At 42.6% G+C, this 57,671-nt stretch carries 58 protein-coding genes and 3 pseudogenes (1 of these 61 cut by a window edge); 52 read left to right on the forward strand and 9 right to left on the reverse strand.

What is annotated here, in order from left to right:
• The 6 genes and pseudogenes from ACE04G_RS17700 to ACE04G_RS17725 all read left to right on the forward strand — a co-directional run.
• A protein-coding gene (locus ACE04G_RS17700) for an ABC transporter substrate-binding protein (protein ID WP_433743528.1) crosses the window boundary here: on the forward strand, positions 1 to 478 show its 3' portion. It extends 1,202 nt beyond the left edge of the window; 478 of the gene's 1,680 nt are visible here — the last part of the coding sequence; its start codon lies beyond the left edge, outside the window; the stop codon is at positions 476 to 478.
• 36 nt (positions 479 to 514) lie between these two features.
• Positions 515 to 1,477: a glycosyl hydrolase gene (locus ACE04G_RS17705; protein ID WP_449004700.1), complete on the forward strand. Its 963-nt coding sequence runs from the start codon at positions 515 to 517 to the stop codon at positions 1,475 to 1,477.
• 178 nt (positions 1,478 to 1,655) lie between these two features.
• A pseudogene (tnpA, locus tag ACE04G_RS17710) lies at positions 1,656 to 1,845 on the forward strand (IS200/IS605 family transposase); the annotation flags it as partial.
• A gap of 194 nt (positions 1,846 to 2,039) precedes the next feature.
• The gene (locus ACE04G_RS17715; protein ID WP_221821406.1) at positions 2,040 to 2,522 is read left to right on the forward strand and encodes a MarR family transcriptional regulator; all 483 of its coding nucleotides are present in this window, start codon (positions 2,040 to 2,042) and stop codon (positions 2,520 to 2,522) included.
• A gap of 20 nt (positions 2,523 to 2,542) precedes the next feature.
• On the forward strand, positions 2,543 to 3,118 hold the full coding sequence (locus tag ACE04G_RS17720; RefSeq protein WP_449004699.1) for a nitroreductase family protein: 576 nt from the start codon (positions 2,543 to 2,545) through the stop codon (positions 3,116 to 3,118).
• A 16-nt stretch (positions 3,119 to 3,134) separates the two neighbouring features.
• Positions 3,135 to 3,620 (forward strand): nitroreductase family protein, encoded by a 486-nt coding sequence (locus ACE04G_RS17725; RefSeq protein ID WP_449004698.1) that lies wholly within the window; start codon positions 3,135 to 3,137, stop codon positions 3,618 to 3,620.
• 31 nt (positions 3,621 to 3,651) lie between these two features.
• Here the strand turns inward: ACE04G_RS17725 and ACE04G_RS17730 are convergent, their stop codons facing one another.
• Entirely contained in the window at positions 3,652 to 4,596 is a 945-nt protein-coding gene (locus tag ACE04G_RS17730) for an NAD(P)-dependent oxidoreductase (protein ID WP_449004697.1), read from the reverse strand.
• A gap of 178 nt (positions 4,597 to 4,774) precedes the next feature.
• Between ACE04G_RS17730 and ACE04G_RS17735 the strand changes: the two genes are divergently transcribed.
• From ACE04G_RS17735 to ACE04G_RS17745, 3 genes are all read left to right on the forward strand, one after another.
• Positions 4,775 to 5,335, forward strand: a complete 561-nt coding sequence (locus ACE04G_RS17735) for a helix-turn-helix domain-containing protein (protein WP_221821410.1) — start codon at positions 4,775 to 4,777, stop codon at positions 5,333 to 5,335.
• A 216-nt stretch (positions 5,336 to 5,551) separates the two neighbouring features.
• The gene (locus ACE04G_RS17740) at positions 5,552 to 6,784 is read left to right on the forward strand and encodes a CynX/NimT family MFS transporter (RefSeq protein WP_449004696.1); all 1,233 of its coding nucleotides are present in this window, start codon (positions 5,552 to 5,554) and stop codon (positions 6,782 to 6,784) included.
• A 5-nt stretch (positions 6,785 to 6,789) separates the two neighbouring features.
• Positions 6,790 to 7,221: a universal stress protein gene (locus ACE04G_RS17745; protein ID WP_405117585.1), complete on the forward strand. Its 432-nt coding sequence runs from the start codon at positions 6,790 to 6,792 to the stop codon at positions 7,219 to 7,221.
• Positions 7,222 to 7,385: 164 nt separating this feature from the next.
• Here the strand turns inward: ACE04G_RS17745 and ACE04G_RS17750 are convergent, their stop codons facing one another.
• A complete protein-coding gene (locus ACE04G_RS17750; protein WP_221821413.1) occupies positions 7,386 to 8,942 on the reverse strand; it encodes a glycine betaine uptake BCCT transporter in 1,557 nt (518 codons plus the stop codon).
• A gap of 274 nt (positions 8,943 to 9,216) precedes the next feature.
• On the opposite strand from ACE04G_RS17750, the gene ACE04G_RS17755 reads away from it, so the two are divergent.
• Positions 9,217 to 9,696, forward strand: coding sequence for a pentapeptide repeat-containing protein (locus ACE04G_RS17755; protein WP_449004695.1), 480 nt, complete (start codon positions 9,217 to 9,219; stop codon positions 9,694 to 9,696).
• A gap of 86 nt (positions 9,697 to 9,782) precedes the next feature.
• Here ACE04G_RS17755 and ACE04G_RS17760 read toward each other — a convergent pair whose 3' ends face one another.
• Positions 9,783 to 11,351, reverse strand: a complete 1,569-nt coding sequence (locus ACE04G_RS17760; RefSeq protein WP_449004694.1) for an FAD-dependent monooxygenase — start codon at positions 11,349 to 11,351, stop codon at positions 9,783 to 9,785.
• 130 nt (positions 11,352 to 11,481) lie between these two features.
• Between ACE04G_RS17760 and ACE04G_RS17765 the strand changes: the two genes are divergently transcribed.
• Positions 11,482 to 12,117 (forward strand): TetR/AcrR family transcriptional regulator, encoded by a 636-nt coding sequence (locus ACE04G_RS17765; protein ID WP_221821416.1) that lies wholly within the window; start codon positions 11,482 to 11,484, stop codon positions 12,115 to 12,117.
• A gap of 143 nt (positions 12,118 to 12,260) precedes the next feature.
• On the opposite strand, the gene ACE04G_RS17770 is transcribed toward ACE04G_RS17765, so the two are convergent.
• A complete protein-coding gene (locus tag ACE04G_RS17770) occupies positions 12,261 to 12,518 on the reverse strand; it encodes a GlsB/YeaQ/YmgE family stress response membrane protein (protein ID WP_449004693.1) in 258 nt (85 codons plus the stop codon).
• A 157-nt stretch (positions 12,519 to 12,675) separates the two neighbouring features.
• Between ACE04G_RS17770 and ACE04G_RS17775 the strand changes: the two genes are divergently transcribed.
• The 8 genes from ACE04G_RS17775 (at position 12,676) to ACE04G_RS17810 (ending at position 19,573) form a co-directional block, all read left to right on the forward strand.
• On the forward strand, positions 12,676 to 13,383 hold the full coding sequence (locus ACE04G_RS17775; RefSeq protein ID WP_127549319.1) for a response regulator transcription factor: 708 nt from the start codon (positions 12,676 to 12,678) through the stop codon (positions 13,381 to 13,383).
• Between the two features lie 71 nt (positions 13,384 to 13,454).
• The gene (locus ACE04G_RS17780; protein ID WP_449004692.1) at positions 13,455 to 14,807 is read left to right on the forward strand and encodes a sensor histidine kinase; all 1,353 of its coding nucleotides are present in this window, start codon (positions 13,455 to 13,457) and stop codon (positions 14,805 to 14,807) included.
• Between the two features lie 125 nt (positions 14,808 to 14,932).
• A complete protein-coding gene (locus ACE04G_RS17785) occupies positions 14,933 to 15,637 on the forward strand; it encodes a hypothetical protein (protein WP_449004691.1) in 705 nt (234 codons plus the stop codon).
• Between the two features lie 424 nt (positions 15,638 to 16,061).
• Complete coding sequence (locus ACE04G_RS17790) at positions 16,062 to 17,036, forward strand: phosphotransferase enzyme family protein (protein ID WP_449004690.1); 975 nt, start codon at positions 16,062 to 16,064, stop codon at positions 17,034 to 17,036.
• Positions 17,037 to 17,068: 32 nt separating this feature from the next.
• Positions 17,069 to 17,314 (forward strand): hypothetical protein, encoded by a 246-nt coding sequence (locus tag ACE04G_RS17795; protein ID WP_091021024.1) that lies wholly within the window; start codon positions 17,069 to 17,071, stop codon positions 17,312 to 17,314.
• Positions 17,315 to 17,529: 215 nt separating this feature from the next.
• Positions 17,530 to 18,105: a TetR/AcrR family transcriptional regulator gene (locus ACE04G_RS17800; RefSeq protein WP_221821419.1), complete on the forward strand. Its 576-nt coding sequence runs from the start codon at positions 17,530 to 17,532 to the stop codon at positions 18,103 to 18,105.
• Between the two features lie 205 nt (positions 18,106 to 18,310).
• Positions 18,311 to 19,351, forward strand: coding sequence for an NADH:flavin oxidoreductase (locus tag ACE04G_RS17805; protein WP_405117591.1), 1,041 nt, complete (start codon positions 18,311 to 18,313; stop codon positions 19,349 to 19,351).
• A 72-nt stretch (positions 19,352 to 19,423) separates the two neighbouring features.
• Entirely contained in the window at positions 19,424 to 19,573 is a 150-nt protein-coding gene (locus tag ACE04G_RS17810) for a hypothetical protein (RefSeq protein ID WP_405117592.1), read from the forward strand.
• Between the two features lie 4 nt (positions 19,574 to 19,577).
• Here the strand turns inward: ACE04G_RS17810 and ACE04G_RS17815 are convergent, their stop codons facing one another.
• Positions 19,578 to 20,597 (reverse strand): alpha/beta fold hydrolase, encoded by a 1,020-nt coding sequence (locus ACE04G_RS17815; RefSeq protein ID WP_405117593.1) that lies wholly within the window; start codon positions 20,595 to 20,597, stop codon positions 19,578 to 19,580.
• Between the two features lie 145 nt (positions 20,598 to 20,742).
• Between ACE04G_RS17815 and ACE04G_RS17820 the strand changes: the two genes are divergently transcribed.
• The 19 genes and pseudogenes from ACE04G_RS17820 to ACE04G_RS17910 all read left to right on the forward strand — a co-directional run bounded on the left by ACE04G_RS17820 (position 20,743) and on the right by ACE04G_RS17910 (position 39,374).
• Positions 20,743 to 21,651 (forward strand): LysR family transcriptional regulator, encoded by a 909-nt coding sequence (locus ACE04G_RS17820; RefSeq protein ID WP_405117594.1) that lies wholly within the window; start codon positions 20,743 to 20,745, stop codon positions 21,649 to 21,651.
• 64 nt (positions 21,652 to 21,715) lie between these two features.
• Positions 21,716 to 22,276 (forward strand): class I SAM-dependent methyltransferase, encoded by a 561-nt coding sequence (locus ACE04G_RS17825; RefSeq protein ID WP_449004689.1) that lies wholly within the window; start codon positions 21,716 to 21,718, stop codon positions 22,274 to 22,276.
• A gap of 430 nt (positions 22,277 to 22,706) precedes the next feature.
• Positions 22,707 to 24,639: pseudogene (locus ACE04G_RS17830) on the forward strand (fructose-1,6-bisphosphatase).
• A gap of 192 nt (positions 24,640 to 24,831) precedes the next feature.
• Positions 24,832 to 25,719: an RCC1 domain-containing protein gene (locus ACE04G_RS17835; protein ID WP_449004688.1), complete on the forward strand. Its 888-nt coding sequence runs from the start codon at positions 24,832 to 24,834 to the stop codon at positions 25,717 to 25,719.
• A gap of 353 nt (positions 25,720 to 26,072) precedes the next feature.
• On the forward strand, positions 26,073 to 26,273 hold the full coding sequence (locus ACE04G_RS17840; RefSeq protein ID WP_047843207.1) for a cation transporter: 201 nt from the start codon (positions 26,073 to 26,075) through the stop codon (positions 26,271 to 26,273).
• Positions 26,274 to 26,353: 80 nt separating this feature from the next.
• Positions 26,354 to 28,741 carry a heavy metal translocating P-type ATPase gene (locus tag ACE04G_RS17845; protein ID WP_486094569.1) on the forward strand — a complete coding sequence of 796 codons (2,388 nt, stop codon included), beginning with the start codon at positions 26,354 to 26,356 and terminating at the stop codon, positions 28,739 to 28,741.
• A gap of 28 nt (positions 28,742 to 28,769) precedes the next feature.
• The gene (locus ACE04G_RS17850) at positions 28,770 to 29,651 is read left to right on the forward strand and encodes a hypothetical protein (protein WP_260632761.1); all 882 of its coding nucleotides are present in this window, start codon (positions 28,770 to 28,772) and stop codon (positions 29,649 to 29,651) included.
• A 12-nt stretch (positions 29,652 to 29,663) separates the two neighbouring features.
• Complete coding sequence (locus ACE04G_RS17855) at positions 29,664 to 30,293, forward strand: NAD(P)/FAD-dependent oxidoreductase (RefSeq protein ID WP_221821425.1); 630 nt, start codon at positions 29,664 to 29,666, stop codon at positions 30,291 to 30,293.
• 5 nt (positions 30,294 to 30,298) lie between these two features.
• On the forward strand, positions 30,299 to 30,502 hold the full coding sequence (locus ACE04G_RS17860; RefSeq protein WP_221821426.1) for a heavy-metal-associated domain-containing protein: 204 nt from the start codon (positions 30,299 to 30,301) through the stop codon (positions 30,500 to 30,502).
• 33 nt (positions 30,503 to 30,535) lie between these two features.
• Complete coding sequence (locus tag ACE04G_RS17865; protein WP_074095290.1) at positions 30,536 to 30,775, forward strand: glutaredoxin family protein; 240 nt, start codon at positions 30,536 to 30,538, stop codon at positions 30,773 to 30,775.
• A 240-nt stretch (positions 30,776 to 31,015) separates the two neighbouring features.
• Positions 31,016 to 31,345, forward strand: a complete 330-nt coding sequence (locus ACE04G_RS17870) for a metal-sensitive transcriptional regulator (RefSeq protein ID WP_047843212.1) — start codon at positions 31,016 to 31,018, stop codon at positions 31,343 to 31,345.
• 259 nt (positions 31,346 to 31,604) lie between these two features.
• Positions 31,605 to 32,444, forward strand: coding sequence for a BglG family transcription antiterminator LicT (licT, locus tag ACE04G_RS17875; protein WP_076250546.1), 840 nt, complete (start codon positions 31,605 to 31,607; stop codon positions 32,442 to 32,444).
• 146 nt (positions 32,445 to 32,590) lie between these two features.
• A complete protein-coding gene (locus tag ACE04G_RS17880) occupies positions 32,591 to 34,456 on the forward strand; it encodes a beta-glucoside-specific PTS transporter subunit IIABC (protein WP_449004686.1) in 1,866 nt (621 codons plus the stop codon).
• 20 nt (positions 34,457 to 34,476) lie between these two features.
• Entirely contained in the window at positions 34,477 to 35,937 is a 1,461-nt protein-coding gene (locus tag ACE04G_RS17885; protein ID WP_221821428.1) for a glycoside hydrolase family 1 protein, read from the forward strand.
• Positions 35,938 to 36,244: 307 nt separating this feature from the next.
• A complete protein-coding gene (locus tag ACE04G_RS17890; protein ID WP_449004738.1) occupies positions 36,245 to 37,462 on the forward strand; it encodes a DNA polymerase IV in 1,218 nt (405 codons plus the stop codon).
• Positions 37,459 to 37,806 (forward strand): YolD-like family protein, encoded by a 348-nt coding sequence (locus ACE04G_RS17895; RefSeq protein ID WP_100527527.1) that lies wholly within the window; start codon positions 37,459 to 37,461, stop codon positions 37,804 to 37,806. Before ACE04G_RS17890 ends, ACE04G_RS17895 begins: the two co-directional genes overlap by 4 nt.
• Before the next feature lies 1 nt (position 37,807).
• Positions 37,808 to 38,176: a YhjD family protein gene (locus ACE04G_RS17900; protein WP_036613922.1), complete on the forward strand. Its 369-nt coding sequence runs from the start codon at positions 37,808 to 37,810 to the stop codon at positions 38,174 to 38,176.
• Between the two features lie 109 nt (positions 38,177 to 38,285).
• Complete coding sequence (locus tag ACE04G_RS17905; protein WP_260632763.1) at positions 38,286 to 38,525, forward strand: hypothetical protein; 240 nt, start codon at positions 38,286 to 38,288, stop codon at positions 38,523 to 38,525.
• 15 nt (positions 38,526 to 38,540) lie between these two features.
• Entirely contained in the window at positions 38,541 to 39,374 is an 834-nt protein-coding gene (locus tag ACE04G_RS17910) for an SPL family radical SAM protein (protein WP_449004685.1), read from the forward strand.
• A 196-nt stretch (positions 39,375 to 39,570) separates the two neighbouring features.
• Here ACE04G_RS17910 and ACE04G_RS17915 read toward each other — a convergent pair whose 3' ends face one another.
• Positions 39,571 to 39,927 carry a winged helix-turn-helix transcriptional regulator gene (locus ACE04G_RS17915; protein ID WP_221821430.1) on the reverse strand — a complete coding sequence of 119 codons (357 nt, stop codon included), beginning with the start codon at positions 39,925 to 39,927 and terminating at the stop codon, positions 39,571 to 39,573.
• Positions 39,928 to 40,299: 372 nt separating this feature from the next.
• Between ACE04G_RS17915 and ACE04G_RS17920 the strand changes: the two genes are divergently transcribed.
• Complete coding sequence (locus ACE04G_RS17920) at positions 40,300 to 40,719, forward strand: ester cyclase (RefSeq protein ID WP_221821431.1); 420 nt, start codon at positions 40,300 to 40,302, stop codon at positions 40,717 to 40,719.
• 83 nt (positions 40,720 to 40,802) lie between these two features.
• Here ACE04G_RS17920 and ACE04G_RS17925 read toward each other — a convergent pair whose 3' ends face one another.
• Positions 40,803 to 42,113 (reverse strand): amidohydrolase family protein, encoded by a 1,311-nt coding sequence (locus ACE04G_RS17925; RefSeq protein ID WP_221821767.1) that lies wholly within the window; start codon positions 42,111 to 42,113, stop codon positions 40,803 to 40,805.
• A gap of 166 nt (positions 42,114 to 42,279) precedes the next feature.
• Here ACE04G_RS17925 and ACE04G_RS17930 point away from each other — a divergent pair, with 166 nt between their 5' ends.
• From ACE04G_RS17930 to ACE04G_RS17940, 3 genes are all read left to right on the forward strand, one after another.
• On the forward strand, positions 42,280 to 42,708 hold the full coding sequence (locus tag ACE04G_RS17930; RefSeq protein WP_036673638.1) for a MarR family winged helix-turn-helix transcriptional regulator: 429 nt from the start codon (positions 42,280 to 42,282) through the stop codon (positions 42,706 to 42,708).
• A 163-nt stretch (positions 42,709 to 42,871) separates the two neighbouring features.
• Positions 42,872 to 43,318: a GNAT family N-acetyltransferase gene (locus ACE04G_RS17935; RefSeq protein ID WP_221821432.1), complete on the forward strand. Its 447-nt coding sequence runs from the start codon at positions 42,872 to 42,874 to the stop codon at positions 43,316 to 43,318.
• Positions 43,319 to 43,724: 406 nt separating this feature from the next.
• The gene (locus ACE04G_RS17940; RefSeq protein WP_221821433.1) at positions 43,725 to 44,516 is read left to right on the forward strand and encodes an SDR family oxidoreductase; all 792 of its coding nucleotides are present in this window, start codon (positions 43,725 to 43,727) and stop codon (positions 44,514 to 44,516) included.
• A gap of 160 nt (positions 44,517 to 44,676) precedes the next feature.
• Here ACE04G_RS17940 and ACE04G_RS17945 read toward each other — a convergent pair whose 3' ends face one another.
• Positions 44,677 to 44,934, reverse strand: coding sequence for a GlsB/YeaQ/YmgE family stress response membrane protein (locus tag ACE04G_RS17945; RefSeq protein WP_074095306.1), 258 nt, complete (start codon positions 44,932 to 44,934; stop codon positions 44,677 to 44,679).
• A 199-nt stretch (positions 44,935 to 45,133) separates the two neighbouring features.
• Here ACE04G_RS17945 and ACE04G_RS17950 point away from each other — a divergent pair, with 199 nt between their 5' ends.
• The 10 genes and pseudogenes from ACE04G_RS17950 to ACE04G_RS17995 all read left to right on the forward strand — a co-directional run bounded on the left by ACE04G_RS17950 (position 45,134) and on the right by ACE04G_RS17995 (position 55,937).
• Positions 45,134 to 46,786: an extracellular solute-binding protein gene (locus ACE04G_RS17950; protein WP_449004737.1), complete on the forward strand. Its 1,653-nt coding sequence runs from the start codon at positions 45,134 to 45,136 to the stop codon at positions 46,784 to 46,786.
• A gap of 73 nt (positions 46,787 to 46,859) precedes the next feature.
• Positions 46,860 to 48,698, forward strand: a complete 1,839-nt coding sequence (locus ACE04G_RS17955; RefSeq protein ID WP_486094562.1) for a sensor histidine kinase — start codon at positions 46,860 to 46,862, stop codon at positions 48,696 to 48,698.
• A gap of 3 nt (positions 48,699 to 48,701) precedes the next feature.
• The gene (locus ACE04G_RS17960; RefSeq protein ID WP_449004683.1) at positions 48,702 to 50,243 is read left to right on the forward strand and encodes a response regulator transcription factor; all 1,542 of its coding nucleotides are present in this window, start codon (positions 48,702 to 48,704) and stop codon (positions 50,241 to 50,243) included.
• 153 nt (positions 50,244 to 50,396) lie between these two features.
• Complete coding sequence (locus ACE04G_RS17965; RefSeq protein WP_449004682.1) at positions 50,397 to 52,445, forward strand: glycoside hydrolase family 16 protein; 2,049 nt, start codon at positions 50,397 to 50,399, stop codon at positions 52,443 to 52,445.
• A 249-nt stretch (positions 52,446 to 52,694) separates the two neighbouring features.
• Positions 52,695 to 52,826 (forward strand): annotated as a pseudogene (locus ACE04G_RS17970) (hypothetical protein); the annotation flags it as partial.
• Complete coding sequence (locus ACE04G_RS17975) at positions 52,807 to 53,181, forward strand: DUF2750 domain-containing protein (protein ID WP_339176830.1); 375 nt, start codon at positions 52,807 to 52,809, stop codon at positions 53,179 to 53,181. The pseudogene ACE04G_RS17970 and the gene ACE04G_RS17975, both read left to right, overlap by 20 nt.
• Before the next feature lie 192 nt (positions 53,182 to 53,373).
• Positions 53,374 to 53,808 carry an Imm26 family immunity protein gene (locus ACE04G_RS17980; RefSeq protein ID WP_449004681.1) on the forward strand — a complete coding sequence of 145 codons (435 nt, stop codon included), beginning with the start codon at positions 53,374 to 53,376 and terminating at the stop codon, positions 53,806 to 53,808.
• Positions 53,809 to 54,139: 331 nt separating this feature from the next.
• A complete protein-coding gene (locus tag ACE04G_RS17985; protein WP_076215179.1) occupies positions 54,140 to 54,346 on the forward strand; it encodes a helix-turn-helix transcriptional regulator in 207 nt (68 codons plus the stop codon).
• Positions 54,347 to 54,787, forward strand: coding sequence for a hypothetical protein (locus ACE04G_RS17990; RefSeq protein WP_221821439.1), 441 nt, complete (start codon positions 54,347 to 54,349; stop codon positions 54,785 to 54,787).
• A gap of 379 nt (positions 54,788 to 55,166) precedes the next feature.
• Positions 55,167 to 55,937 carry an AAA family ATPase gene (locus ACE04G_RS17995; protein WP_449004680.1) on the forward strand — a complete coding sequence of 257 codons (771 nt, stop codon included), beginning with the start codon at positions 55,167 to 55,169 and terminating at the stop codon, positions 55,935 to 55,937.
• A gap of 554 nt (positions 55,938 to 56,491) precedes the next feature.
• Here the strand turns inward: ACE04G_RS17995 and ACE04G_RS18000 are convergent.
• Positions 56,492 to 57,400 carry an EamA family transporter gene (locus ACE04G_RS18000; RefSeq protein ID WP_339176834.1) on the reverse strand — a complete coding sequence of 303 codons (909 nt, stop codon included), beginning with the start codon at positions 57,398 to 57,400 and terminating at the stop codon, positions 56,492 to 56,494.
• Positions 57,401 to 57,671 lie beyond the last annotated feature (271 nt).

The raw sequence follows: 57,671 nt of genomic DNA on the forward strand, positions 1-57,671 counted from the left end.
AGAAAAGATGGACAACGAAGGTAGTGCTTACATGAAGGAATCGGGTCTCGGCCTGTATTGGAACCTATCGGTTCATTATGGTGACGGAATTAAGGACTCTACAGGCAATTATTATACGAAAACGAACAGTGACCTTTTAACGGCGACCTACAGTGCACCCGAAAAAGATGCTTTGGCCGCTTACAAAGTCGAGCATTGGAGAGATCTTTTCCCAAAAGAAGAAGAGTTTCCTGAAAGAAAAGCCGGGGCGGTTTACAATATTGCTTTGCCAAGCGATAGCCAGGCGACAATATTAATGGCCAAAATGAAGGATATCACATGGAAACGAATTCCTGAAGCTGTAATGGCCAAACCGGAAAATTTCGATAAAGTCTGGGATGAGTACATGGCTGAATTGGAAAAGGCTGGAGTGGAAGAGATGGAAGAGGCTTTTGGTCAATATGTGAAAGACCGTGTTAAACTGTGGAGCGGTCAATAAGTATTCAATTGAGAATAGACAGAAAGGCAGGATACGATGAAATCGATACCTTGCAATCCTAATGCATCGGAAGAAGTACGTTCTGTACTCAATTATTTCCACGAGATTCAAGGGAATGGCATCATTACGGGACAGCACACCCAAACCATGGTGCAAGAAGAATTAAACTACATCTATCAAGTAACAGGGAAGTGGCCGGCACTATGCGGATTCGAGCTTCTTGGGTATTCTCCAAACATTAATTATGACGATAGTGGCGAAGAGTGTTTGCTGGAAATCGCTGAAAACCAGGATACGCTGCAAAAAGCCTGGGAGTGGACGGAGAACAACAGAGGCTTGCTTACGTTCACATGGCATTGGTTTTCACCGCTTGGCGGACGGGATAAAAGCTTCTATTCGGAGCATACAAATTTTAACGTAAGTAAAGCGATTACGGAAGGAACCATAGAATATGAAGCCCTGTTGTCCGATATGGACCATATGGCCAATATCCTCCGGGAATTTTGCGACAAACGTATTCCGATCTTGTGGAGACCATTTCATGAAGCGGAAGGCACTTGGTTCTGGTGGGGCAGTCAAGGCCCGGAAATCGCAAAACAATTGTACCGTATCATGTATGAGAGGTATACGCATTATCATAATCTAAATAATTTAATTTGGGTGTGGAACTCACCGTTGGTCGAAGGTTACGTTGGGGATGACGTGGTTGACATTATTTCCAGGGATATGTACCCCCCAGCTCACCAACATACGGATTTACGGAAGGAATATGAGGAACTGGTTGGTGTTACACGAACTCCAAAACTTGCTGCTATCGGGGAGATTGGTCCGATTCCGAGTATTAGAAGCTTGTCAACCTCGCGCATCCCGTGGCTGTGGTTTATGACATGGTCTCAGGATTTTGGTAGGACGGAGAAGTTTACGACAAAAGAGGAGCTGCGCAGCGCGTATCATTGTGACTATGCCATTACGCTGGATAAACTTCCGAAGCTATATTAAATATTCAAAAGCACCTCTTGGCAGCCGATCAGGCGTGAAACGAAGGAAAAGGACCGCATGTTTAAGTGTGTGTCGTGATACTAACGAAAAATAAGGGCGGAGTATATCCGTCCTTATTTTATTTTTACGGCTTTAGCCAGTTGGCAAACAAGAGCTACAGCCTGGACACACAAAGTGGATGTACAAATACCACATTGTATTCACCCCGAAGTATAGACAGAAAGAAATCTATAATCAAGTCAGAAAAGACTTAATCGAAATTTTCAAAACGTTTATGCAAGTACAAGGGAGTAGAAATTATAGAAGGTCATATGATGCCCGATCATGTCCACATGCTGGTAGCGATTCCAACGAAGATTGCAGTCTCAATAAAAGATATTCAGTTCAACGCAGGTCTCTGTCTTTGTTTGTAGAGTTGTTGCAATGCCAGAGAATAAAGTTGATAAGCATTATCATTCATGATATATTGTTTACCAGTAAACTAAATATAAGATTTTATTTAGAAAAACCCTATTATTTAAATGATATTTTTGTTTACAAGTAAATAAGGAGCGATCGAAGAATGATCTCAAAAGATCGAACAAAACAGTTGCTTTATGACCAATTTATTCGTTTTTTACATGTTTATGAGAACCACAAGGATACTGAAATCGAGCATTTCCTAAGTATCGCCCAGCGAGAAAGTATCGAGAAAATCCCTCAGCATTTGACCGCGGTTCATATGATAGATTGCATAGGCAAACATGAGCCTATTAACAACACGGGTATTGCCGAGGCGATGAATTTGTCCAAAGCAAGTATCACCAAAATTGGCAACAAACTGCTGGAGGAAGGATTCGTCAAACGGACGAAAATGAACGACAACAAAAAGGAAAGTTATTTCCGGTTGTCACCGCAGGGCAAAAAAATCTTTGAACTGCATGAACGTCTTCATATACATGAGGCTGAGCGCTTCTATCGTACTCTCGACAAATATTCGGAAACGGAGCTAAAAGTAATCCATCAATTTCTTCAAGACAGCAGTATGAATATTGAATCCAGATAGAACAAAGGAGAGTGAAGCATTTGAGTCTGGCGGAATTGATCAGGGAGCGCAGGAGTATTCGTAAATGTAACTCTACGCCGGTGGACCAGGAGTTAATTGTAGCATTACTGCGTAAGGCTATAAGGCTTCAACCGTCTGTTGAGTCTGGCTCGTGGCGTGTAGTATATGCCGGAACTCCAGAAGCACGCAAACGGTTGGTAGACTGCATGCTGGAACAGATGTCACAAAGCAAGCTCGGCAAGTTGATTCCAGGGAAACTTCTGGATGTTTTTAAAAAGAGATTTACCGATATTCCTGCGCACGTCATTGTTATGTCGACTGTAGGACCGGATCGTCTGACCAATGACCGCAATTATGCGGCTGCCTGCGGGGTGATGCAGAGCTTCCAACTGTTGGGCTGGGAACGAGGGTTAGGAATGTTATGGGATACAGAGTCCATGATTCAGCATGAAGCGTTCTTCAATGGAATTGGCTTACGTGAGGATGAACGATTTGTTGGTATTCTTCATATAGGATATTACGACAAAGCGCCAAGAAGTCGGAAAAGAACACCAGCCGAGCAGAAATGGACCGTATTGCGAGGACAGTCTAAATAGAAGAGGAGGGTATAAAATGAAATTGTCAGATCTGGAAGGAGTCATGGGCGGTCCGAGTGAGTTTTTGGAACAACCGGTATCGCACGACCTCATCCTTGAATTGCTTAATCATGCCGTATGGGCGCCAAATGATGGACTCCGAGAGCCGTGGCGATTTATCTTTGCCGATAACCGGTATGGGGACATCATGCAGGGATTACAGGAGCCTGCCCCTGCATATCTTCTGGTCTTGGTGAAGGGAGAGGCGGATCAATATAAGCGGGAAGAGGACTTTGCAGCTGTCTGCTGCCTAATTCAGAATTTCCGCTTGCTGGCTCATGAGCAAAGTCTGGGTGTGCGCTGTACCTTGCATGACTGGATGTACGACCCAAGCCGTACTGAAATGTTTGGTGTACTGAATAACGAGCGCATTGCTGCGGTTCTGGAAATGGGATACGGTGCAAATCAGTGGAAAGGGAATACGGAGTTGCCTGAGACTCAACTTCATTTTGAACTGCTGTAGGGTGGCGATCAATTTTTATTGCACCAAAACATCATAACTGATTGAGCTTGCTTTCAGGCTCCTCACCATTTTCTACACGTTTTATATTCTTTATAAAGAAATCATATCTTGTTTTATGAAATTTCCGACCATCAGGCATTCCCGCTGTATGTGGAGTAAGTATCACATTACCCTGATTCCGGAGCTCACTGTCAATAGGAAGCGGTTCAGATCCAAACACATCCAGGCAAGCGCCTGAAATATCCCCGTTTTTTAATGCATCAATCAAGTCTCTTTCGTTGACAATGCCGCCGCGGGCTGTATTGATAAAAAGAGCAGTATTTTTCATTTTTTTGAATGTCGCTTTGTTAATCAGCTGTTTGGTTTGTTCATTCAAGGGTACATGTACACTAACTATGTCCGATGTGCTTACAAGAGTATCAAAATCCGTCTTTTTCACAAAATCGTCCGATTGTACAGTGGCATTTCTCGCATACGCCAGTACATTCATATCAAAAACCCTGCAAAACGCAGCTACTTTTTTTCCAATTGCACCCAAACCGATAATTCCAATCGTTTTTCCCTTTAACTCACTCCCTGTATAGTCCAATTGATTTTCATCCATCTTATTTTTCATGAAAGTATCAAGAGACGGTATGTTTTTATAATAAGACAATAACAGTGCCATGACGTGCTCGGCCACTGCCTGTGCATTCACTCCTGCAGCATTGGCCACCCAAATGCCGAGCTGTGTACAGGCAGGGACATCCACATTATCAAATCCTGCACCCGTCTGTACCAATTTTAATTTTTTTGCGTTAGAAAGCAGGCTATGGTCCACTTTAATATGTTCCGGAATGATTACCTGGCAATCTTCAATATGATGCAGCATTTCTTTTCCGGGCGGAACAATTACAACGTTCCAGTCTCGCGGAAAACTCCCTGCAATATTGGATTTTGAGGTCTCGCTAAAATTGCCAACGATGAGAATTTTCATTGCTAAACCACCTTTCATAAGCTACCATTCTTCAAATAAAACCGTTGATGCTCGTCATTTTATCCTTTTAATACAATTTTATCAAAAGATTTCATTACGTTCTATTGAACCGGAATGGAAAAGAATCTTGATAAACAATATACTAGCTATATAGTTTTTTTGTTGAGGAGAATATCAAATGGATGAAATCGATGAGTCAAAACAAATTGTATTACAAATCGGCGGTGCATTAAAAAAGTATAGAAAAGAAAAAAACATGACCTTAGACGACTTATCAGAATTAACGGGTGTAAGCAAACTTACTCTGGGGAATATCGAACGTGGTGAGACAAATCCAACTTTGGCTATCATATGGAAAATTTCAAAAGGAATATCTTTACCGCTATTGGCTTTGTTCACATCAGAGAAACCCGTTAGTTTGTATCGAGCAGGGGAGGGACTGCGGTTTTCTAATGATGAAAAAAATTGGGTCATTGAACCCGTCTTTAAAAGCAACGATATTGAAATGTGTCGGGCATACTTACAGCCTAATAGCTCGTATTACCCTGAAGGTCATCATGTGAATACAACTGAAATTGCGACAGTAATGACGGGTTCCATCGAGTTACAAGTTAATGGAGAGATGTACACATTGAATCAATATGATACGATCAGTTTTCGTGCAGATTATCCCCACGCTTATACCAATCATACGAATAACGAAACAGTGCTCCATATATCCTTAAAATATGGTTTCTAGTCGTCGAAAATCCACTTATTAAATGCAACTCCGAATTCCATGACGGGAATTCAGAGTTGTATTTTTTTATTCAGTTTCAGTATGTTATAAAATAATTATTGTTTATAAAAGTATCTTATACTATACTTTCATTATTCGCGCGGATGTTATAACAAAGTTTTTCACCCAACAAGAAGCAAATATAAGACGTAGGAATTCAGGAAGGAGAAATGAAGAATGCCGAATAAACAAAATAAAAAAATCGTGCCATCCTCTGTAGCGCTGATCATTCTCGGCATTATTGTTATTGCAGCTAATTTACGTACTCCCTTAACCTCAGTTGGTCCTTTAGTAGGTTTTATAAGGGATGACGTTCATATTTCAAATACATTAGCAGGCCTGATCACAACGGTACCCTTGCTTGCCTTTGCTGTGTTATCACCTCTTGTACCAAAATTAGGACGGAGGTATGGGGTTGAGCGTATCATTTTGATTGCCCTAATCTTTCTGACTGTTGGTATTGTAATACGATCTTTATCTGGCGCAGTTAATCTGTTTATTGGAACAGCAGTTCTTGGATTCGCCATTGCCATATGTAATGTATTATTGCCAAGTATAATCAAAAGGGATTTTCCAAATAAAATTGGTTCCATGACAGGAGTTTACTCCATTTCAATGAATTTATGTGGAGCAATCGCATCGGGAATCAGTGTACCGCTAGCCATGAACGCAGGGCTAAAATGGCAGGGAGCATTGGGAATATGGGGGATTCTCAGCTTTGTATCGATCCTCTGTTGGTTACCCCAATTAAGAACTCAAACGAAGCAAACAGCCACGACAAGTCAACAAATGGTAAGCAACGATGTGAATGTTTGGCGATCCCCGCTTGCTTGGCAAGTAACCTTGTTCATGGGTATACAGTCTATGGTTTTCTATGTATTGATCGCATGGTTGCCTGAAATTTTAAAGCAGCAAGGAATTGACTCCAACCAATCTGGATGGTACCTCTCGATCATGCAGTTAGCGATGCTTCCATTTACCTTTATTGTCCCTGTTATTGCCGGGCGTATGTCTAACCAACGTTTGTTAGTGGTTATCACAACCATTTTGCTTTTGACGGGGACGCTCGGACTTCTTTACGGAAGTTCTAATGTCATTCTGTTGTGGATCGTCATACTCGGAATTGGTGGAGGTTTCGCCTTTAGTTTGGCCATGATGTTTTTCGGGTTACGCACTGATAATGCGCATCAAGCAGCGGAACTATCTGGCATGGCCCAATCGATCGGATATCTTCTTGCCGCAATCGGTCCAGCCCTTATAGGATATCTGCACGATGCAACAAATAGTTGGAACCTGCCACTTTTCATTCTTCTTGGGGCTTCCGTGTTACTATTTATAGTTGGTATAGGAGCAGCAAGTAATCGTGTTGTAGGTAGTCGAAATGGTTACGAATTGCCACGGAAAGGATGATAACTATGTTTGACAAAATTATGGTGGCCATTGATAAATCTGAAATAACGAACAAACTCCTTGATGCAACCGTTGAAATAGCCCAAAATAAACAAACTCAAGTTACCTTGGTTAATGTCAGCCAGGATTATGTGTCAAATGGCATGACATATGTACCAGAGAATTTTTTGGAAGACATACTGAACGAAATGGAGAAAGCCAGTTTGGAACAGTTGCATCAAGCCAAATCTAAATTAAAGTCTGCGGGGATTAACCCGGAAACTGTTCATCTTAAGGGAGATCCTGGGCATGAAATATTGAATTATGCAAAGGATACCGAGCAGCAACTTATTATTATCGGAAGCCGTGGGCTTAGGGGCGTTAAGGAAATGATGCTTGGAAGTGTCAGCCACAAGGTTTCACAACTATCAAGTTGTCCAGTCCTCATTGTACATTAACTCCTTCGGGAACTGGGGAACGTTCATAGTATGAATAAGTGTTAGAAATCATTCCGCCTGGGGTTCAAACAGAATTCATGACAGATCCCAAAAACTCAATACATGAAACAAACAAAAGCCCGCAACGACGCGGGCTTTTGTTTGTTTTTAACATCAAGTATACATTACCTGCCGGGAATTTCATTCAGCGAGTGTTCTTGTTCCTCCAGCAGTCGTTTCAGTTTTTGGCGCTGCCGTTTTTCTTTCTGACGGCGCTCTCTGTCCTCAGCTTGCAGAGCCTTGAGCAGGGAGAAACACATACCAATAAGAACAACAGCGAACGGCAGTGCGGCCACAATGGAGGCCGTCTGTAGACCGTTCAACCCCCCGCTGATCAGTAGGACTACCGCGATGGCGGACTGCATGATTCCCCAGGTTAATTTCACTCTCGTACTCGGGTCCAGCTTGCCATCTGAAGACAGCATACCCAGCACAAAGGTAGCCGAATCAGCCGACGTAATAAAGAAGGTCATGATCAGGAGTGTAGCGATAAATGCTATGATCGTACCCAAAGGAAGCTGCTCCAGTGTAAGGAATAAAGCGGTTGTTGTATCTTGTTTGACGGCCTCCGCCAAATGGGCGGCATTAAACAATTCGAGGTGAAGTCCTGTTCCACCGAAAACGGAGAACCAGATAAATCCGAACAGGCTTGGAAAAACCATGACGTAAATTACAAACTCCTTTATGGTTCTTCCTCGGGATACCCTTGCGATAAACGTGCCAACAAAGGGAGCCCATGCGATCCACCATGCCCAGTAAAATAACGTCCATGCTCCAATCCAGGTTTCTCTTGAGAACGGTGTCAGTCTCAAACTCATGTTAATAATATTCTGCATGTAACTGCCCAATGTTGTCGTGAATGTGTCAAATATAAAAGAAGTCGGTCCAGTCACCAATACAAACACCATCAATAGCACAGCTATAACCAGGTTGGTGTTGCTCAGAATCTTAATACCTTTATCCAGACCGGAGGTTGCCGAGATCAAAAACAGTACGGTAACAATTGAGATAATGACAATCTGGGACAGCGTCGAGTTTGGAATACCGAATAAGTAATTCAGACCCCCACCGATCTGAAGCGCACCCAATCCAAGAGAGGTTGCAACACCGAAGATCGTTGCAATGACTGCAAGAATATCAATGATCTTACCAAGCCAGCCTGCAGCAAGACGTTCACCGATCAGCGGAATAAAGGTGGAACTGATCAGTCCTTTGTAGCCTTTCCGGAACTGGAAGTAAGCGAGCGCCAAGCCGATGACGGTATAGATAGCCCAAGGATGAAGCCCCCAGTGGAAAAAGGAATAACGCATTGAAAGTCTTGCTGCTTGCGTTGTTTCGGGTACCGCGCCCTCCGGTGCAGATAAATAGTGGGACAGCGGTTCAGCAACTCCCCAAAAAACCAGCCCAATGCCCATACCAGCGCTAAACAGCATGGACAGCCAGGAAACCGTAGAATATTCCGGCTCATCATCGTCATCCCCCAGCCTAATACCGCCAAATCGGCTGAACGCCAGATAGAAAGCAAAGATCAGGAAGAACAGTGTCGCTAGCAAATAAAACCAGCCAAAATTCTGAATAGAGAAGTTGTAGGCAACATTAGCCACATCCGCCAGCTGAGCAGGCGCGACGGCTCCCCATATTGCAAACAGTACAACGATGATAATTGTGATTGTAAATACCATGATGAGACCCTCCGTTATGTAAGCTTAGCCAACTGTTCCTTAGTATGTGCTAGTCCGACTTGTAATATTTCGGAAAGCTAGCTGTTGATAAATTAAAACAAACCGCCGTGTAATGAAACACCCGTCGGTTTATTCGTTCCTTTTTCTGTTGCCCTTATGAAGTTTAGTTATGTCATTTTAGAGTAAAATGAGAGGGGGATTCCAACGAGAATTCAACTCCAAAATAAGGTTATTATAATGAAAAAGATTCTGTAGATATGATAGGGTGATAGGGATGACATTGGAGAATGCTACGTTTATCGACTTTACTTTTTATAAATGTAGATTCAATGACCGGGTTTTACAAGCGGCGAATATCGTCAATTGCTCCTTTACCGGAAAGCTAGTGGATATTACGTTTGAGGGAAATGGCCAACAAAAGTTAATTGCCAATTTTGAAAACTGCAACCTTGACGGTGCTCGTTTTGTCAGTTGTGATCTGACGCAATGTATTCCGCCAAAATCCAAAAACCATGTGTATGTTGAACAGGTATCCGCACGTGTGAAAAATGCTCTGACGAAGATAGACGATGACCCTAATCTATCTGAAGATGATCGGAAAGTACTGGTACGCAGTCTGCGCAGGCTTGAGCCTATGGAACAATATATTTTTAACACAGCGCATATGAAGAAACTATATGGTGATGTTTTTGTTGAACGATTTTCAGTAGTCTGGATTGTAACATGGCGTAAATTTAAAAATGGATTGAAGTGAAAGGAAGGGGGCCGCTTTTGGTGACAAAAGTTGCCCTCTTTAATTTCCTCTTGAATTAATTTTATTTCCCGCTTGCCTTATCCAAATCAGTTTGCCCGATAAATGGAATTCCAGTAATTCAAAATCGATGAAATATCATCAATGGAGGTACGTATTGCAATGTAACCGTCGGGACGAATCAATACGAGTTCTTTACTTGTTACATCGTAAATTCGATAGGCATTACCTGCTGTGTCTATTATACCTTCCGCCGCCCCCTCCACGTTGGATGGCAGGATATAACGCATATGGAGTTCGTTGTTGGTGAAATTTTTCAGCGAAGGATCGATGCTGTTTGCAAAAGCCAAAAGCGTCCAGTGTGGGCCTCTCAATAGGTCAAAGAGACTTCCTACAAATCCGGTGCCTTGCAGGCCCGTAGCATTAGGAGCACGATCCCCAGGAAATGAACGGGTAGCATTTGTTCGAGCAGGATGACGGGTAAGCGAACTTGAGCGATAGGAAATGAGTAGTCCGCTCGTCAGATCGTCGGATATGGTGCTCAAAGTTTGGGACAACCCTCCGCCTTCAGTCGCCGTTCCTATGACCACTCCCATCTTCTTCGTGCTGTCCTCAAGAACAGATTGAGCCACTGGGCGGCGCTCCTCATCGTACGTGTCGAGTAAGGCGGTGTCCGCTCCCCGCATCACAGCCGCCAGCTTCCAGCCGAGATTGTACGCGTCCTGCATCCCCGTATTCATGCCTTGACCACCGGCCGGCGAATGAACATGAGCAGCATCGCCGGCAAGGAAGACCCGGCCGTTGCGGTAACATTCGACCATACGAACGTTGACCCGATAGATGGACAGCCAGGAAGCATCCGTGAGCCGAACACGTCCGGCCCCGGCGCGACGGTCAAACATGGCTTGATACGCCTCTAGCGACGGCTGCTCTGGTTCTTCGATGTCTTCCGGAATTGTAGCCTGCAGTTGCCAAATATCGGATTTTGGCAGCGGCGTCACCCCGACCATCCCCTCCGAAGAAGTCCAGATATGGATATGGTCACGATCTAACCCTTCCAATCGTACATCGCCAAGATACCATCGCTCATGATCGTGTGTTTCCCCAACCAACGGTAAGTGAACAAATTTGCGGATATTGCTTTTGCCTCCGTCAGCGCCGACTACATAACGAGCGCGAATTTGCTCTTCTCCTTGTGGTGAATTCACGGTTATCGTTACACCATCCTCATCCTGAACAAGCCTTATGGCTTCCATGCCCAACTCAACTTGACCGCCAAGCACTGCATATCGGTCGCGCAATGCTTTTTCCACATCATATTGAGCAATCCAAACCGGATCACGATAGGGTGTTTCAAGTTCGGGGCTGGCTGCAACGGTAATAGCCGGCTTGTCCACACTCCTGCCATCTGCGGTATAATAACGAACAGGCAGATCCACAACACCTGTGTCAATAATGTAGTGGACGGCCTCCAAATCATCGACGACTTCAAGCGAGCGAGGCTGTATTCCTTTGGCGCGAGAAGCAACGTTAAATAAGGAGCTTCGTTCAATAATACGATGGTTGATGTTTCGACGGGCCAGATCACAGGCAAGTGTAAGCCCTGTAGGTCCTGCCCCGACAATAAGAACATCAACAAAAGACGGCTTGCTTTTCATGAATAGAATCCTCCTTGTTCATTGATTTGATATGCTACATTCGCTATACTACACCGTGCAGTCTAGTTTGTAAACAGAACGGAACTCTAATTAATTTCTGATGGTATACCTATAAGGGGGCAACGTAAGAATGGATCATACGGAAAACAAGAAAATCCGCAAAGGCTCTTCAGACAAAAGAGCTAAAATTATGGCGGCAGCACGAGACCTGTTTCTTTCCGATGGGTTTGATCGATCCAGCGTCGATGCGGTCGCAGCTAAAGCGGGAGTTTCCAAACGGACAGTTTATGATTATTATGGCGACAAACAGAATCTACTGCTTGCCGTTGTTGAAGAATCCAGTTTGGCGGTTCTGGACATGATTGAGCAAGGGATTTCAGATCACCTCTTGGAATTCGAGGATCTGAAGCAGGCGCTCATCTTATTTTGCGAACAAATCGTAGCTTCTGCGAACGGTTCGTCCGATTACATGGCTTTGATCCGTCTGGTTATGGTGGAAGCCGCCAACCTGCCAGACTCGTTTTTTGATAGGCTGGATAACGCAACTGAAGAGGGGATTATCAGGAGGTTTACAGAGTTTGGACAAACCGGATTGCTCCATGTGCCCGATCCTGAAATGGCTACAAAGCACTTCGCTGCATTAACGTTTTTATTGGTATTTAATCAACCTAGAAAAACAGAGGCATTCGAAGAGGAACAAACCAAACGTATCATCACTGAAGGCGTAAGGGTCTTTCTTAGTGCTTATGGACCTCGTACCGTTTAAAACGAAAATCAACCATCATACTGATTGCGATTTTGTTCAAAAAATAGAAAAGGACCGTAAATGTTCATCTTCCATCGATGAATGCTTTCGGTCCTTTTGTGTTTATCCTTAATGAACGACGGTATAGTTCCCGTCTCTCTTGGTTAACGTCTTCGGAAGGCTCCGCCGCGTGCCAGAGCAAAGAAGATGAGCAGGGCAATAATCGAGCCAACGATGGCTGGAATAATATGAAATCCGCCAATCACCGGCCCCCTTGGTCCCAGCAATTCCGTTCCTAACCAGGAACCGATAAAACCCGCAATAATGTTTCCAAGTACACCGCCCGGTACGTCCCGCCCACTCAAATTGCCGCTTAACCAGCCAATAAGTCCACCAACAATGAGTACCCAGAGCAGATCCATGGATTGTTCTCCTTTCTTCGGGGTTATTACAAGTTATGTTGGGTTCGTTTGAATATACCTCATCTTCCTGCTGGTGGAGGAATCTAAATCGCCTGTGCTAAGATGGGTTAATAGTTGATTGAAGCTGGTGAAAACAAGGCTAGATAGGGGTGTACAGTTGAAGAAAATCCTAGTCATTGATGATGAAATCGCAATTCGAGATTTAATTGAGCTGGTGCTAAGGCGAGAAAACTACGATGTGCAGACCGCAGAGGACGGCAAAACGGGCTTGCAGCTGCTCGACTCTTTTCAACCCGATATAGTGGTACTTGATCTGATGCTACCAGACTGCTCCGGATATGACCTGTGCAAGGAAATTACCGGGAAACGTGCCGTTCCTGTGATCATGCTCTCTGCCAAAAATGAGGTAATCGACAAGGTGTTGGGACTAGAGCTAGGGGCGGAAGATTACATGACCAAACCCTTTGACAATCGTGAATTGCTCGCTCGGATCAAGGTCATTCTGAGAAGAAACGAGAGCAAGGAGGAATCAAGTGAAGGAACAGAAGTGAAATCTACACGCATCATTCATGAAGAGCTGACATTTGATCTGGAAAGCCGCAGGGTGCTAAAAAACGGTGTACCCGTGTCTTTAACGGCCAAAGAGTTTAAAATTCTGGAAACGTTACTCAAAAGGCCAGACAAAATCTTTACTCGGGATGAGCTGCTGCAGATCGGATGGGGATATGACTTTATGGGAGACAGTCGCAGTGTGGATATGACCATCATGCGATTACGGAAGAAGCTGGAGGATAACGCGGACGAACCGAAGTATGTCAGGACGATCTATGGATTTGGCTATCAACTTGGAGGTGGCGAGGCCTGAAGTATGCAACCCGGTTACTGCTGAATTATTTATTTTTCTCCGTGCTGTCCTTTGGCATCATCATTTTTGCGGTGAATAAAGCCATCGATTACTACAGCTTCATTACCATTGAGAAACAGATGATGGAGAAGGCGGATCTGTCTGAGTTGTCCTTCCGTGAGGTGTTATCTCAGCATAGGTCATCTTCAGGAGAGCCCCAGACCAAGGAAATTGTCAGACTTGCTCTGGAGAAGCTGAAAGCTTCAGGCAAGGAAGTACGTATCTATGACAGCTCCAAGCAGTTGCTGGGCCTGGCTGTGGATGGCATCATCATTAATGATGGCAAACCTCTTATTTTTGAAAAAAATATTGAGAAAGCCCTGAGCGGCAGTTATGCCTACACCGTCACGGAAGATCATCTGCTTTATTTTGCGACGCCCATTCAGGATCAATTCTACGAGAACGCTTATGTGTATGAGTTCGTGGAGGACATTTCCTACTTTTATGCGATTATGGATCAAATCCGTTATATCCTGTTTGTCGGCGCAGGCGGATTTATTATACTGATTACGTTATCCAGTCTGTGGATTGCCCGCAACACAACCAAGCCGATTAAGCTGTTGCTTGGCGCTGCACAAAGTTTCTCTAAACAGGAGTTTCGGAGAGTTCATCTAAACCGGAAGGATGAGCTGGGCATGCTGGCAGATGGGCTGGATTCCATGGGGCGGCAGCTTCATGATTACATTCAGTATCAGAAACAATTTGTCTCCAACGTATCTCATGAGTTAAAAACACCCTTGGCAGCCATTCGTGGTTTCTCTCAATACTTGGTTGAAGGGGAGACTGAGAACAAGGAGCTGCAAAAAATCTATGCTCATCTGCTGCAGGAATCAGATCGGCTGACACGTTTGATTAATGAACTGTTGTTGTTATCCCGATTCGACAAGGCTGGTTCTAACGAACTGGAAGCCCGGAAGACGGAAATGAACGAATTGATTCAGCAAGTCGCAACGAGTATGGGTGCCAAGGCCAGAGATAAAGGAATCGAGATTACGTTCAGGGAGGTGGAAGCGAAATCAGAGGATAAGCTTCTGACGAGAGTTTACGCCAACGTAAATCCAATGCTGATGTCCCATGCGATCGCCAATCTTGTGGATAATGCCATCAAATATTCCAGCAGTCCATCGCTAATCGAATTGAAGTTGGAACATACGCCAAGCGAGGTAGTTATACGGATACGTGATCAAGGGATCGGTATCGCGGGCGATGAGCTGGAGAGAGTGCAGGAACGTTTTTACCGGGCGAAAAATGCAAGTACAGCGAACGGTTCAGGTCTTGGACTTTCCATTTGCAAAGAGATTGTAGAGCGGTTTAATGGATATATCGACATGGAAAGTCAAATCGGGGAAGGAACGACCGTTACGATTGTTTTGCCTCGTGTGTAGACCTGCATCTAAACCCAAGCCTAAATAGGTAACGTTACAAGATTGGTACATTTCTGTTATAAGACTAACAAATTTTTTATTTATAATCACTTCATAAGAACAAATCACACATTTATGGAGGGATCATGATGAAGTTAACCAAGAAAGCTGCAGGTTTTATCATACTAGGTGCTCTACTAACGGTGGCATTAACGGGCTGTCAGTCCAGTGATGCTACATCTCCAGCAACCGGACAGAACACAGCGAATGAACAAAGCAAAGGCGAAGGAGCAACCAATTCTCCTGCGCCTGCTTCCGAAAGTTCGGAAGAAAAGGGTACTGAAACTATTAAAGAAGGTTCGATGGAGAAGGAAGGTAATGTGGTGCTGAAGGAGCTTGCTTTTGTCTATAATGAGCACACCATTGCGATTTCGGATACAGCGAATGAAGACCAGATGGAACAGATGCTGGGCAAACCGGATAACCTGAAATCTCATACGTACAGTGCCGACGATGGAACCAACATGGATACGTTAATCGGTTTTACAGAAAAGGTCTATACGTATCCTGGTCTGGAGATTAAAACAATCAGTATACCGGAAGGAAAACAAGACTCCATCTTTCATATCGAAATCACAGATCCTAAGTACGCGACAGTGCGAAACATTAAAGCAGGAGATAGCCTGGATACACTCAAAGACGCCTACCCCGAGGGGAAACTGCTTGGTGATGGAGCCCCTAATGAGGAAGATGACTTCCGTTACGAACCATCCAATTATGTGGATGTAATGTCGTTTCATATCAAGGATGCCAAGGTGGAGAGCATTCAGATCTACAGCCTCCTGGATTAATATTTAGTCGAAAGACAAGAAGATAGTCCTATTGAAGTCGCTAATTTAGCGGCTTTTTTATTTTTCGGTACAATGGGATGCCATGGCATACACAGGGTAGGATCTGATACTAGTAAAGAAAACGTAACGATTGTCCTAAGTATACGATTGTATAACAAAGCGAAAGGGTCATCCCTCATAGGATGGCTCTAAAACTTGCTGTTACAGACAACACGGAGGACAGTATCATAAACGAAGAAGGTCGATTGAACTAAAGGGAAACAGTAGTTCCATGAAACCAAAGGAGACCGCCGATCAACAGGATCGGTGGCTTTATTCGACTACCGGGCAGTAAAGTTTAGTTATAATCAACTTTTATCACCATAAAATAAAGTTCACTTGGTAAAATTGTGAAGTAAAAATCACATTAACTGGAGTGGATACTATGCTTTCTGAAGAAGATTATGCGAAGGTGGCGAAAGAAGCTTTACATCAATACCCAATCTATTGGGAAAAACTTGTGTATCTCGGAAAGAGTGATAATGTTACATTTCAAGTTCAGACCAACGATGATCATCAAAAGTTTCTTATCAAAATCCATATCTCAACGATTTCCATTCAATCAAAAGGGAATATCGCATCAGAGCTTATTTGGCTTGAAGCTTTGGTTAAAGATACAAATCTCGTCGTACCTGCACCTGTTAGAAATCTTCAAGGTGATCTGGTAACAGAAATCTCAACTGATCTTAGCGAAAATACAATCATGGTGACTATCCATCATTGGATTCATGGAAGCGTACTTCAAAGAGAGCCAACAAGTAATGAAACTGAAAATTTAGCTCTCTTAATGGCGGCTCTACATAAACATTCTATGCAGTGGAATGCACCTGAAGGCTTTAATAGACCAATATACAATTCTGATCATTTATATTCATCACTTAATCAATTAAAACGGTTAGTAAATTTAGAGCTTATCCCAAGTGAAGTGTTTGTTCATGTGGAAGAGTCAGCACATAAAATAGCAAATGTGATACAAAATTATAAACGTTTGCCAAGTAACTGGGGAGTTATTCATTCTGACCTTCATGAGAGTAACTATGTATTTTATGACGATACTCCTCAACCTATAGATTTTTCGAATTGTGGCTATGGCTTTTATTTATTTGATATGGCTGAAACATTTTTGCATCTTTCATCTGAGAATAGGAAAGTATTTATTTCATCGTATAGCAAAGTAAATCAACTGGAAGAGAATTATGTCGAGTTATTAGAAGCATTTTTTATTTGGTCAATCATTAGGACTTTCGCATTCCATTCACTAAACCTAAATGAACAACAATCCTTAGCGGCAAATTTTCCATCAGTTATTGAAAACTATTTTAGGAAATATCTTAAAGGAGAAAAATTTTTGTTAAACTAAGGAGCAGGAATACAATAAATGGAGGGGTAGGATTGAACAAGTATGTGTTACATATAGTAGCAAGTGTAATTTGCATATTGTTACCTGCTGTTGGTCTCTTATATGTTTTGTGGGATAGCCACCAACCCAAAATAGGACCTGTAGGAGATGGAAAACCGAATTATCCTTCAATATCTCAATGGATATCTATTGGCTCTTCTTTTATTCTTGGAGTAGTTAATTTACCTCTTTCCATAATTCGATATAGACAAAAGGCTAAAGAAGATATTAAAAGTTAACGCTTGTTGCGCTAACGTAGAAATTATAATTGAATATACGACGAAAATGAAGCTGCCTGTGTTAGCCGGCAGCCTTCATTACGTTAACGGGCAGGATAGATGAATTTTGTGAATATACGCCAGGTATGCGAACGACAAAAACATAAACAGTTTTCAAACAGGATGTAAAATGATCAGTTCTTGACTGCATGGTCAATAACTGATACATTAATCCCATGAGCAGACCAAGAGAATTTGATGTCGATCGTGTATTACACCAGTCTATGGAAGTGTTCTGGAATCAAGGCTTCAAAGCAACTTCTTATGAGGACCTTACGCGTACTACAGGAGTCAAAAAGCAAAGTTTGTACTGTGTTTTTAAAGACAAGCGATCGTTGTTCCTGAAGGCGCTGGCACTTTACCGTGAACAGGTTATAGCGAAACTGAAACAGATTGAAGCCCTGGATTCGTCTCCCGTTGATAAACTGGATACCTTACGATATTCCCTTTTAGACGATGAAACTAGCTGCCAAGGGTGTCTAATTGTGAATGCATCACTCGAATTCGGAACAGATGACGAGCAGGTCACACGAGAAGCTGAGCTCATGGCAGAAGAGATTCAACTGGTATTAGAGAAGATCATACGTAGTGGCCAGAAACAACAGTTAATTTCCAACCGGTATACGAGTATAGAGCTTGCATCTTATCTAAATAACACCATTCTTGGTGTGAGAGTTATGGAGAAATCAGGTTCATCCCGTGAACAGATCGAGACGGTTCTGCGTACTTCATTTGGCATGATCATGTCTTGATCTTTTTTTTGTGAAATTCTTGACTACGAAGTCAAAAATAATTGAAGGCGGATTAATACACCACGAAACCTTGAAGGAGGTGGAGCTTTTCGATAAAAATCGTGTATTGATTCATTTGGAAATAACGTCTAGCTGTTAACCAGGCTGGTTGCTGTTTAACATCTCCTAGGTCAATTTATATAAAACGAAATATGTGGAGGTTATTATGAATTATTCTCAATCCGTAGAAGCATTGTTCCAACCTGTAGAGTTAGGTCACTTGAAGTTATCCAATCGGATCGTGATGGCGCCGATGACGCGTCAATTTTCTCCGGACGGTATCCCGGGTTCAAATGTTGCGGGCTATTACCGCCGTAGAGCAGAGAACGCAGTGGGACTTATTGTAACAGAAGGGACAATAATTAATCATCCGGATGCATCCAATCAAGCCAATGTGCCGCACTTTTATGGCGAAGCTGCAATGAATGGTTGGGCACATGTTGTATCTGAAGTACATGAAGCTGGCGGTCGAATTATTCCACAGATCTGGCATATGGGAGCCAAAGGTCATGTTAATGATTATTCGGAAGCTGAGATTGCTACAATCGTTCAGGAATTCGCACAAGCAGCCTCAGAAGCGAAACGCGTTGGGTTCGATGGTGTTGAAATCCATGGAGCACACGGCTATCTGATCGACCAATTCCTGTATGAGAAAACCAACTCTCGTACGGATCGTTACGGTGGAGATATGTTGGCTCGCACACGTTTTGCAGTTGAAGTGATTGAGGCTTGCCGTAAAGTAGTGGGACCGGAATTCCCTATTGTACTGCGTTTATCTCAGTGGAAGACAGATGATTATCAGGCTAAATTGGCTGAAACACCGGAATTACTGGAGCAGCTTCTCGCACCGTTGGTTCAAGCTGGAGTCGATATCTTCCACTGTTCCACACGTCGTTTCTGGGAGCCGGAATTCGAAGGGTCTGATCTGAATTTTGCTGGATGGACCAAAAAACTGACTGGTAAACCGACAATCACTGTTGGATCGATTGGTCTTGATGGTGACTTTACAAGTCTGTTCACAGAAGGTAAAGGCGCAAGTAACGTCGGTATCGAGGGATTGGTACAACGACTTCAGAATGATGAGTTTGATCTGGTTGCTGTAGGCCGTGCTCTTCTAGTCGACCCTGAATGGGTTAAGAAAATTCAAGAAGGACGTATTGATGATCTGGTTCCATTCACAAGAGAGGCGATGACTGTACTTACTTAATTGCAGTTATAATCATTAGGAATATGTATTAATCAAACACACCTTCAAGATCATCTTGGAGGTGTGTTTGTAATGGCAACCAGAGTGAGTTATCCGGTGGAATTAAAGATGAAAGACATAGAGATGAGACTGGCAGAGGTACCGGTATCGAAATGGAGAATTGCACTGCTTAGAGCAGAACAGGGAATCTTGATAGGCCTGACAGACATCCAATGCAAGTGACGATCTATTCATTAGTGCTAAGTGACAACAAGTGTTTTAGATTGTCATCAATCAATTGATTATCGGCACTGTTGATTCCACGACCGGCAAAATGGCCCCAGATCGATTGAATTGGTTTCAAGACAGCATTAGGTATACGCTTAGCTTCGTATTCATTATCGGCCGCTGTGCAAAAGAGATCCGTGCTTCCCGGCATGATACAAGCATAAGCTTTTATGCTCTGAAGTGCTTTATCAAAGTCTCCGTTATAGGAGGGGTTTGCACTGATATCTGCATGTTGCCCTGTCCATAACATGGCCAGAACATTATGCGGATCCATATTCATAAAGCTATTTTCCCAGACACCAGCTACAAAATCCTCCAATGTGTCAAATCCCATCTCACGGTAATGCTCTTCTCTATAAAATGCATGTGATAGTCCCCATCCTGCATACACCCGACCAACGGCACGCATGTCTGTCGAACTTAGTTGGTTTAATTTACTTGAGTCGAAACCGACTGCAGATAGCAGTGAAGCTTTCACGCCTTCCAGGACCACAAATGTGTGAGGCCAAGGCTTGGCGATGCCTCCGAAAGGTGCGATTCGTTCAACCATCTCCGGGTAACTTGCCCCCCATTGAAATGCCTGAATGCCGCCCATCGACCACCCGACGACGAGAGCAATCTTTTCAATACCGAATTTTTCGGTCAGCAGTTGATGCTGGAATCGAACGTTGTCGTAGATGGTTACCTGTGGAAAGTTAGCCCGATCGAACGGAGGAGGCGTGTTACTGGGTGAGGAAGAGAGTCCATTGCCCAGCAAATTGGGTACGATAATAAAATATTTCTCTTGATCCAGTGCCATCCCGATGCCAATGAGCCATTCATTCTGAATATGCTGATCTCCAAAAGCCGTTGGATAGACAATAACATTATCCTTCTGTTCATTTAATTTTCCGTATGTTTTGTAAGCAAGAAAAGCATTTGGTAACGTCACTCCTGATTGTAAGAGTACATCACCCAAATTAAAAATTTCATAATCCATCGTATAGTCGCTCCCTTCAAAATGAAAAACCACATGTTCACTGTGATCTCTTGTACTCAGTATAGAGCTGTGATACTCTCAATAAAAGTGAATATAATTCATAATAGCATTCAATAAAATTGAAAGATGAAGGGGGGATCATCGGATGGAATTGCGTCAACTGAATACGTTTTGTACCGTTGCAACAACATTGAATTTCACGCGGGCAGCAGAAGCGCTGAGCTACGTTCCTTCCAACGTCACGATGCAAATCAAAGCATTGGAAGACGAGCTAGGTGTTCGCCTCTTCGATCGGTTGGGCAAGCAACTCGCGCTCACAACTGCGGGTAAACGCTTTTTAACACACGCCCAAGGCGTTCTTGAAAAAATGGACGAAGCTCGTAGTGCTGTCCATGATAATAAAAAACTAAGTGGTACCTTAACGATAAGTGCGAATGAGGTTATTTGCTCCTATCGGCTTCCACCTGTCTTCCAACGGTTTCGTTCGCAGCATCCGGGAGTTCGTCTAATCTTCCGCTCAGTTCCGAATCAAGAGCTCAAGCAAACGCTCTTTGAGGGAACCACGGATTTGGTTTATATGTTGGATGAACCCATTCGCTCGAGTGGACTTTCCGTGGAGCCTTTGCTGGAAGAACATTTCCGATTGTTAGCTGCTCCAGATCACCCACTCGCCAAACGAACTGTGCTGCAATTGGAAGATTTTCATGAAGAAGTGTTCCTGACAAATGAGAAGGGTTGTCCCTATCGAACGATGTTTGATCGGTCATTTGAGAAAGAGGGAATTGATAGCATTACATATTTAGAGTTTCAAAGTGCGGAAGCCATTAAACAATGTGCAATTTCAGGCATCGGTATTGCCTTTCTTCCTGAGATCGTCGTGGAATCTGAAGTTGAACGCGGAGAACTTGTTGTCCTCCCATGGCAAATTCCGGACTTGCAGGTATATACACAGATGTTGTGGCATAAAGACAAGTGGCTTTCACCAATGATGTTATCTTTTATAGAAGCAACCAGGGAAGTTTTTGGTTCACAGAATGAGACTAAAACCGTATAGCTCATGTATGAGACATCAAACTGTTGAGCACAGTAAAACGCTGTTGAAAGTGGGTAGACATTATATGATTCCATTAGTATACGACCAGATTAACCATTGGGGAAAAGATGATGAATTTTTCCTTGCATTGTTAAAGAGATTACAAGTAGAATCTATAGCTGACCTGGGCTGTGGAACAGGAAGATGGACTACTCATCTTGTTCCGTGCGGTTATAAAATTACTGCTATAGATCCCAATAAAGAAGCGATTGAAATGGCGCGAGGTAAAGATAATTCTGGAAATGTGAATTGGATTATAGGTGATAGTGCGGATTTGCAAACCAATACCTATGACGCGGTAATTATGACAGCCAATGTTGCACAGGTATTTCTTACAGATGACAGTTGGAAGCGAGTAATCTCAGACGTATTCCGATCCCTAAAAATCGGGGGTCACTTTATTTTTGATACAAGAAACCCTTTGGTAAAAGTATGGGAAGAATGGGAGAAGGACAAAACTCCTGACTTCGCTAAAGATAGACTAAGCGGAGATCCTTTAGAAATTTATACAGAATATGAAGGGTTTGAGGGAGATATTTACACTTTCTGTGAAATAGTAAAAATACCAAAAAAGGAAAAGTGTTAGTTCATGAAAAAATGCAGCTGAGGTTTCGAAATCAAGAAGAACTTGATGAGTCGCTGAAACAAATCGGTTTTTCAAAAATTAAAACATATGGTGATTGGGAATTTAAACAAGCAAATTCTGAGAACAGATCGTTTATTTTTCATTGTGTAAAATAGCAGTTAGTAAGAAAATGTCTAGAAACAAGAACATGTTCTCATTGAAAGTCGCTATATTAGCGGCTTTTTTATTCCTAAAATAACTACAGACATTGTTCATTCAAATCCATTCGATGAAATTTGTTCATATATGATGAACTGGAGTATGATGGGGGAAGGCAATGCAGATAATCACCATATAATCAATGCCAAGTATAGAGTGTAATTTTATATAGGTCTAAAGCTTTTGGACCCGGCTATACAACACCATACTTCCTTGAAGGGGGACATCTGTTTTGGATGAGCAGTTTCTAGATTTATTGGCCGAGAAATATGATACGGAAGAAAAAATCATAACAGAGATCATCAACCTTGAAGCGATCTCCAATCTCCCAAAGGGAACCGAGCATTTTGTCAGTGATTTGCATGGGGAGTTCCACGCTTTTCAGCATGTACTAAGAAACGGTTCGGGTACCGTCAAAGAGAAAATCAAAGAATTATTCCGGGAGGTTTGGACGGAACAAGAAATCAATGATTTTGCGGCGTTAGTTTATTACCCGGAAGAAAAAATACAGCTGGTTATAGGGGAACTGAGCAATAAACAGGCTTTGAACCAGTGGTACAGACTAACAATTGAACACATGCTTAAGCTTATTTCTTATGCCTCTTCCAAGTATACACGCTCAAAATTGCGTAAAGCTCTGCCGGAGCAAATATGTATATATTGTAGAAGAGCTTTTATACAAGACGGATTCGACCAACAATAAGAATCCTTATTACGAGGAAATATATCGGCAAATTATATCCTTGGGCCAGGCGGACAATCTCATTATCGGACTTGCTTATACGACACAGCGCCTGGTCGTTGACCATCTTCATGTGGTTGGAGATATCTATGACCGTGGGCCGTACCCCGATAAAATTATGGATACGCTGATCAACTACCATTCTGTAGACATACAGTGGGGGAACCATGATGTCCTCTGGATCGGAGCCTACGCAGGTTCCCTGGTCTGCCTTGCGAATATTATTCGGATCTGCGCCAGATACGATAATCTGGACATCATTGAAGATGTATACGGAATCAATCTGCGCCCACTGCTAAACCTGGCGGAGAAATATTACGAAGACAATCCATCCTTCAGACCTAAGCTGCAGGCTGGCCATAATGTATCGGAGCAGGAGATTCTGCAGATCACCAAAATTCACCAAGCCATTGCCATGATTCAATTTAAACTTGAAATCCCGATTATCAAGAGACGCCCATACTTTAATATGTCTGAAAGACTTTTGCTGGAGCAGATTGATTACGACAACAATGAAATCAACATCTGCGGTAAAACGTACCTGCTGGAAAACACCTGTTTCGCAACCGTAAATCCGCAGAAACCTGAACAATTGCTGGAGGAAGAACGTCAGGTGATGGAAAAGCTGTTGTTTTCCGTTCAGCATTCCGAAAAGATGGCCAGACATATGAATTTTCTCATGAAAAAGGGCAGCCTTTATTTAAAATACAACGGGAATTTGTTAATCCACGGCTGTATTCCTTTGGCTGAAGAAGGAAATATGGAAGAACTGCAGATTGAAGACAAGACATATGCGGGCCGTCAATTGCTTGATGTTTTTGAAGATTATCTACGTTACGCCTTTGCGCATCCGGAAGAGACAGAAGATCTGGCGACGGATATGGTATGGTACATCTGGACAGGAGAATGTTCCTCGCTCTTTGGAAAGAGAGAAATGACCACTTTTGAACGGTATTTTATCCAAGATAAAGAAGCACATAAAGAGAGAAAGAATCCGTACTACCATTTACGTGAAAATGAAGAGATCTGTCGAAAAATCTTGCAGGAGTTTGATTTGAATCCAGATCATGGACATGTCATTAACGGCCACACACCAGTCAAAGAAATTAGTGGAGAGAGCCCTGTTAAAGCAAACGGAAAAATGATCGTGATTGACGGCGGTTTTTCCAAAGCCTATCAATCCACAACGGGCATTGCCGGATATACCTTGTTGTACAATTCCTTTGGCATGCAACTTGTCGCCCATAAGAAATTTAACTCAAAAGAAGATGTCTTATGTAACGGAACGGACGTGTTATCTCTAAAAAGATTGGTGGACAAAGAACTGGCACGGAAACTGGTGAGGGAAACCAATGTCGGTGAACAGCTGTTACAGAAAATCTCAAATTTGAAGGATCTATTAGACTATCGCTACATGAAATGAAATGATTGCTAAAAGTACACATTCGGATCAACCGTTTGAGTGCAATATGACATAGACGCTCGTATTGGGCAGGGAAGTAATAATACCCTGCCTGTGCGAGCCTTTCTTTTGTAACATGCGATTTAACAACGAACTTTATAACTTAACAGTTGAACTAACCGCGGATTTTCAATTGGTGGGGGGAAGAAAGATATGGACTACAATTCACGGAATGAAGCGGTTTTTGAGACGAAACGGTTCCGTAACTGTACCATAGTAGCAGGTCGTCGTCATACCGTTGCTCTTAAATCTGACGGAACAGTAATAGCTATGGGTGATAATAAATACGGTCAATGTAAGGTAAGCGATTGGTGCCATATTGTCGCAGTTGCTGCTGGTAATGTTCATATGGCTGCGAACACCGGTAATGCACATACCGTTGGTCTTAAATCTGATGGTACGGTAACTGCTATAGGTTGGAATAAGCATGACCAATGTAATGTAAGCGAATGGCGCGATATTGTAACCATTTCGGCAGGTTGGTGCCGTACGGTTGGGGTTAAATCAGATGGCACCGTGGTTGCGATGGGGCGAAATAATGAAGGGGAATGCAACGTGAGCAGCTGGCGTGATATTGTATCGGTCACGACAGGTGACTGGCATACAGTCGGTCTAAAAATAGACGGTACGGTAACAGCGGTTGGTAACAATAAGTATAACCAATGTAGCATAAACGACTGGAGCGACATATTGGCTGTTTCGGCGGGGTATCTTCATACGGTTGGACTTAAATCGGATGGCACGGTAGTGGCTGTGGGAAGAAATAATGAAGATGAATGCGACGTAAGCGGATGGCGCGATATTGTAGCAGTTGCAGCGGGGAGTTATCATACTGTTGGTCTTAAGTCCGACGCTACAATGGTTGCTGTGGGTTCGAATAAACATAACCAATGTGATGTACGTGGCTGGCACGGAATTAGAGCTGTTTCGGCGGGGTGTGCCCATACGATTGGACTGAAATCGGATGGTACGATGGTTGCTGTGGGTGATAATGATTATGGACAATGTGATGTAAGCGGATGGAGTAACATTCAACCATAAATAAAGGAATTTTATATCGAGGGACAAGATCATGGTCCCATTGAAGTCGCTATTTTAGCGGCTTTTTTGTTTTATCGGTACAAGCTTTATTCCCAAGTCAAGGACAAGAACATGGTCCGATTACCAATCAGCGTATAAATAATCGATTCTTCTCTCCATAAATTCATTGATCTAACGAGAGAGATAGTCCATATAGGGTATGGGGGTATAAAAATATGTTGACTAATATAGGGTAGGGGGGTATTGTATTGTACAAGAGCTTGATGAGACCTGAAAAACTGGCCTCGAGAGTTTAGCCCATCGTTTAGGTCAAACTAAACCAAAAAATCACCCACAAGAAGGGACGAAATAAGATGAAAAACATTGTTTTGAATGTACAAGGTATGAGCTGTCAACATTGTGTAAACTCCATCGAAGGTGCTCTGAAAGAAATTGGAGTGAGTGGCAAGGTGAACCTCAGTGATGATTCGGTTGAAGCGACGTATGATGAAAATCAAGTCTCCTTGGAGCAAATTAAAGAAGTTATTGAAGAGCAAGGCTACGAAGTAGCGTAAGTAATGGACGATGAGGGGAGTGAGTTATTGTGGCAACAGCAGCGGCTCAGACAAAACAGTCGAGTATACAAATTACAGGTATGACCTGTGCAGCTTGTGCAAACAAAATCGAAAAAGGCCTCGGTAAGATGGACGGGGTCACATCAGCAAATGTTAACTTTGCTTTGGAAAAGGCGAGTGTAACGTATGATCCCACGAAAGTGGAAATGAAAGAACTTGAGGAAAAAATCAAAAAACTTGGATATGGTTCCGTATCAGAGGTTGCGCAATTCAATCTTGAAGGCATGACCTGTGCAGCATGTGCGAACAAAATTGAAAAGGGCCTGAACAAATTGCCCGGCGTGACTAACGCTTCAGTAAACTTCGCCATGGAAACGGCTCGAGTTGAATTTTCTCCTGGTGAAGTTTCCATCGAAGACATGAAAGACAAGGTAAGAAAACTCGGTTATACAGCGATCAGCAAAGCAGACGGTTCCAGTGGTGGTGCAAGTGAGCATCGTGCTAAAGAACTGAGCAATCAAAAACGGAAATTACTGATTTCGGCAATTCTTTCCTTGCCGTTGTTGTGGACTATGGTAGGTCACTTCTCGTTCACTTCATGGATCTATGTACCGGAATTGTTTATGAATCCGTGGTTCCAACTAATTCTGGCTACACCAGTACAATTTTATATTGGTAGACAGTTCTATGTGGGTGCGTATAAGGCTCTCCGGAATGGGAGTGCGAATATGGATGTGTTGGTATCACTTGGCACCTCTGCAGCGTACTTCTACAGTTTATATTTGACCATTCAATGGTCAAGTATGGCTGACGGGATGCATCATGGTCCATCCCTGTATTATGAAACGAGTGCGGTCCTTATTACTTTGGTTCTTATGGGTAAATTGTTTGAATCACTTGCGAAAGGCCGAACATCAGAGGCAATTAAATCACTGATGAGTCTGCAGGCGAAGACGGCATTAGTGGTTCGGGATGGCAAAGAACTTACCATTCCAGTGGATGAAGTCATTGTAGGAGATGTTGTCCTTATTCGCCCAGGAGATAAAGTTCCTGTAGACGGAGAGGTGCTGGAAGGGATCTCATCTGTAGATGAATCCATGCTTACGGGCGAAAGCCTTCCAGTAGAGAAACAAGTCGGAGATGCTGTGATTGGAGCTACGATTAATAAAAACGGTATTCTTCGGATCAAAGCAACCAAAGTAGGTAAAGAAACCGCTCTTGCACAAATTATTAAGGTTGTTGAAGAAGCTCAGGGATCAAAGGCACCAATTCAGCGGGTAGCCGATGTGATCTCTGGCATATTCGTCCCGATCGTTGTAGGAATTGCAATAGTTGCTTTCGTGGTTTGGTACTTCTGGGTTACACCAGGCGATTTTGCAGGTTCGTTAGAAAAAGCAATTGCGATTCTTGTTATCGCATGTCCTTGTGCACTTGGACTTGCAACCCCAACATCCATTATGGCGGGGTCTGGTCGTTCGGCTGAACTAGGGGTGTTGTTCAAAGGCGGAGAGCATCTGGAGCAGACGCATAAAATTGATGCGATCCTTCTGGATAAAACCGGTACTGTTACAAAAGGTAAACCTGAATTGACTGACGTCGTCGCTCTTGGCAATGAAAATGAATTCCTGAAACTTGTTGGAGCTGCAGAGAAAAATTCTGAGCATCCACTTGCAGAAGCCATCGTTGTAGGCATCCAGGAACGAAATATCGAACTACCAGGAACACAATCCTTTGAAGCATTTCCGGGCTTCGGAATCCAGGCAACGGTTGAAGGTAAACAACTACTCGTGGGTACACGTCGACTGATGGAAAAGTATAATATCGATGCAAAAGCAGCTTATCATTCGATGTCACGTTTGGAAGAAGCGGGCAAAACCGCGATGCTGGTTGCCATTGATGGCCAATATGCAGGTATGGTCGCTGTAGCAGACACGATTAAAGAAACTTCGAAAGCTGCAGTGAGCCGTCTGAAAGAAATGGGCATTCAGGTCATTATGATTACAGGTGACAATGAACGGACGGCAAAAGCCATCGCTGCTCAAGTAGGTATTGACCACGTTCGTGCAGAGGTCTTGCCGGAAGGAAAAGCGGAAGAAGTGAAAAAACTGCAATCTCAAGGTAAAAAAGTGGCCATGGTTGGCGATGGTATTAACGATGCACCGGCTTTGGCAACTGCAGATATTGGTATGGCGATTGGTACGGGGACAGATGTAGCGATGGAAGCAGCTGATGTAACACTTATGCGCGGCGATCTATCCAGTATTCCTGATGCTATCTACATGAGTCGTAAGACTATGAACAACATTAAGCAAAACTTGTTCTGGGCACTTGGTTACAACACTTTAGGCATCCCTATTGCAGCTATCGGTCTGTTAGCACCATGGGTTGCAGGAGCAGCGATGGCCTTGAGTTCGGTATCCGTCGTTCTAAACGCCCTGCGATTGCAACGCGTAAAAGTACGTCACTAGTCAAAGTACTAGAATAGGAGCGAACATAATGATGATGAGGAGTAAAAAAATCATGCTAATGTTAACCGGTGTTTTAGCTTTCGGTGTGTTGTCTGCTTGCGGAACCCCTAAAGAAAGTGCACATACAGATGGACATGGTGGTATGAATCATACTGAGAAGAATTCTGAAACTGAAGGTGCGAGTCATGATCATGCAGGGCCTCATGCTGATTCAACAGCAAGTATCCTTAAAGCCTCGTTCTCCTTTGCATCAGATGTGAAGGCCAATGAAAATTCGCATCTGACAATTCAAATCACGGACGCCGATGGAAATCCGGTTAATGAATTTGAGATGGGCCACGAAAAACGAATGCACCTTATCGTGGTGAGTAAAGATCTTTCTTACTTTAATCACATTCATCCAGATTATAAAGGCGATGGAAAGTTTGCGATTGAAACTTCATTTCCAGTCGGTGGCGAATACAAAATCCTTGCCGACTTTGTTCCAAAAGGTGGAGCGAGTACTGCACTCAGTGAATGGGTGAACGTTGGGGGACAAGAAAAAGCCCAAAAGCCTGTTCATGCGGATTCCAACCTTGTAAAAGAAGTGGATGGTAAAAAAATCGAACTTTCATTGAGTACCAAAAAGGCCAACAACGACGTAAATCTGACCTTTAATATCATGGATGCGTCAACGAACGAAGGGATTAATAATCTTGAACAATACCTCGGTGCTGTAGGTCATGTTGTTATCCTTTCTGAGGATGCAGAGCAATATCTGCATGTTCATCCAACAGAGGAAAAGGCACCAGGTCCAAAAGCGGAATTTATGACCTCCTTCCCGCATAGCGGAATCTATAAAATCTGGGGCCAATTCCAACATGATGGGGAAGTTTTTACAGTACCTTTTGTAGTAGATGTAAGTGAGTAGAGAGGTATGAGCATGCGAGATCAAATTAAAATAGCGATTAGTCCAGCAATCCAACTTGGTGGAAGCTTATTCACTCCGGAGCAACTAGTTAAAATTGGCGAGATTATTAGTCCAGATTCAAAAGTGGAGATGACACCCTTTAAGCAACTCTACGCAGAAGTATCGATTGAACAACGAGAGCAGATCACAAATGAACTTGAGGATCACGGTCTTGAAATAAACCCTGCAGGATTTGTAACCAAAAGTCTGATCGCTTGCAACTTTTGTAGAGGTGCAGAAGAAGCAGGCATGGAAACAGCCAAAAATTTAAATCAGGCCATTTCCGGTATCGAGACGCCTACACCACTCAAGATTGGATATGCTGGATGCGCCTTAGGCACTAGTGAACCGTTGATTAAGGATATTGGGATCGTAAAGATGCGCGATAAGTTCGATGTTTATGTTGGTGGCGAGTCGAAGGGGCTTAAACCCTCCTTCGCCAAGCTGCTACATTCCGGATTAACGGAGGATCAGCTTATTCCTTTTGTTACCGCAATTGTTGATTATTATAAGATGCATGCAAAAGGCAAAGAAAAGTTCAGCAAATTCGTTAATCGAATGACACTGGAAAACTTGAAGTCTATGACGCTTGAAAGGGGGTGAAAACAGTGAAAGAAGCAACTGTAAAAATTCAAGGTATGTCTTGCCGTTCTTGTGTAACTAAAATTGAAGGTGCAATTAGCGCTATTGGAGCTGAAGGGCACGTTAATTTTGAACAAGGAACAGTAGAAGTTCGATTTGACGATTCTAAAGTTCAAATCGCTGAAATTGAAGAAGCGATCCGTAAAAAAGGATATAACGTCGGAGCGTAATATATATTGAAATACAAGGGAGAGTAATTGGGCATGACGGAATCCATTCAGATTTATTCAATCCCAACCTGCAGCGATTGCAATTATGCTAAACGTTACTTTAAAGAGCATGAGCTTCCCTATACGGATTACAATTGTGAAGAAGATGCCAAGTACGCTGAGGAAGTCTGGAAGTTGACTGGCAAACAGGTTGTTCCAACCATTGTCATTGGAGATAAGGTCTTTGTAGGCTTTGCCGAAAATCTCACTGAAATCAGTGAGTTAGTTAAGTAACTCTTACGACCCCGGTCAACTTTTGACCGGGGTTATTCTTAATAAAAATATACCTTTGACTGATATATCTTTGTAGGAGTGGAGGGTATAATATGCTTACAAGATGCAGTAGATGGTTGCCCAACCGATTCAATCTTGGTTGATGACAAGCCGTTCTCTTAGCACGTACCATGATACTTCTTGCTCCCTTTACATAGGGTAGGGGGGGATGGTAATGTGTTAATAAAGGAGTTGATCTACATGGATGATACGATACTTGAGGCCGCCTCATGTGACCATACATCTTCAAACGAGCGGAAAAGCCATCATTCGGAGAGTACAAAGCGAAAATTAATTAGCCGGTTGAATCGGATTGAAGGGCAAGTGCGTGGAGTAAAAGGAATGATTGAGAAGGATACGTATTGTGATGACGTGTTGCACCAAATTGCCTCCATTCAATCCGCATTGAATGGCGTAGGAAAGCAGCTTTTGGAACATCATATGAAAAGCTGTGTCATTGAACGCATTTCAGAAGGCGATCACAAAGTTTTGGATGAACTGATGATCACTGTAAATAAGTTAATTAAGTAAGCTAGGATAGGGGAGATATCCTCTTGTTTTATTCAGGCAAATGCCCCATCAGTACTTCAAATGACCATATTGACAAATCTAACGCCTTCCACTAAGATAATCGTACAAGTAAATAATGAATATAATCAGGATTGTTACTGATCAGCAGGCAAGACCGATTAATATGCAAACATGTAGAGTTTAATACCATGGGTGCACTATTAATGGTCTTTTTTATTTGCTAAATTCTGTTAACGTTTCATTTTAAAAGGAGATTCGTATGAAAATCACGCGAATTATTAATAATAATGTCGTCTGCGCTGTAAATGAAAGACGCCAGGAGATGATGCTTCTAGGAAGTGGCATTGGTTTTCAGAAGAAAAAAGGAGACGATGTGGACACAGAGAAGATTGAGAAAGAATTTTTCCTGAAGTCCAAAAATGTAACTGGCAAATTATATGCCCTGCTCGCGCAGATTCCGATGGAGTACATCCGTGTGTCCGATAGTATTATTCAATATGCCAAGCAGTCCTTGGATAAAGAGCTGAATGAAAATATATATTTGACGCTAACAGACCATATTAACTTCGCCGTATCACGCTATAAACAGGGAATGAACTTCAACAATGCGTTATTGTCTGAAATTAAAGCATTCTACGCCAATGAGTATCGAGTGGCTTTGAAGGCTTTGGATATGATTAATCAAGAATTCAACATTACGTTGCCTGAAGATGAGGCTGGATTTATTGCGCTTCATATTGTCAATGCAGAGCTCGGATCTGAAATGGAAGATACCATGAAGATGACACAATTGATTCAAAAGGTTTTAAATATTATTCGTTATCAGTTCAAAATTCACTTTAACGAAAGCTCCCTTCACTACTCTAGACTGATCACGCATCTAAAGTTTTTTGCCTATCGTCTGTTTAACAATACGGTGATGAAAAGTAATGATAACGATTTCCTCAATATTATTAAAGAAAAATATAAGCTAGAGTACCAATGTAGTCTAAGAATTGCGCAGTTGATTCGGGTAGACTATGGGAAAGAATTAACCGAAGACGAATTGGTGTATTTAACTGTTCATATCAAAAGGGTGACTGATGAAGAAAGGGATTGACCCATCATCGCTCCATAATGACTATACTAGGATTGTTACTGGTGATGCAGGCAAGACCTAGAGTTCCATCGTGTATAGAGCATATCTATATTCGATAGAACTCTAGGTCTTTTTTTGTAGAATAATACATTGAAGGGGGAACAAAAATGAAACATGAACAAACGGCTACCGACATTCTAAAACTTGTTGGTGGTGAAAAAAACATTGAAAGTGTTACACACTGTGCTACCAGGTTGCGCTTTAATTTGAAAGACGAGTCGATTGCAAACAACGAAGCACTGAAAAACGTACAAGGAGTTGTGGGCGTTGCCAGTAGTGGAGGTCAGTATCAGGTCATTATTGGTAATGAGGTCAACAACGTCTATAAAGCCCTTGCGCAACTAGGGAACTTTACAAGCAAGAATGATACTCCAACTGTGAAAAAAGGAAAAGTCTCCACTGTTCTGGACACGATTTCCGGAATCTTTACACCTATCCTACCGGCGATGATTGGTTGCGCCATGATTAAGGCAGTTCTTCTTATTTTGAAAACCTTTGATCTCGTTGACCTTGACGGTCAATTTAATACGATTATGACTTTCGTCGGGGATGCGGCTTATTACTTCTTGCCAATGCTGCTCGCCTGGAGTGCTGCTGTTAAACTTAAAGCTAATGTGGGTTTTGCGTTAACCATTGCGGGTATCTTGTTACATCCTAGCTTTTCGGCGTTGATGTCTGCGGGTGAGCCTGTTACGTTCTTCGGTCTGCCTGTTACACAAGCAACGTATTCTTCTTCCGTTATTCCAATTATTCTAGCTGTATGGATCCTGTCATATGTGGAACGATTTGCTGAAAAGTATTCTCCTTCCGTGATCAAATCCATTTTGAAACCTTTAGTTGTAATCCTTGTTATGGCGCCTCTAACATTAATTATTCTAGGACCATTGGGTGCAATTGCCGGTAACTATCTTGCTTCTGCTGTATCCTATGTCAATACACACGCAGGATGGTTAGTGTCTGGTATTATCGGCGGAGCATTCCCATTCCTGATTCTGACGGGGATGCACTATAGTTTGGGACCCGTTGTCCTCACTGCTTATGCGCAGACAAAAACTGATGGCATTGTTGGCCCAGGTATGCTCGTACACAATATTGCTCAAGGTGCAGCTGCGCTCGCGGTCGCATTAAGAACCAAAAATAAGGCGTTTAAACAAGTTGCATACTCTACTAGCGTAACTGCGCTGTTAGGAATTAGCGAACCTGCATTGTTTGGTGTAAATCTACGGTTGAAAAAACCGCTGATCGCTGTTGTCATTGGTGGTATTGTAGGCGGAATATACGTTGGCTTGTTCGGAGTAGCTCGATCTGCTCTAGGCATTGCCGGCTTGGCTACGTTGCCAGCATTTATCACAGATAATCCATGGAACCTAATCCATGCAGCAATTGGTCTGGTCATTGGCTTTGTTGTTACCTTCTTGATGACGCTTATTTTAGGATTTGAAGATGTGCCTGAGGATGGAGAGGATCAACAAACACCAGCCAATTCATCTTCAACAAACCGTGTGCCTGTTGTTAGTGTTTCTGAACATGTGCTCATAGCACCAATGACTGGTCGAGTTCTAGAGTTATCAACAATAAAGGACGAAGCTTTTGCAACTGGAGCTATGGGAAAAGGGATCGCCATTGAACCTACAGTTGGAAAGCTTGTTTCACCAGCCGATGGTGTCATATCCGCGGTATTCCCTACCTTCCACGCAATCGGTATTAGCTCGAATAATGGGGCTGAACTCCTCGTTCATATCGGCATGAACACGGTGAAGCTGAAAGGTGAACATTTCAAGGTGCATGTACAAGAAGGTGATGAAGTAAAAGCTGGGGATTTACTTATCGAATTCGATACAGATGCAATAGCCGCCAAAGGTTATGATCTGACTACACCTATTATTGTTACGAATTCAGATGACTTTACAGATGTAATTGGTATAGACAAACCATCGATTATGATCGGTGAAAAACTAATGAAGATCATATAAGAATACAAGGAGGAATTCCAATGAAGAACACAACCGTATTCCCGGACTCTTTTATGTGGGGCGGCGCAACAGCGGCGAATCAATACGAGGGTGCCTGGAACATTGATGGTAAAAAGGCAAGTACAGCAGATATGATGACGGGTGGAACGCATACTATTCCAAGACGGATCACTAAACACATTGAGGAGGGCGTAAACTATCCTTCCCATGAGGCAGTAGACTTTTACCATCATTACAAAGAAGATATCCGTCTGTTTGCAGAGATGGGCTTTCGATGCTTCAGAATGTCCATTGCTTGGTCCAGAATATTCCCCAACGGGGACGATATAACGCCAAATGAAGCAGGACTTCAATTTTACGACAAGGTGTTCAGTGAACTGAAAAAGTATAATATTGAACCCATCGTTACGATCTCACATTACGAAGCTCCGTTTGCGCTAACTGAGAAGTTCAATGCTTGGGCTTCCAGAGAGATGATCGACTGCTACGTACGGTATTGTGAGACCATTTTCACCCGTTACAAGGATGTCGTGAAGTACTGGATTACATTTAATGAGATCAATAGTTTAATTGTTCCAGCAGGTGCATATATAGCAGGGGCATTATTAGTTGATGATAGTGGTGTATTTAACAATACGGTTGTGGATAGTACGCAATTAAGATTCCAGGCTTTACATCATCAATTTATAGCAAGTGCAAAAGCTGTCAAGCTTGCTCATGAGATTAATCCGGCGTTCCAAATCGGTTGCATGATTAATTATAGTCATGGTTACGGAAGTACATGTAAACCGGAAGATATGTTGAAGGCTCTGAGAATGGATCAGATTAACAATATGCTGAGCAGTGACGTGCAAGTTAGAGGGGAATACCCTGACTTTGCCAAGAGATATTTTAATGAGAACAATATTCAGATTGAGATGGCAGAAGAAGACGTAGAAGTGCTAAAACAAGGCTGTGTTGATTTTTATAGCTTCAGCTACTACAAATCTCATGTAGTGGGTACCCGCCCAGAGGGTGATGAGACCCAGGGGAATGTCTTTGGTGGATTCAAAAATCCATATTTGAAGGCAAATGATTGGGGATGGCAAATCGATCCAGTTGGACTTCGTTACGTACTCAATCATGTGTACGATCGGTATAGAATCCCTGTAATGATCGTTGAAAATGGTCTGGGAGCGGTTGATGTCATCGAAGAGGATGGCTCTATCCATGATACGTACAGGATCAATTTCCTGCGAGATCATATCGAACAAATGAGAGAAGCTATCCTCGATGGCGTTAATCTTATCGGCTACACGGCTTGGGGTTGCATCGACATCGTTAGTGCCTCAACTGGCGAAATGGAGAAACGCTACGGATTCATTTATGTAGATAAGGATAACGAGGGCAGTGGTACCCTGAAAAGAAGTAAAAAGGACAGTTTCCACTGGTATAAAAAGGTGATTGAATCCAACGGGGAAAGATTGGATTTGGAAATATAATTTGCACTCGAACGAAAGATGATCCAATCTTTAAATTCTATCAAATAGACCAAGTACTTATCACTTTGTGAGACAAGTACTTGGTTTTTTGTGCATCAATAATAAAACTAAGAATTAATTATTTTGATGGCTACAGTGGCTGACAATATCCAGTCTACAGTTCATTATGGTGTCCAAGGGTTTTCAAAAGCTAAATATAAATATTTACCTCTTGCATAAAGAACATGTGTTCGGTCTATAATATATACAAACATACGTTCTTAAAAGTACAGGAGTGATTACAGTGTTGACTAAGCAACGAACCATTATGCTCATTGATATGCAGTCGTTTTATGCTTCAGTCGAAAAGGCAAAAATGCCTCAATACAAAAATAGACCATTAGCTGTTGCGGGAGACCCCGCAAGACGCTCTGGAATTATCCTTGCCGCTTGTCCACTAGCCAAGGCGAAGGGTGTGTCTACCGCGGAACCACTCTGGCAGTCTCTTCAGAAGTGCCCTGAACTGATCATTGTGAGACCACACATGCAAGAATATATCGAAGTATCCACTCAAATCATGTCCATTATTGAAGAGTTCACCGATCTGGTCGAACCGTACAGTATAGACGAATTATTCGCTGATTTTACAGGGTCTATGCATCTATTCGGTAATGATCCAGTTGATTTGGCCAAGCAAATTCAAGACAAAATCTATAATGAAACAGGCGTTTACGCGAGAGCTGGCATTGGTGAAAACAAAATCATCAGTAAATTATGCTGCGATATGATCGCTAAAAAAGCAGAGGGGGGCATTTTCCACTTAAAAAAAGAGGAGTTACACCTCCATATTGGAGATAGGCCCATCCGCGATATGTGGGGGATCGGCTCCAGAATGGAAAAACATCTGTGGAAGATGGGCATCCGAACCATTAGAGACCTGGCGAATACGCCTCTTTCCAAATTAAGAAGTAAGTGGGGTGTTAATGGAGAAGTCATTTGGCGAGTCGCAAATGGACTCGACAATTCGCCGGTAACCGTCAACACGCACAGTACACAAAAAGATATTGGAAACGGAATGACCCTACCTAGAGATTTCACAGAGGCTTGGGAGATCGAAGTGGTTATTCTCGATATCTGCACAGAAGTATGCAGAAGAGCCCGCAAAAAGGGACTGATAAGTAGTGTAGTATCTGTGAGTGTGTCTGGAGCGGATTTTGACCACCCCACTGGTTTTCACAGGCAGGTGAAACTGTCTGATCCTACAAACATAACCGTTGATGTATGCAAGATAGCCAAACGCATATTTCATCAACACTGGGATGGGCAACCTGTGCGCCGTGTAGGCGTATCCCTGTCTCAATTATCCAACGCGGATACATATCAACTATCTTTTTTTGATGATCAAGAGCAGAAACGGGCCATTGATCAGGTGATGGACGATATTAAGGATCGATTTGGCGACATTGCCATTCTACGAGCAAGCTCCATTACGGCTGCGGGTCAAGCGATCGATCGAGCATCTAAAATTGGGGGGCATTATAAATGAGCAAAAAACTGGAGGCCAATGGATTATGGGAATCGAGCCGCATGATGCTTCCTCAACATAAAGAACGAATTATACAGCATCGTACTCAAGTTCATTATCTAACGAAACCGCTGATCCATGAAGATGAGTGGGAGATTATTACACAAAATATAGATATGTCGCTCAATTATACATTGCAAGCCACCTTTGAAATATTTACTGAGTCAGGCAATCGGGATATACACGGGATCGTCACTTCAGTCAGTACCTTTGGAAAGAAAATCAAAATTGAAATGGAGAATGGATTTGAATGGGTCGATTTTGATCAATTGGTCGCTGTAAAACTTGAAGAAGGAGGCGTGTAAAGTGCGACAGACTTTCGAGGAACTTTCACTCGTGAAGAGGGTGGTAGAGCTCCCTTATCTTTTAGGTGCTCTGGAGGTAGATAAACATAAAATATACGCTTCAAACTTCAAAATGAAATCTGTGTATGTTGACTACTTGGACGGTACTCAAAAGAAAATTGCTTTAGAGATGTACAAATCAAAACAAAGGCTAAAGGAACATCATATTAAAATCATAGATGAAGTGAGATCTGAGCTGAGTTTAACGGTAGATTATTCGGTGAGAGGTTACATTCATAAAATGACATTATTATGGAGCAAAGTGAAAGTGGATGTAACCTTAATGCTTACCGAACATATGAACGTTGATATTACTGAATTGCCCACATGAACATAGAAAATAAGAATCTAACTCATGGATGCGGCAACCAATACGAGCAGATCTTTCGGCAAACTGGGAATCACGAAAAAGATAAATAAAAAGGCAGAGTAAACTATGTTTGGATGTCAAAGATAAAAAAACTCATTATTATATATCTGCCCCTTTATTCGGTAAGGACATTCAAAAGAAAAGCCGCGAAGGAGGAGGAATAGCAGAAGGTTTAAGACAATCGAGAAATCAGCAGGATGCCCAATTTTCGGGTTCGCTAGCGGGACGTAATTATCAAGTCATCATTTCAAGTAGCATGAGAAATTTTAAGATAAAACGCAAGAGGAGAAGTGGGCGTAAAAGTAATTGAGGGGATGGTAGCGTCATGCCAATTGAAATCAAAGACATTGTGTCTAAGAAAATATTAAGTGAAGTAAAAGGTTATCTAGATATTGGTTTTACTCATTCACTAAATCCCTATACGGGTTGTGCATTTGCTTGCGAATACTGTTATGTCAGAGAAATGCCTATTCAAAAGTTTAAGGATATTCCTTGGGGATCGTGGGTGGATGTCAAGAAAAATGCAGCAGAAAACTATCTAAAGGAAGTCTCTCTTCTAAGACGTAAAAATAAACCCATAAGTATATTCATGTCATCAGCCACAGATCCTTATCAACCTGTAGAGCAGAGGGCAAACATTACAAGAAGCCTATTGGAAGAAATGGATAAAAACCCACCAGATTCACTTCAAATTCAAACTAGAAGCCCGCTGGTTGCCAGAGACCTTGATATACTTCTGAAATTAAAAGGAAAATGTCGAATTATGGTTTCAATGACAATCGAGACAGATCGCGAAGACGTGAAACGAATTTTTTCGCCCTATGCTCCTGGAATAGATTTACGAGTTAAAGCCTTGAAAAAGATAAATGATGCAGGGATACATACACAAATATCTATCTCCCCTGTGCTACCTTTTTCACCTAATTTCGCTAACATGTTACAAGGCATAACTGATCGAATTTGGATTGATACGCTATTGATTGGTGATGGTCAAATGGGGATGAGATCTAAGCGGTTAGGGATGCCACAATTATTTGAGGCGAACGGCTGGGACAGATGGTACGAGAAAAACATTCATCTGAAAGTCGAAAAATATTTTAAGGCAAGGTTTCCATCTGAAATTATTCATGTATCCAAAAACAATGCATATCCATTTTGATTTTAAATAGCCAATTATTTAATGAGGATCTTGTCCGTTTTTTCTTCATGCAATAGAAATATTGCAGAAACTGGTGTTCGAAGATCAACTCTCTCATACGAATTAATGGAGGACGCATGAGTCCTCCATTGACTTAACTTGAAGATGTAGAGGAATTTATTCTATTTTGAAATGACCGTGGAGTAACAATTTGACATCATTCACTCTGATCAATATCGTTTGGAAGTTCATCATTGAGTTTCTGGTACCCGAGTCCCCATGTTTCCATAGAGAATATAATTGGCTTCAGTGAATTTCCTAAATCACTTAAGCTGTATTCGACTCTCGGAGGGACTTCTGCAAAAACAGTACGAATGACAATTCCATCCTCTTCCATTGAACGTAAATTTTCAGTGAGAACCTTTTGGCTGATCTCCGGGATACTTTTACGAAGTTCTCCGAATCGATGAGTTCCCTTCAAAAGATCCCTCATAACCAATAACTTCCACTTGTTACCTATCAATCCAACTGTCGTTGCGACGGGACACAACGGTAACTCTTTTTTTGAAATCACTGTATTATCGCCTCCAATAGTTACTATTAGGTTCCTATATAACAAAAAGGCGCCTACTTTCAAAACAATACATTGCTTATATTATAATTCTGTCTATGAAAAATCAAATGAAAATGAATGAAAGGAGGAGGGAGTTCGCAAAATAGTTTATGGATACAACTGAGTGACTATTTTTTGAATCATATGTTAACGTTCTTGAATTCTTGGAGACAGCATTTAGAGATCAGTTTATTGGCTCTGCAACCTAAAGATAAAATAATAGTTACAACAAGGTTCCTATGCAACATTAAGGTGCCTACTTACCAAGTATCTAAAGTAGAGATAAAATTTAAGTGAAGGCATATGCTCACGAAAATAGAAAGGGGTTTAAATATGACGATTACAGAAAACAAACAATTGATGCATCGATTCACGAACTTCATTAATACGGCAAGCAAAGAGCTTGCTGAAGAATTGATTGCTCCAGATGCTGTTTTTTATGTACCTATGCAAAAAGAACCAATGAATGGTCCCAGTGGTTATCTCTCCATAATTCATATGATGAGATCTGGTTTTTCCGATATACAGTGGACTGTTAAGGAGCTAGTAGCAGAAGAGGATCTAATAGCAGCTCATTTTGTCATGAAGGGCACACAAGACGGAGAGTTTCTCGGGTTTCCACCAACGAGCAAAAAAATCGAAGTAAATGCAATGAATTTTTATCGGATCTCCAATGGCCAAATTATTGAAGAGTATGGTCAACCCGATATGCTTGGCTTGCTTCAACAAATAGGGGCAATTCCAAAAGCATAATTAGATTAAAGTAGAAGAGGGACTGCATTTTTGCACTCCCTCTTCTTAGTGATTTTACAATTAGGAAATATAAACTACTAGTTTTAGCCTAGTTTTTGCGAACCATTGAACCACACGGATTTGATTGACAAGGTATCTGAAATATTAGTGATCGGATCACCGTTTATGAGAATAAGATCAGCACGTGCACCTTCGGTAATCCGGCCACGATCATGTAGACCAAAGCAACGGGCCGGTTTGGAAGTAGCCGACTGAAGAGCTTCGATCGGAGTGAACCCAGCCTTCACCAGCAACTGCATTTCGTGGTGAACACTAGCCCCATGAGCAAGGCCACCAAGGTTCGGAACAGGAACCGGTGCGACATCCGTCCCTACAAGAATATCAACTCCGGCACGGTGAAGATCCATCACATTTTTAAAGCTGTTCTCCATATTGCCTTGTGGGAACGTATTGAAGCTTGAGTTCAAGATATCGATCCAATCCGGACTTAATTTGGAATGAACTCGTGGATCATTAGCCAATTCTGATGCCGGATTACCTATAATTGATGAATTCAACACCAAGCACGGTGTAACAAAAGCTCCAGAATCAGCTATGGATTTAACCAATTCGGACGTGTACTCGGGTCTGTCGATAAACAAGTGGCCCAAACCGTCGACTCCAAAATCGATGGCAGCTTTCGATGAAAGAGCCGTCAAAACGTGGGCAATGACCAACTTATCGAACTTGTGGGCTTCAGTAACGGCTGTTTTTAGAATCTCATCACTTAGAACAGGCAGGCCAGGTGCACCCATAACCGTTCCCTCTTCAATCATGATCTTAATATAGTCAGATCCATTCTCCACCTGGGTATGCACATGTTTGATCGCTTCATCAACCGTCGTCACTTGAGGTATTTCGTCGTGATCGTGAGCGTAGGCGGCTAACATTGCTTCCCGGTCTTCCTCCGATAACTTCTCTAGTTCCTTTAATACGAATTCAGGTATTTCATCTCCATCAGGCAGTAATTCATCTGGGTGCCCACCAGGAGCGGTAATCGCTGTCCCAGCAGATCGGACGTCTGCTATGTCATCCACATTTTTTAGCTGAATTTCGCGCCCTCTTTTCGTAAAATCGCCGTTCATTTCGAGTTCTGTTGTAACACCGAATTTTAAGGCATCTCGTAATCCACCAATGGAGGTATGGACATGTGCATCAATCAGACCAGGCATTAATGTCGCATTTTCTCCATCGATAATTGTTGCATCGCTTGGGATGTCTCCGCCCACTGAAATAATGGATACCCCTTTAATGACAATATGTCTGGGAACAATAATTTGATATCCATCAAAGATTCGTACATTTGTAATCGCCGTAATTCCTTCTGACCCAGCATTCTGATTTAATTTCTCCATCATAACTCCTCCTAATGTGTTTGTGTTTCAACACTTCGGAGTATAACTGTTAGATACCTAACAGTCAATAGTCTAACTTTTGTTTGACAAGCCTACTGGGATCACTGTATATTTTAGCTACTTACAATTAGATTCCTAACAATTACAGAGGGGACGATGGACGGTCATGCATTCCCGAGAAGATACACCTTATATGGATTTGTTTCAAATTATCGGTCTTAAGTTAAAGAAAAGAGCGGATGAGAGTATAAAAGAGCTAGGATTAAGTTCTCAACAAGGAAAAGTAATCGATTATATTTATGAGAATCAAGATAATCATATTATTCAAAAGGATCTTGCAGATCGGTTTCACCTGCGTGGGGCAAGCGTTACAAGCATGCTTCAAGGTCTAGAGCAAAAAGGTTTCATCGAACGTAAAATCCCGGCTAATAATGAACGGCAAAAAAATATTTATGTATTACCAAAAGCGGTTGACTTGATTGAAGACTTCAATAACTCATTTCAAAAAGTGGAGGATGAAATCGTTCAAGCCCTTAATGACGAGGAGAAGCAAATCTTAAAGAAATTACTGATCAGAATTAATGAACGCATATAATAGACTGGCAGGCAGAGGTAACTGGTGGCCATAGAACACTGATGACATTGATTTCTCATCAGGAATTATTACTTACAATGGAACGGAAATCTTGGATCAAGAAGATATTTTTCAAGTCATTACTGCATCGTTTGAAAATCTTTCTATTTAAGGCGGTATATTAATGAACAAATTTGAAATTAAAGTATCTAACTATAATCCCAAGTATGCTGAACATACAGTGAAAATGTGGAGAGATAGTAAGGAACGGGCAATTGGTCAGGCTGAAACCCATAGCTTCGAAAACCATCTATATTTTTTAAATCATATACTATCTAAACAGTATCAAATAGATTTAGCGTTAATTGATGAAAAAGTAGTTGGAATGATTGCCTATAGTGAAACTGAGATAAGCCAACTTTATATTCATATTGATTATCAAGGGAATGGAATAGGGCGAACCTTGCTTAATAAAGCAAAAGCACAAGCAAATGGAAAATTAACTTTATATACATTTGAAGTGAATAAAAATGCCCAAAGATTTTATGAGAATAATGGATTTGAAATTACTGGTAGAGGACAAGAAAATGAAGAGAATTTACCTGATATACGATATGAATTGAAGTTGTAAAAATCGAATATAAAGTTACATTCAAAAAAGTGAACAGTCTGCAGGTTAGCAGGATGCTTGACCACCCAACCATTTTCACTGGAAATGTAATCCCATGTATTTGTCTTGACAGTAATTGAGTCTGACTCGTAATATTTAAAGTGGAGATGTAGGAAAGGGGACTCGCCGGACAATGTGGACTTCCTTGTAATGGTTATCTAAACTGGATCGCTCGACTTGGTGTTTTGGTTATAACCACACGCCTGGTTTGTGATGCCGATCCGCAATCATTCAAGGGACGCGAGGAACCGTTTGAATCAAACCCGGGCGCGGATACTTGATGTATCCGCTTTTTGTTATACCTAGGATAATTCCATCTCCAATGAAAAATGGTTTTCTCCCTCCCTTATTAAACGGAGGTAATAAAATGACCAAACTATACGGAAAAACCGCTATTGTGACAGGCACAAGCCGCCCCGGAGGTATTGGAACCGCTGTCTGCCGCACGTTGGCACAAGAAGGCGCTAATGTGTTCTATACCCATCTGTACGATTACGATAAAACAGAGAATCCGGGGGATGCCGACAAAAACTGGCCGGATCTCTTTGCCGAAGAACTTCGCTCCTATGGCGTTAAGGCAGCGCATATGGAGGTCGATCTTACCGATCCCAATTCTCCAGCGCAACTGCTTGATGCATGCCGATCGGCTCTCGGGCTGCCGACCATTCTCGTCAACAACGCTACCTACAGTGTAGCAGCTGATTTCCGTCAATTAAATGCATCATTGATCGATGCGCACTGCGCCATGAACATTCGAGGTACGTTCATGCTATCGGCCGAATTTGCGCGTATGCTGGAGGTTGAACTGGCCGGCCGTCAGGTCCTTTGCGGCGGCCGGATCATCAACCTCACGTCTGGTCAAGGTAAGGGGCCGATGCCTGGCAATCTCGCTTATGCCGCAACAAAAGGCGCTGTCTCCACCTTTACCGAATGTCTATCTGCTGAACTGGCTCCGTTTCACATTACTGTGAATGCGGTTGATCCCGGGCCTACCGATACGGGTTGGATGTCGGAAGAAGTGAAAAAAGCTTTGCTACCGGGATTTCCAATGGGCCGTATCGGTCTTCCTGAAGATGTGTCCCGTCTGATTGCTTTTCTGGCAAGCGACGATTCTCAATGGATCACCGGACAAATCATTCATTCTAGAGGTGGATTCTAATTTCCATAAAACCAAAGGAGGCCGCCGATCAACAGGATCGGCGGCTTTATTCGACTACCGGGTGGAAACTACACTTTATGAAGAAGATGATGCAACGGTGGCGAAAGAAGCTTTACTTCAATACCCAATCAATTGGTTAAAAACTTGTCGTCTCCGCCTTTTAACGTCTTCGGAACGCTCCACCGCGCGCCAGAGCATAGAAAATCAAGAGAGCAATGATCGACCCGACGATCGCGGGTATGATATGAAATCCACCCACCACCGGCCCCCTCGGTCCCAACAGTTCATACCCTAACCACGATCCAACAAAGCCAGCAATGATATTGCCGAGTACGCCTCCCGGCACGTCCCGTCCAATCAGATTTCCGCTTAACCAGCCAATTAGCCCACCGACAATAAGTATCCAGATTAAATACACGAATTGGTCTCCCTTCCATTGATTTATTACAAGTTATGTTTCGTTAGGGGGAATGTTGCGGATCATCTGCGAATCGACCATTAAACCATTTCCATTTTAATCCAAGGGTAGTAAAATCGGTTGTACCACCACTAGTATGAATGCTGATGCAGATGGGGATTGGAGATCGCCAGTATAGGAAGGAGGCACTTAGGTGTTCATGTTTCGAAGTCCTTTTATTATAGCCTTATTGATGATGTGTCTGATGTCAGGCTTGACTGCTTGTTCTGAGTCAGAGCAATCGGAAGATAGGCGTGCTTCGACAAAGGTTGACTTCACGGAGCAGATACAGAGCCTTAATCTGAATCTGGAAGAACCGTCATGGAAGCTGGATACCACCCCCGTGAATCTAACGTGGTTCGTTGGAGCTGAATGGTACGGGCAAACTTGGGGTGAGAGCCTGACTTCCAAATATGTCACCCAAAAAACAGGGGTCAATATCGAATTTGAAGTATCAACTGGTGAACCAAGCGAGATGTTATCACGGATGTTGACGACCGGTAGTCTGCCGGATCTGATAACCATCGGCTCCTGGGAGAGTGCGGTTAACAAACTTCGGGAGAGTAATCTCATCTATGCCCTGGATGAGCTAGCCAACAAGTATGATCCTTACTTTTACAAGGTAGCAGGTGATGATGCTCTGCAATGGTATCGGCAGGAAGACGGCCATACCTATGTCATCCCCAATGATGCGTACAGTCCCGAACAGATGCGTTCAACCAGCTTGACGGGAGCGAACCAAACCTTTCTCGTACGTAAAGATCTGTATGAGTCGATGGGCAAACCGGACCTTACCACACCGAAAGGTTTTCTAAATGCATTGCAATTGCTGAAGAATCAATATTCTGTTTATAAAGGTCAGCTGATCAGTCCGTTTTGGGCACAGGGGAATGCATCCTATGGGTTGACCGAATACTTGCAAAATCTGCTTGCGATCCCCCATGAACAGAACGGTAAAGTATACGACCGAATGACAGATCCCGATTATATGGAGTGGCTGAAAACATTTCGTACCGCTTACGAGCAGGGCCTGATTAATGTTGATTTTCTGGTCGACTCCAGTGCGCAGGTGCAGGAAAAAACCAACCATGCCCAATATTTTATGATGATTCGGGAATGGACAGACATATCGGACCTCAATTCGAAATTGGAAGTCCTTACGAATCAGAGTTCATACTATATTGCTGTAGATGGACCCCGGAGTAGCAGGGGGGAATCCGCCAAACTGTTTCCCGGCAGCATGGATGGCTGGATGGTTACGATGATTAGCAAATCCACGGAAAACCCTGAACGGGCCATTCGATTTTTGACCTATCTGGCCAGTGAAGAAGGCCAAAGGGATTTATTTTTAGGCAAAGAAGGTGAAACCTGGGAGATTAAGAACGGCAAACCGCAGTTGACGGCGGCAATGGTTCAGTTGCATGACACGGATAGGCAGCGGCTGGAAAAGGAATATGGCATTATGGATACCTACTGGATGCTGCGAAACCCTGCTTTCGTTAACAAGTGGAGACCAGAGAATGCCCCATCCATTAAGCAAATGGAGGAGTTCGCCAACCAACAGGCCGATCTGGACAGCGGCATCTATAAGGGACTAGATCCTATAGGGGATTCCGATATAGCGTTAGCCTGGTCACGTATTTCTCAGAATTGGGAAGAAGTGCTGCCAGAACTGATTACAGCGAAGGATGAAGCTGCCTTTGACAAGATTTTTGAGAATTTTCTGATACGTCGTGTGAACTACGGCTTTAACCAGGTGATGGAATATCGCCAATCTGAACTGGAACTGCGGAAAGCCAAGATAGCCAGATAACCATTCCTACTACATTGTTAACGATCACCTAACTAGTAATATATGGTATAAAGAAGGTGGTGAATACATCAGAATGAAATACCTACTAACGAGATTGAGGAAGATTTATCGCAATGCCCGTATATCCCAAAAGCTGTTTCTGGCATTTAGCCTGATGATTGCCATACCTGTTATTTTGATATCCTTCGTGTATATCCGCATGCAAGAAACCCAGCTATATAAGGACGCTATGGCAACGGGCAACAGCCACGTTTCATGGCTGAATGAACAATTGCGCAGAAGAATGGATATGATTGAGAACGCTTCCAATACAGCCCTTACTCAAAAGTCATTTGTGGATTTTATTCATTCCAATATGCTTGTGGATGGACTGCGTCTGGTGAAGTTTAAGCAGAACCAGTTTGAGCAAATGCTTAATATCATTCAAAGCAATGCGATGATCAGTGAGCTTAGCTTTTACGTTGATAACCCAAACTTGTATGAAATCTGGCCTGAAATCTATCATTATAAGAAATTTTGGCCGCAGGATTACTGGGTAAAGCTTCGGGACGAAGGTGGTGCGGCTTACCGTTTATTTTCTTTTAGGGATGGTGAAGACACTTTATCCTACTATCGTCTGGTTCGCCTTCAAGGGCAGGAGCAAAAACGCCCTAGTATTATGGAAGTGCGAGTCCCGCACAGCATGTTTTTCAGCGACCTGCTCCAAGAGAGCAAGGGGGACTTCTTTTCGGTGTTGATGAACGCAAGTGATCCTCCCCAGTATGTTTACAATCCCCAGCATGAGTTTTCTGAGAAGTACGGGCAGGGGATGGAGGAGATCCTTGGCAGTATTCATCGCCAGCTGGATATATTGCCGCAGGAAAACCCGCTCCAGGTTAAGGTGGGAGATCAGAGCTTCTATGCATTGTATCGATACATCGCTCCGTTGAACACTTATGTGGTTGATATTGCTTCCCATCAGGCTTTGATGAAGGGGCCTCGCAGTTGGTATGTATTTGTGGTAACGATTACATTATGTGTATTGCTGCTGATTATGCTACTCGTATCCCAAACGACGCGGCGTATTTTCCGACGGTTGGACAGCGTACTGGAATCCATGCGTCAGGTACGGAAAGGCGAGCTGGATTCAATGATTGATACAGGCCTTGATGAGAACGAAAGAGGGGATGAAATCGATGAGGTGGCAGTGAATTACAATAAAATGTTACATGAGGTCAAACGTCTAATGACACAAGTCGTGGATAAACAGTTAATTGCCAAAAACGCACAGTTGCACTCCTTGCATTCGCAGATTAATTCTCATTTTTTATATAACGCCCTGGAATCGATCCGTATGGTGGCAGAGGTACAGAGACAGCCTGCTATAGCCAATTCATTGGTGTCATTGGGCTCCCAGCTTCGTTACAGCATGCAGTGGCGTAGCGATACCGTTGCTTTTCGTGAGGAGCTTGCCAATATCCAAAGTTATATTGAATTTATCAACTTTATGGAAGGCGGCAGTATCGTTATGACGGCGGATCTTCCTCAGGAGATACTTCGCTACGCCATTCCCAAGATGTGTATGCAGCCCATCGTTGAAAATGTAGTTCATCACGGGGCACCTTCAGGCGGCAGGGTAACTATAGAGATTACCTTTTCTGTGGAGAATGACAGTCTGCTTTTCATTAACATAATAGATGACGGAAAGGGGCTAGAGCCTGAAATGTTACACCGTCTTCAGGCAGTACTGCGGAGCGAATCGGATACACCGATGGTTACTAGCAGGAGCGGACTTGGTTTGGAAAACGTGAATAAGCGATTGCAGCTTCATTATGGCAAGAATTGCGGTCTTTGGATTGATAGTGTGCAAGGTGCATATACCTGCGTAACGATACGTTTGCCTTGGGAAAATGTAAATCTTGGAGGGTGGTAGAGCATGCTTAATATCCTGATTGTGGACGATCAAAAACACATTCGTGACGGCCTGCAGGCCATGCTGCATCAATTTCCTCTGGAGCTGAACAACATATACTGTGCCGCCAGCGGGATTGAGGCGCTGTCCCTATTGCGGCAACATTGCATTCACATCGTTATTACCGATATTATGATGCCGGATATGGATGGGTTGGCACTCATGACTCAAACCAAAGAGGAATACATGGATGTGGAATACCTCATTATCAGCGGTTACAGTGATTTTACATATGCCCAAAAAGCGATCGGGCTTGGGGCAAAGGGCTACTTGCTCAAACCTTTGAAGCGAGAGGATCTGCAACATTCCCTGGAGCATGTATGGCAAGAGATCCGGACACGGCAGGCACTTACGCATAATATGCAGCGTCTATCCCGTCTCGCCCAAGAAACCGATCGTAAAGAATTAAGAATGTTTATGCAAGGTGCGTTATGTGATGACGCATGGATTCTTCAGATTGAGGAACAACATTATGCGTTATGGCGTAATTATCGCCTAGCCCTGCTGCGGGAAGAAGTTTGCATGAACCAGCCCGGAGCCAGTAGCGCCCATAGCATGGAAGCCATCGCGTATAGTGTGTTTGGCAGACAAGGTTATATTTGCCTGCAACATCGCCCATACCTGATCCTTGCGGTGGATGCGTCCATAGATCCAAGTGTTTTGCCTGCAGCGCTCAAGGAAGCAAAGATCGATGCCATAACGGCCACGACTAACCCGATTCAGGGGTTAAAAGAACTACCTGACAGCTATACCCAAGTGCTTGAGCTCTATCGCCACAGTTACCTGTTTCCTGATCAGCACAGTATCTTCCCAGCACATATTGAGCATATGGAACAGCAGTGGCAACTTCCCTATGAAGACTTATATGAACTGTTCCAGTCGATTGGAACGGATAACAGCGGAACAATTACTCAGGGTATTTCTGCAATATTTCACAAAAAGGTGCTGCAACGTTATCCTATTCGCTATACCCAACAGCTCTGCGCCGCCACCGTTCAGATGATGGAGGAATACGAACGAGTTATCCACCCTTATATGGGGGAAGAAGTGCTGGACCTTGAATCATTGCATAATCTCTTTGATTATCAAGGGATGCGTGATTATATACAAGCACTGCAACAGCAGCTGCTTCGGCTGAATCAGTTATATTATGACTATAAGTGCAGCTTTCGCCATTCGCAGGATCTAAATGAAGCCATTCGTTTTATACATGAGAGTTACCACAAACCGCTGGACCTCGCGATGGTATCCAATCATGTATCGCTTAATTATGCTTATTTTTCAAATCTGTTTAAGAAGAATATTGGTAAAGGTTTTGCTGAATACCTACGAGATGTGCGTCTGGATAAAGCGCGGCGGCTTCTCGCCGAAACCGATTATAAAATTGTTGAGGTGGCTGCTATGGTTGGATATGAAAGCTACAAAAGCTTTACACGCGCGTTCCGACTTGTGATGCAGATCCAACCCACAGAGTACCGACAGATGATGCGGCAGAAGGCAGATTGAATCAAAAGCCAAAAAAATGGGATACCACAAAAACAATTGTACCTTTTCAACAAATTAACCTATTGGATAGAATAAAGATATTCCCATATGTAAGCGATTTCCTTAATGCGCATGGATTGGGAGAAGCTATTATTCTATTAAAGGAGGGCAATTATGAAACCATCTCACTTTACGGCGAAACGGTTTATGAAAAAGGTACTCGGTATGTTCCTTGTGGTTGTGATGCTGGCTAGTATTGGCATACTGCCAGCTTCAAAGGTTCAGGCAGCGGGAACTACCGTAACCTCAATGGAGTACTTCTCACCAGCAGACGGGCCTGTTATTTCAAAATCAGGGGTTGGCAAGGCCAGCTACGGATTTGTTATGCCTAAATTCAATGGAGGCTCCGCGACATGGAATGATGTTCACAGTGATGTGGGCGTTAATGTAAAAGTGGGCAACAACTGGGTAGATATCGACCAGGCAGGCGGTTATATCTATAACCAAAACTGGGGGCACTGGAGCGATGGCGGCTTCAATGGCTATTGGTTCACCCTCTCCGCAACAACCGAGATTCAACTGTACTCCAAAGCGAATGGTGTTAAGCTGGAGTATCAACTTGTATTCCAAAACATCAACAAAACAACCATTACAGCGATGAATCCGACACAAGGTCCACAAATCACAGCAAGTTTCACAGGCGGTGCAGGCTTTACATATCCAACGTTCAACAATAATCCTGCGGTCACTTATGAAGCTGTTGCGGATGATTTGAAGGTGTATGTCAAACCTGTAAACAGCAGCACCTGGATTGATATTGACAATAACGCAGCCAGCGGCTGGATCTACGATCACAATTTTGGCCAATTCACGGATGGCGGCGGTGGGTACTGGTTTAACGTAACGGAGTCGATCAATGTCAAATTAGAATCAAAGACTTCTTCGGCTAATCTTGTTTATACCATTACGTTTAATGAACCTACAAGAAATTCTTATGTCATTACGCCATACGAAGGAACAACCTTCACAGCAGATGCGAGTGGTTCCATTGGGGTTCCGCTTCCCAAAATTGATGGGGGTGCGCCAATCGCCAAGGAACTGGGTAATTTTGTATACCAAATTAACATGAATGGGCAATGGGTTGATATGAGTAACTCCAGCCAGAGCAAATTTGCATACTCCGCTAATGGGTATAACAATATGTCCGATGCCAACCAGTGGGGTTACTGGGCCGATCATATCTATGGTCTTTGGTTCCAGCCAATCCAAGAAAATATGCAGATCCGTATCGGATATCCGCTGAACGGACAGGCGGGTGGAAATATTGGCAACAACTTCGTGAACTATACTTTCATCGGCAATCCAAATGCTCCGCGTCCGGATGTATCCGATCAAGAGGATATCTCAATTGGAACGCCAACCGATCCGGCAATCGCGGGCATGAACCTCATTTGGCAGGATGAATTCAACGGAACTACGCTGGATACAAGTAAATGGAACTATGAAACAGGATACTATCTCAATAACGATCCCGGTACTTGGGGATGGGGAAATGCAGAACTGCAGCACTACACAAACAGCACCCAAAATGTATATGTACAGGACGGGAAGCTGAATATCAAAGCCATGAACGACAGCAAATCTTTCCCACAAGACCCGAATCGGTATGCACAGTATTCTTCGGGAAAGATTAACACCAAGGATAAACTGTCCTTGAAGTACGGCAGAGTAGATTTTCGTGCCAAGCTTCCTACAGGTGATGGTGTATGGCCAGCACTGTGGATGCTTCCAAAAGATTCGGTATATGGCACTTGGGCTGCATCAGGTGAAATTGATGTTATGGAAGCGAGAGGCCGTCTGCCTGGATCAGTAAGCGGTACCATACACTTTGGTGGACAATGGCCCGGGAACCAGTATTCGGGCGGCGATTATCACTTCCCGGCGGGGCAAACTTTTGCCAATGATTATCATGTATACTCGGTAGTCTGGGAAGAGGACAATATTAAATGGTATGTAGACGGCAAGTTTTTCTATAAAGTCACTAATGAGCAGTGGTATTCCGCAGCTGCACCGAATAATCCGAATGCACCTTTTGATGAGCCGTTCTACCTCATTATGAACTTGGCAATCGGCGGAAACTTTGACGGCGGCCGTACCCCGAACGCCTCCGATATCCCGGCGACGATGCAAGTGGATTATGTACGCGTGTATAAAGAACCGTAATTTGCGATTTCGGATATAGCGAATGAAGATCAGATGGAACAGATACTGGCCAAACCGAAGAACCTGAAATCTCATACTCAAAAATAGGATTACGACCGATTCCCAATATTTCTACCTGGGAATCGGTCGTGTAAATTTAGACTCGATAATTCAGTTCTTCGGCTGCAACTCTTGTCGAAGGACAAGAACATAGGTAAGTACTTAGTTACCTGAATAACCAGAAAATGATTCCTATCACGTGGTTTCGAGGCAGGGAAGGGTTACGGTTACGAGCACAGTATTTTAAATATTACAAAAACCCATAAGACGAAACATAGATACGATAATAATGGAAAAATAAGATACATCATTAGGAGGAAATATGAATCAGAAAGAATTTGACTCAGTCATCAATCTCCCTTCAAATATTCGTTATGAATATTTCATCAAAAAAGTAGTAGATTCAGAAGAAGTGTGGGGGCTTTATGAGAATGGTTGGTCAGTTACTGAAGATGATGAAGGTAATAAATTACTTCCATTTTGGCCTAAGAAAGAATTCGCGGAACATTGTGCAACTGATGGTTGGGAAATTTACTCAAGTAAAAGTATGGATTTGTACGAGTTCATAGACGATTTTCTACCCAATTTAAAAAAAGAGGGTTTAAAACCTTCAATATTCTTAAATAATGCTGATTCTGCTGTATTAGAAGTCGATATACTAATTGAGGATTTAAAGACAGAACTTGAAAAATACTAACAGGATTGATAATCGCTATTCCCAGTGAGAAAAATGCTATACGTGAAAGAGAACAGCAAATGATCATAAAAAATGGCGGGGCGGCGCCAAATCTCAAAATGGTACTTCAGGGAATGCGATCAATGGCATTTCTCCGAAAAATAAGAAGTACAGTAAGTTAATCAAATCCGCAACGAAGGAGTTTGGAAAACCGTGAAAAATACGAAACGTAAACGAATAAAATTGGGTGATATCTACGCTATCCCTTTGCCTAACGGTAAGTTTGCCTTTGGGAGAAGGCTTAAAGATGCCAGCATTGCAATCTATAATCTTATAAGTGACTCTATAGAAGAGATACCTCAAGAAGAAGAATACCAATTTATCGTGGGTGTATATGATGATGTACTGAAATCAGGCGATTGGCCGGTCATTGAGAATCGTCCATTCCCGGATGAAGAAGAGGCTTGGCCCCCACCTGCCTGTATCATTGATAAGATATCAGGAGAATATTTGATTTATCATATGGGAGAGATTAGACCTTCTAATAGCGAAGAAAGCGAAGGATTAGAGATTGCGGCTGTTTGGGAAGCCCATCATATTGTTGATAGAATAATGGGAGATGATAAGTGGCACCGTTACCCGAATTAATAGTGTAAGAGTATACCATCTAAGGTTCCAGAGATCAGGTGTAGCGGTTTGAACCGCTTATTCACTTTCCAATACAAACATTAAGTCACGGCCTACATCCGTTTCTATAGGGGTAACACCAAGCGCTTCAACCATTTGCTCTGTTAAAGTGAACTCTTCTGGCATCTTATATAAACAAAATCAACCAAGCCAAGCCCTCCTTTTACAAAGAGGTGCTTGGCTTGGCTTGGTTTGCATTCAGAGGCAAATAACAATGCAAAGTTAACTTGACACATAATGCAAAGTGAACTATGCTAAAAATGCAAAGTAAACATTGCAAGGACGTGATCACTTGAAGACAAAAATTGCAGAACTGCGTAAGCAGCATAAGCTGTCACAGGAAGAGCTGGGACGAATTGTTGGTGTTACCCGGCAAACCATCACCTCTCTTGAAAGGGGAAAGTATACGGCTTCCCTTATTCTTGCTTACAAAATTGCCAATTTTTTTGGACTCGCCATTGAAGATGTTTTTGATTTCAGCGAAGTGGAGGAAATGTAAATGGACAAGTACAAGATTAAAGTAAAAACTCGTAAAAACGTACTGTCACTAGTAGCCGCTGCTACCCTATTGATCTATGTAGGACTTATATTTTACCGAGGTGGACTACCCGATTTACCTAGTTTTATTAAGGGATTTCACACAGGCGCTTTTATCGGGGTTGAAGTGGCCGTCGCTTTTTTCCTCGTCAGGTATATAAAAGCCAGTATTAATGAAGCCGAGCTGAAGAAGCAGTATATTGAGGAGAATGACGAGCGGAGTGTAATGATACTCCAGAGAGCCGGCACACTCAGCACAGCAATCATTCTCATTAGTCTGGGCGTTGCCTCCGTGATCGCCGGTTTCTTTAATCCCTTGATATTCTACACCTTACTAACTTGCTTATTATTTGTTTTAATCGTATTTTTTGCACTGTGGATGTATTATGCGAGAGCAATTTAACGTTTAGATCAAAGCAATGGAGAGAGGTGAATGTTTACGAGTGTAGTTGTACTTGGTGCATATCGAGCGTTCCGTAATCGTGAGGTATTTTCGTGATTTGAAACACTATGAGGGAACATCATGTATTACACAATTAGGTCCGTAGATTCTGCGGACTTCTTTTCATATGAATAAGAATGGCAGTGTCCCGACCTAAGACAAGAACTTAGTACCGTTGTTGAAATGGTTAAGAACATGGTACCGATGTCGATTAGAACACGGGCAGATCAGTTTCGGTATGTGGTATTATTTGTTTGATATAGTAAACTAAAGGGTGAGACTAACATGAGTCAGTGTTTCCCAGCAAAGGTAAGCATAACGATCAAAGGCTTAAAAGGGAGTGAACTATATTAATATACAGCATCCCTATTTACGACAAATTCAGCTTAAGCGGCAAAAAGTACCCACCTATAATCGTTACCCCTTTGATTTGGCGGTTATTCGAAACCTAAACACTCTTGATTTCCACCCCAAAGTAACCTACATCGTAGGTGAAAATGGGATGGGCAAATCAACACTGATGGAGTCCATTGCTGTCGCATGGGGATTTAACCCGGAGGGTGGGACAGTCAACTTCTCCTTTTCAACCCAGGCTACTCACTCGAGCTTATATGAATATATACAATTGATCAGAGGTCCGCGACGCCCGAGGGATGGCTTCTTCTTCCGGGCAGAGAGTTATTATAATTTAGCCACGACGATCGATAAGTTGGATAGCCAACCTTCATTTGCTCGCCCTATTATAGAATCGTACGGTGGCAAGTCCTTGCATGAGCAATCCCACGGAGAGTCGTTCTTTTCCACTTTCATTCATCGGTTCGGGGAGAATGGATTATATATACTGGATGAGCCTGAGGCTGCACTGTCTCCCCTTCGCCAAATGGCGATGTTGACACGAATCCATGAACTTGTTTTGCAAAACTCTCAATTTATAATTGCGACCCATTCCCCAATCCTTATGGCATATCCAGATTCGATTATTTACAATCTAAAGCCAGATGGTATTGAAGTCCAAGTATTGGAAGAAACGGACCATTATATGATTATGAAAGAGTTTGTAAATAACAAGGATCGAATGCTCAGAGAATTATTCGAAGAAGCTCAAGATTAAGCTAACGGGAAACGTTAGCCCAATAAAACCAAGGAGACAGCCGGCCATAGTGCTCGGCTTCTTTTGTTCAAATAACGGTAACGGGCAGGTTAGTTCAATTATGTCGACAGTATCTTTTGGAAATTTACAAAGGCAGAAAAGTCTAGGAATCATGTGGTCATTTAGGTGATGAGTCTGGAAATCAAACTTATGACGATTTGAAAAACTGGAACCCTTTTTGCATCTACAAGTATAAACAAAGTTCTTTTCCTAAATAAGGATTAGGACTTTTTACTGCAACCAATCTAGGACCCTTCTTATGAAGAATGATGTTGCCAGCATCACTGTTTGTCGGTCAAGATTTAATTTTTTCTTCTATTATACTTGTTGTTCACTAGAAGGGAATCAAACAGTTCATCTTCGTTACTAGTGCAACTCGCGCAAATTCCACACAGCGTGTGAATGCTTCAAGTCTTGTTCTGAATCATTATTTCATCAATTCCTTGAGTTTTGGATTTTGATATATGTGTAACGATAGCAGCACTTAAAACTTTCTTCTTCATACATCGCTGAGTCTAAAGAGATGTATATTCCTTCATTGAAGATTGTGTTCTTGAACCTTTTTGTCTTATGCTGCTAAATCCGATACCGCATAAAATAATGATAACTCCAACCCATTGAGACCAACCTACAAATTCCCCCAGTACAAGAGAAGACATAATAACGGCCATGGGTAGTTCAGATGCGGTCATAATTGTACCCATTCCTGAACCGATATGTGGCATACCTATAGAGTACAAAAGTGGAGGTAATACTACGCCAAAAACTCCGAGAACTAATCCATACGGGCTCAATCCTGCCAGCACATCCAGGTTAAATAAGAAGGTTGGAGGGAAGACCACAAAGACAGTAATAACAGCTCCAGTTGAAAGAAGGGCGCTTTTCATTAAGGGCGATGTATCTTTCGCAACAGAACCACTGAGGAAAACAAATAAAGCAAAGGTTGAAGCAGCCAGTAGTCCCCAAATGGTTCCTTGCCATGATAACGAGAGATCTCCTTGAGAAAAAACATTTGCAGCCAGTACGGAACCAAAGAGCAGGACTCCAATCGAGATTAGTTTACCTCGGGTTGGTTTTTTCTTTTGAAGAACCCATTCGTATAATGTCCCAATCCAAACAAACTGAAATAGTAAGACAATAGCTAGAGAAGCATTTAGGGTCTGTAGTGATTGGTAATAAAACATACCTGTCAGTCCAAAGGGAATTCCGGATAATAGAAGTTTTGTAATTTGCCTTAGAGTGAGGCTTTTCTTCTTGACAAAAATTACAAAAAACCAACTTAAAACGGTACCAAAGAAATATTGCGCACCAGTGACTTCTGGCGTAGAAAAACCTGCACTATATGCCAGCTTAACAAATGTGGAAAGTATACCGTAACAACAGCCTCCCAAGAAAACAATAAGTGCGTAATGCCATAATTTCATGAATAATCCTCCTTTTTTGCATACAAAAAAGCCACACAAATGCGCAAAGGCATTCGTGTGGCGAAAATAGAGATCACTCTCTAGAAAAATCCACATCCATCGGGTTTTAGTATTTCGTTCATTTCGGTATCAGTATAAAAGCAAAGGTTTGCTCTTGTCAATAACTTGTGACAGAGAGTATGAGGATAAAAGTTTAAAGTAAGTGAGATTCACAGAAACAGTTGAGTAAGAAGCAATGTACTTATATAGCAATCATGCTCAAAATGCTATG

The organism is Paenibacillus sp. AGC31 (assembly GCF_057334655.1).

What these genes read in the sequence shown, in the direction of transcription:
- ACE04G_RS17925 (WP_221821767.1), bottom strand. Translation starts at nt 42,113, where the DNA reads ATGGAGAAATTAAATCAGAATGCTGGGTCAGAAGGAATTACGGCGATT.
- ACE04G_RS18000 (WP_339176834.1), bottom strand. Translation starts at nt 57,400, where the DNA reads ATGAAATTATGGCATTACGCACTTATTGTTTTCTTGGGAGGCTGTTGT.
- ACE04G_RS17815 (WP_405117593.1), bottom strand. Translation starts at nt 20,597, where the DNA reads ATGGATTATGAAATTTTTAATTTGGGTGATGTACTCTTACAATCAGGA.
- ACE04G_RS17760 (WP_449004694.1), bottom strand. Translation starts at nt 11,351, where the DNA reads ATGAAAAGCAAGCCGTCTTTTGTTGATGTTCTTATTGTCGGGGCAGGA.
- ACE04G_RS17740 (WP_449004696.1), top strand. Translation starts at nt 5,552, where the DNA reads ATGCCGAATAAACAAAATAAAAAAATCGTGCCATCCTCTGTAGCGCTG.
- ACE04G_RS17890 (WP_449004738.1), top strand. Translation starts at nt 36,245, where the DNA reads ATGCTCATTGATATGCAGTCGTTTTATGCTTCAGTCGAAAAGGCAAAA.
- ACE04G_RS17805 (WP_405117591.1), top strand. Translation starts at nt 18,311, where the DNA reads ATGAATTATTCTCAATCCGTAGAAGCATTGTTCCAACCTGTAGAGTTA.
- ACE04G_RS17960 (WP_449004683.1), top strand. Translation starts at nt 48,702, where the DNA reads ATGCTTAATATCCTGATTGTGGACGATCAAAAACACATTCGTGACGGC.
- ACE04G_RS17990 (WP_221821439.1), top strand. Translation starts at nt 54,347, where the DNA reads ATGGACAAGTACAAGATTAAAGTAAAAACTCGTAAAAACGTACTGTCA.
- ACE04G_RS17965 (WP_449004682.1), top strand. Translation starts at nt 50,397, where the DNA reads ATGAAACCATCTCACTTTACGGCGAAACGGTTTATGAAAAAGGTACTC.
- ACE04G_RS17835 (WP_449004688.1), top strand. Translation starts at nt 24,832, where the DNA reads ATGGACTACAATTCACGGAATGAAGCGGTTTTTGAGACGAAACGGTTC.
- ACE04G_RS17810 (WP_405117592.1), top strand. Translation starts at nt 19,424, where the DNA reads ATGGCAACCAGAGTGAGTTATCCGGTGGAATTAAAGATGAAAGACATA.
- ACE04G_RS17910 (WP_449004685.1), top strand. Translation starts at nt 38,541, where the DNA reads ATGCCAATTGAAATCAAAGACATTGTGTCTAAGAAAATATTAAGTGAA.
- ACE04G_RS17705 (WP_449004700.1), top strand. Translation starts at nt 515, where the DNA reads ATGAAATCGATACCTTGCAATCCTAATGCATCGGAAGAAGTACGTTCT.
- ACE04G_RS17895 (WP_100527527.1), top strand. Translation starts at nt 37,459, where the DNA reads ATGAGCAAAAAACTGGAGGCCAATGGATTATGGGAATCGAGCCGCATG.
- ACE04G_RS17840 (WP_047843207.1), top strand. Translation starts at nt 26,073, where the DNA reads ATGAAAAACATTGTTTTGAATGTACAAGGTATGAGCTGTCAACATTGT.
- ACE04G_RS17820 (WP_405117594.1), top strand. Translation starts at nt 20,743, where the DNA reads ATGGAATTGCGTCAACTGAATACGTTTTGTACCGTTGCAACAACATTG.
- ACE04G_RS17955 (WP_486094562.1), top strand. Translation starts at nt 46,860, where the DNA reads ATGAAATACCTACTAACGAGATTGAGGAAGATTTATCGCAATGCCCGT.
- ACE04G_RS17745 (WP_405117585.1), top strand. Translation starts at nt 6,790, where the DNA reads ATGTTTGACAAAATTATGGTGGCCATTGATAAATCTGAAATAACGAAC.
- ACE04G_RS17845 (WP_486094569.1), top strand. Translation starts at nt 26,354, where the DNA reads ATGACCTGTGCAGCTTGTGCAAACAAAATCGAAAAAGGCCTCGGTAAG.
- ACE04G_RS17855 (WP_221821425.1), top strand. Translation starts at nt 29,664, where the DNA reads ATGCGAGATCAAATTAAAATAGCGATTAGTCCAGCAATCCAACTTGGT.
- ACE04G_RS17765 (WP_221821416.1), top strand. Translation starts at nt 11,482, where the DNA reads ATGGATCATACGGAAAACAAGAAAATCCGCAAAGGCTCTTCAGACAAA.
- ACE04G_RS17920 (WP_221821431.1), top strand. Translation starts at nt 40,300, where the DNA reads ATGACGATTACAGAAAACAAACAATTGATGCATCGATTCACGAACTTC.
- ACE04G_RS17935 (WP_221821432.1), top strand. Translation starts at nt 42,872, where the DNA reads ATGAACAAATTTGAAATTAAAGTATCTAACTATAATCCCAAGTATGCT.
- ACE04G_RS17850 (WP_260632761.1), top strand. Translation starts at nt 28,770, where the DNA reads ATGATGATGAGGAGTAAAAAAATCATGCTAATGTTAACCGGTGTTTTA.
- ACE04G_RS17785 (WP_449004691.1), top strand. Translation starts at nt 14,933, where the DNA reads ATGATGAAGTTAACCAAGAAAGCTGCAGGTTTTATCATACTAGGTGCT.
- ACE04G_RS17735 (WP_221821410.1), top strand. Translation starts at nt 4,775, where the DNA reads ATGGATGAAATCGATGAGTCAAAACAAATTGTATTACAAATCGGCGGT.
- ACE04G_RS17800 (WP_221821419.1), top strand. Translation starts at nt 17,530, where the DNA reads ATGAGCAGACCAAGAGAATTTGATGTCGATCGTGTATTACACCAGTCT.
- ACE04G_RS17755 (WP_449004695.1), top strand. Translation starts at nt 9,217, where the DNA reads ATGACATTGGAGAATGCTACGTTTATCGACTTTACTTTTTATAAATGT.
- ACE04G_RS17750 (WP_221821413.1), bottom strand. Translation starts at nt 8,942, where the DNA reads ATGGTATTTACAATCACAATTATCATCGTTGTACTGTTTGCAATATGG.
- ACE04G_RS17880 (WP_449004686.1), top strand. Translation starts at nt 32,591, where the DNA reads ATGAAACATGAACAAACGGCTACCGACATTCTAAAACTTGTTGGTGGT.
- ACE04G_RS17940 (WP_221821433.1), top strand. Translation starts at nt 43,725, where the DNA reads ATGACCAAACTATACGGAAAAACCGCTATTGTGACAGGCACAAGCCGC.
- ACE04G_RS17870 (WP_047843212.1), top strand. Translation starts at nt 31,016, where the DNA reads ATGGATGATACGATACTTGAGGCCGCCTCATGTGACCATACATCTTCA.
- ACE04G_RS17865 (WP_074095290.1), top strand. Translation starts at nt 30,536, where the DNA reads ATGACGGAATCCATTCAGATTTATTCAATCCCAACCTGCAGCGATTGC.
- licT (WP_076250546.1), top strand. Translation starts at nt 31,605, where the DNA reads ATGAAAATCACGCGAATTATTAATAATAATGTCGTCTGCGCTGTAAAT.
- ACE04G_RS17950 (WP_449004737.1), top strand. Translation starts at nt 45,134, where the DNA reads ATGTTTCGAAGTCCTTTTATTATAGCCTTATTGATGATGTGTCTGATG.
- ACE04G_RS17770 (WP_449004693.1), bottom strand. Translation starts at nt 12,518, where the DNA reads ATGGATCTGCTCTGGGTACTCATTGTTGGTGGACTTATTGGCTGGTTA.
- ACE04G_RS17790 (WP_449004690.1), top strand. Translation starts at nt 16,062, where the DNA reads ATGCTTTCTGAAGAAGATTATGCGAAGGTGGCGAAAGAAGCTTTACAT.
- ACE04G_RS17825 (WP_449004689.1), top strand. Translation starts at nt 21,716, where the DNA reads ATGATTCCATTAGTATACGACCAGATTAACCATTGGGGAAAAGATGAT.
- ACE04G_RS17930 (WP_036673638.1), top strand. Translation starts at nt 42,280, where the DNA reads ATGCATTCCCGAGAAGATACACCTTATATGGATTTGTTTCAAATTATC.
- ACE04G_RS17885 (WP_221821428.1), top strand. Translation starts at nt 34,477, where the DNA reads ATGAAGAACACAACCGTATTCCCGGACTCTTTTATGTGGGGCGGCGCA.
- ACE04G_RS17715 (WP_221821406.1), top strand. Translation starts at nt 2,040, where the DNA reads ATGATCTCAAAAGATCGAACAAAACAGTTGCTTTATGACCAATTTATT.
- ACE04G_RS17975 (WP_339176830.1), top strand. Translation starts at nt 52,807, where the DNA reads ATGAATCAGAAAGAATTTGACTCAGTCATCAATCTCCCTTCAAATATT.
- ACE04G_RS17730 (WP_449004697.1), bottom strand. Translation starts at nt 4,596, where the DNA reads ATGAAAATTCTCATCGTTGGCAATTTTAGCGAGACCTCAAAATCCAAT.
- ACE04G_RS17725 (WP_449004698.1), top strand. Translation starts at nt 3,135, where the DNA reads ATGAAATTGTCAGATCTGGAAGGAGTCATGGGCGGTCCGAGTGAGTTT.